At 48.7% G+C, this 57,671-nt stretch carries 49 protein-coding genes and 1 rRNA gene (1 of these 50 running past the window's edge); 19 read left to right on the top strand and 31 right to left on the bottom strand.

Annotated features, from left to right (window positions below):
• On the bottom strand, positions 1-1,459 hold the 5' portion of the coding sequence (locus T497_RS0109415) for an ATP-binding protein (protein ID WP_028515393.1). The gene continues 233 nt to the left of window position 1, outside the view; the window shows 1,459 of its 1,692 coding nt (coding positions 1-1,459); the start codon lies at positions 1,457-1,459; the stop codon falls past the left edge of the window.
• Entirely contained in the window at positions 1,452-2,135 is a 684-nt protein-coding gene (locus T497_RS0109410; RefSeq protein ID WP_028515392.1) for a response regulator transcription factor, read from the bottom strand. The genes T497_RS0109415 and T497_RS0109410 overlap by 8 nt, the downstream gene beginning before the upstream one ends.
• A 382-nt stretch (positions 2,136-2,517) precedes the next feature.
• Here T497_RS0109410 and T497_RS0109405 point away from each other — a divergent pair, with 382 nt between their 5' ends.
• Genes T497_RS0109405 through T497_RS17560 form a run of 5 tightly spaced genes read left to right on the top strand, consistent with a single transcriptional unit; the run spans position 2,518 to position 8,233 of the window.
• Positions 2,518-2,856, top strand: a complete 339-nt coding sequence (locus tag T497_RS0109405) for a hypothetical protein (RefSeq protein WP_028515391.1) — start codon at positions 2,518-2,520, stop codon at positions 2,854-2,856.
• A gap of 3 nt (positions 2,857-2,859) precedes the next feature.
• Positions 2,860-3,810 carry a D-2-hydroxyacid dehydrogenase gene (locus T497_RS0109400; RefSeq protein WP_028515390.1) on the top strand — a complete coding sequence of 317 codons (951 nt, stop codon included), beginning with the start codon at positions 2,860-2,862 and terminating at the stop codon, positions 3,808-3,810.
• 14 nt (positions 3,811-3,824) lie between these two features.
• Positions 3,825-4,619 (top strand): glutamate 5-kinase, encoded by a 795-nt coding sequence (proB, locus tag T497_RS0109395; protein WP_028515389.1) that lies wholly within the window; start codon positions 3,825-3,827, stop codon positions 4,617-4,619.
• A 17-nt stretch (positions 4,620-4,636) separates the two neighbouring features.
• Positions 4,637-5,884, top strand: coding sequence for a glutamate-5-semialdehyde dehydrogenase (locus T497_RS0109390; protein ID WP_028515388.1), 1,248 nt, complete (start codon positions 4,637-4,639; stop codon positions 5,882-5,884).
• Between the two features lie 33 nt (positions 5,885-5,917).
• The gene (locus T497_RS17560) at positions 5,918-8,233 is read left to right on the top strand and encodes an MAP7 domain-containing protein (protein WP_051530607.1); all 2,316 of its coding nucleotides are present in this window, start codon (positions 5,918-5,920) and stop codon (positions 8,231-8,233) included.
• 453 nt (positions 8,234-8,686) lie between these two features.
• Here the strand turns inward: T497_RS17560 and T497_RS17555 are convergent, their stop codons facing one another.
• The 17 genes from T497_RS17555 to mtaB form a co-directional block, all read right to left on the bottom strand.
• On the bottom strand, positions 8,687-10,681 hold the full coding sequence (locus tag T497_RS17555) for a protein kinase domain-containing protein (RefSeq protein ID WP_155266886.1): 1,995 nt from the start codon (positions 10,679-10,681) through the stop codon (positions 8,687-8,689).
• A gap of 294 nt (positions 10,682-10,975) precedes the next feature.
• Positions 10,976-11,758: an ABC transporter permease gene (locus tag T497_RS0109375; RefSeq protein ID WP_028515386.1), complete on the bottom strand. Its 783-nt coding sequence runs from the start codon at positions 11,756-11,758 to the stop codon at positions 10,976-10,978.
• Positions 11,751-12,662, bottom strand: a complete 912-nt coding sequence (locus T497_RS0109370) for an ATP-binding cassette domain-containing protein (RefSeq protein WP_028515385.1) — start codon at positions 12,660-12,662, stop codon at positions 11,751-11,753. The genes T497_RS0109375 and T497_RS0109370 overlap by 8 nt, the downstream gene beginning before the upstream one ends.
• A gap of 96 nt (positions 12,663-12,758) precedes the next feature.
• Positions 12,759-13,958: an elongation factor Tu gene (gene tuf / locus T497_RS0109365; RefSeq protein WP_028515384.1), complete on the bottom strand. Its 1,200-nt coding sequence runs from the start codon at positions 13,956-13,958 to the stop codon at positions 12,759-12,761.
• A gap of 168 nt (positions 13,959-14,126) precedes the next feature.
• Positions 14,127-16,205: an elongation factor G gene (gene fusA, locus T497_RS0109360; RefSeq protein WP_028515383.1), complete on the bottom strand. Its 2,079-nt coding sequence runs from the start codon at positions 16,203-16,205 to the stop codon at positions 14,127-14,129.
• Between the two features lie 24 nt (positions 16,206-16,229).
• Positions 16,230-16,700, bottom strand: coding sequence for a 30S ribosomal protein S7 (rpsG, locus tag T497_RS0109355; protein WP_028515382.1), 471 nt, complete (start codon positions 16,698-16,700; stop codon positions 16,230-16,232).
• A gap of 226 nt (positions 16,701-16,926) precedes the next feature.
• Positions 16,927-17,343, bottom strand: coding sequence for a 30S ribosomal protein S12 (gene rpsL, locus T497_RS0109350; RefSeq protein ID WP_019680939.1), 417 nt, complete (start codon positions 17,341-17,343; stop codon positions 16,927-16,929).
• A 187-nt stretch (positions 17,344-17,530) separates the two neighbouring features.
• Positions 17,531-20,374, bottom strand: a complete 2,844-nt coding sequence (locus tag T497_RS18315; RefSeq protein WP_028515381.1) for a leucine-rich repeat protein — start codon at positions 20,372-20,374, stop codon at positions 17,531-17,533.
• A gap of 32 nt (positions 20,375-20,406) precedes the next feature.
• Positions 20,407-21,432 (bottom strand): leucine-rich repeat protein, encoded by a 1,026-nt coding sequence (locus T497_RS17550; protein ID WP_051530606.1) that lies wholly within the window; start codon positions 21,430-21,432, stop codon positions 20,407-20,409.
• 202 nt (positions 21,433-21,634) lie between these two features.
• Complete coding sequence (locus tag T497_RS0109335) at positions 21,635-23,059, bottom strand: TrkH family potassium uptake protein (RefSeq protein WP_242839997.1); 1,425 nt, start codon at positions 23,057-23,059, stop codon at positions 21,635-21,637.
• Between the two features lie 32 nt (positions 23,060-23,091).
• Positions 23,092-24,450 carry a Trk system potassium transporter TrkA gene (gene trkA / locus T497_RS0109330; RefSeq protein WP_028515379.1) on the bottom strand — a complete coding sequence of 453 codons (1,359 nt, stop codon included), beginning with the start codon at positions 24,448-24,450 and terminating at the stop codon, positions 23,092-23,094.
• 243 nt (positions 24,451-24,693) lie between these two features.
• Entirely contained in the window at positions 24,694-24,936 is a 243-nt protein-coding gene (locus T497_RS0109325) for a hypothetical protein (RefSeq protein ID WP_028515378.1), read from the bottom strand.
• Entirely contained in the window at positions 24,933-25,592 is a 660-nt protein-coding gene (locus T497_RS0109320) for an HAD family hydrolase (RefSeq protein WP_028515377.1), read from the bottom strand. Before T497_RS0109320 ends, T497_RS0109325 begins: the two co-directional genes overlap by 4 nt.
• A 49-nt stretch (positions 25,593-25,641) precedes the next feature.
• Complete coding sequence (locus T497_RS16435) at positions 25,642-26,583, bottom strand: DUF1963 domain-containing protein (protein ID WP_051530605.1); 942 nt, start codon at positions 26,581-26,583, stop codon at positions 25,642-25,644.
• Positions 26,584-27,027: 444 nt separating this feature from the next.
• A complete protein-coding gene (glgA, locus tag T497_RS0109310) occupies positions 27,028-28,482 on the bottom strand; it encodes a glycogen synthase GlgA (RefSeq protein WP_028515376.1) in 1,455 nt (484 codons plus the stop codon).
• A 746-nt stretch (positions 28,483-29,228) separates the two neighbouring features.
• Positions 29,229-32,933 (bottom strand): phosphoribosylformylglycinamidine synthase, encoded by a 3,705-nt coding sequence (locus T497_RS0109305; RefSeq protein ID WP_028515375.1) that lies wholly within the window; start codon positions 32,931-32,933, stop codon positions 29,229-29,231.
• Positions 32,934-33,131: 198 nt separating this feature from the next.
• A complete protein-coding gene (mtaB, locus tag T497_RS0109300; protein ID WP_028515374.1) occupies positions 33,132-34,442 on the bottom strand; it encodes a tRNA (N(6)-L-threonylcarbamoyladenosine(37)-C(2))-methylthiotransferase MtaB in 1,311 nt (436 codons plus the stop codon).
• A 265-nt stretch (positions 34,443-34,707) separates the two neighbouring features.
• Here mtaB and T497_RS0109295 point away from each other — a divergent pair, with 265 nt between their 5' ends.
• Positions 34,708-34,938 carry an HPr family phosphocarrier protein gene (locus tag T497_RS0109295; protein WP_024860854.1) on the top strand — a complete coding sequence of 77 codons (231 nt, stop codon included), beginning with the start codon at positions 34,708-34,710 and terminating at the stop codon, positions 34,936-34,938.
• A 77-nt stretch (positions 34,939-35,015) separates the two neighbouring features.
• Here the strand turns inward: T497_RS0109295 and T497_RS16430 are convergent, their stop codons facing one another.
• The 6 genes from T497_RS16430 to T497_RS0109265 form a co-directional block, all read right to left on the bottom strand.
• On the bottom strand, positions 35,016-35,609 hold the full coding sequence (locus tag T497_RS16430) for a hypothetical protein (RefSeq protein ID WP_051530604.1): 594 nt from the start codon (positions 35,607-35,609) through the stop codon (positions 35,016-35,018).
• Between the two features lie 411 nt (positions 35,610-36,020).
• The gene (locus tag T497_RS0109285; RefSeq protein ID WP_028515373.1) at positions 36,021-36,788 is read right to left on the bottom strand and encodes a hypothetical protein; all 768 of its coding nucleotides are present in this window, start codon (positions 36,786-36,788) and stop codon (positions 36,021-36,023) included.
• 252 nt (positions 36,789-37,040) lie between these two features.
• Complete coding sequence (locus T497_RS0109280; protein WP_028515372.1) at positions 37,041-37,253, bottom strand: helix-turn-helix domain-containing protein; 213 nt, start codon at positions 37,251-37,253, stop codon at positions 37,041-37,043.
• A gap of 11 nt (positions 37,254-37,264) precedes the next feature.
• Positions 37,265-37,714, bottom strand: coding sequence for a DUF2975 domain-containing protein (locus T497_RS0109275; protein WP_028515371.1), 450 nt, complete (start codon positions 37,712-37,714; stop codon positions 37,265-37,267).
• Between the two features lie 19 nt (positions 37,715-37,733).
• Positions 37,734-38,204, bottom strand: a complete 471-nt coding sequence (locus T497_RS0109270) for a hypothetical protein (RefSeq protein ID WP_155266885.1) — start codon at positions 38,202-38,204, stop codon at positions 37,734-37,736.
• A gap of 19 nt (positions 38,205-38,223) precedes the next feature.
• Positions 38,224-38,703, bottom strand: coding sequence for a DUF2975 domain-containing protein (locus T497_RS0109265; protein ID WP_028515369.1), 480 nt, complete (start codon positions 38,701-38,703; stop codon positions 38,224-38,226).
• Positions 38,704-39,242: 539 nt separating this feature from the next.
• Here T497_RS0109265 and T497_RS0109260 point away from each other — a divergent pair.
• The 3 genes from T497_RS0109260 (at position 39,243) to T497_RS0109250 (ending at position 43,408) form a co-directional block, all read left to right on the top strand.
• A complete protein-coding gene (locus T497_RS0109260; protein ID WP_028515368.1) occupies positions 39,243-40,841 on the top strand; it encodes an MBL fold metallo-hydrolase RNA specificity domain-containing protein in 1,599 nt (532 codons plus the stop codon).
• A 280-nt stretch (positions 40,842-41,121) separates the two neighbouring features.
• On the top strand, positions 41,122-42,207 hold the full coding sequence (serC, locus tag T497_RS0109255; RefSeq protein WP_028515367.1) for a 3-phosphoserine/phosphohydroxythreonine transaminase: 1,086 nt from the start codon (positions 41,122-41,124) through the stop codon (positions 42,205-42,207).
• A 40-nt stretch (positions 42,208-42,247) separates the two neighbouring features.
• A complete protein-coding gene (locus tag T497_RS0109250; protein ID WP_028515366.1) occupies positions 42,248-43,408 on the top strand; it encodes a 3-phosphoglycerate dehydrogenase family protein in 1,161 nt (386 codons plus the stop codon).
• 245 nt (positions 43,409-43,653) lie between these two features.
• On the opposite strand, the gene T497_RS0109245 is transcribed toward T497_RS0109250, so the two are convergent.
• Entirely contained in the window at positions 43,654-44,316 is a 663-nt protein-coding gene (locus T497_RS0109245; RefSeq protein WP_028515365.1) for a hypothetical protein, read from the bottom strand.
• Between the two features lie 297 nt (positions 44,317-44,613).
• On the opposite strand from T497_RS0109245, the gene T497_RS17545 reads away from it, so the two are divergent.
• Positions 44,614-46,038, top strand: coding sequence for a glycoside hydrolase family 16 protein (locus T497_RS17545; protein ID WP_051530603.1), 1,425 nt, complete (start codon positions 44,614-44,616; stop codon positions 46,036-46,038).
• A 28-nt stretch (positions 46,039-46,066) separates the two neighbouring features.
• On the opposite strand, the gene T497_RS0109235 is transcribed toward T497_RS17545, so the two are convergent.
• The 4 genes from T497_RS0109235 to T497_RS0109220 form a co-directional block, all read right to left on the bottom strand.
• Positions 46,067-46,816, bottom strand: a complete 750-nt coding sequence (locus tag T497_RS0109235) for a PP2C family protein-serine/threonine phosphatase (protein WP_028515364.1) — start codon at positions 46,814-46,816, stop codon at positions 46,067-46,069.
• A gap of 19 nt (positions 46,817-46,835) precedes the next feature.
• Positions 46,836-47,606 (bottom strand): TatD family hydrolase, encoded by a 771-nt coding sequence (locus tag T497_RS0109230; RefSeq protein ID WP_028515363.1) that lies wholly within the window; start codon positions 47,604-47,606, stop codon positions 46,836-46,838.
• The gene (locus T497_RS16420) at positions 47,603-48,511 is read right to left on the bottom strand and encodes an LCP family protein (protein ID WP_051530602.1); all 909 of its coding nucleotides are present in this window, start codon (positions 48,509-48,511) and stop codon (positions 47,603-47,605) included. Before T497_RS16420 ends, T497_RS0109230 begins: the two co-directional genes overlap by 4 nt.
• Positions 48,512-49,019: 508 nt before the next feature.
• The gene (locus tag T497_RS0109220) at positions 49,020-49,721 is read right to left on the bottom strand and encodes an SLOG family protein (RefSeq protein ID WP_028515362.1); all 702 of its coding nucleotides are present in this window, start codon (positions 49,719-49,721) and stop codon (positions 49,020-49,022) included.
• A gap of 128 nt (positions 49,722-49,849) precedes the next feature.
• On the opposite strand from T497_RS0109220, the gene alr reads away from it, so the two are divergent.
• The 9 genes from alr to T497_RS0109175 all read left to right on the top strand — a co-directional run bounded on the left by alr (position 49,850) and on the right by T497_RS0109175 (position 57,499).
• On the top strand, positions 49,850-50,986 hold the full coding sequence (alr, locus tag T497_RS0109215; RefSeq protein ID WP_028515361.1) for an alanine racemase: 1,137 nt from the start codon (positions 49,850-49,852) through the stop codon (positions 50,984-50,986).
• Between the two features lie 77 nt (positions 50,987-51,063).
• Positions 51,064-51,582, top strand: coding sequence for a SecDF P1 head subdomain-containing protein (locus T497_RS0109210; RefSeq protein WP_028515360.1), 519 nt, complete (start codon positions 51,064-51,066; stop codon positions 51,580-51,582).
• 1 nt (position 51,583) lies between these two features.
• On the top strand, positions 51,584-52,198 hold the full coding sequence (locus T497_RS0109205) for a TIGR04100 family radical SAM protein (RefSeq protein ID WP_028515359.1): 615 nt from the start codon (positions 51,584-51,586) through the stop codon (positions 52,196-52,198).
• Positions 52,191-52,865, top strand: a complete 675-nt coding sequence (locus tag T497_RS0109200; protein WP_028515358.1) for a hypothetical protein — start codon at positions 52,191-52,193, stop codon at positions 52,863-52,865. Before T497_RS0109205 ends, T497_RS0109200 begins: the two co-directional genes overlap by 8 nt.
• A gap of 130 nt (positions 52,866-52,995) precedes the next feature.
• Positions 52,996-53,127: a hypothetical protein gene (locus tag T497_RS18940; RefSeq protein WP_278244736.1), complete on the top strand. Its 132-nt coding sequence runs from the start codon at positions 52,996-52,998 to the stop codon at positions 53,125-53,127.
• Positions 53,128-53,160: 33 nt separating this feature from the next.
• Complete coding sequence (locus T497_RS0109190; RefSeq protein WP_028515357.1) at positions 53,161-54,228, top strand: branched-chain amino acid aminotransferase; 1,068 nt, start codon at positions 53,161-53,163, stop codon at positions 54,226-54,228.
• Positions 54,229-54,692: 464 nt separating this feature from the next.
• Positions 54,693-55,556: a dipicolinate synthase subunit DpsA gene (locus tag T497_RS0109185; protein WP_028515356.1), complete on the top strand. Its 864-nt coding sequence runs from the start codon at positions 54,693-54,695 to the stop codon at positions 55,554-55,556.
• A complete protein-coding gene (locus tag T497_RS0109180; protein ID WP_028515355.1) occupies positions 55,549-56,148 on the top strand; it encodes a dipicolinate synthase subunit B in 600 nt (199 codons plus the stop codon). The genes T497_RS0109185 and T497_RS0109180 overlap by 8 nt, the downstream gene beginning before the upstream one ends.
• A gap of 262 nt (positions 56,149-56,410) precedes the next feature.
• A complete protein-coding gene (locus T497_RS0109175; protein ID WP_028515354.1) occupies positions 56,411-57,499 on the top strand; it encodes an MFS transporter in 1,089 nt (362 codons plus the stop codon).
• A 77-nt stretch (positions 57,500-57,576) separates the two neighbouring features.
• Here T497_RS0109175 and rrf read toward each other — a convergent pair.
• A 5S ribosomal RNA gene (rrf, locus tag T497_RS17540) occupies positions 57,577-57,671 on the bottom strand; the annotation flags it as partial.

Raw genomic sequence — 57,671 nt, 5'->3', positions numbered from 1 at the left:
CGGTATCGCTGACGGTGATTATAGCACGTTTTGGCGCATGGGATATCTTCACGTCCAGTCTGCCGCCGCTGACGTTGTACTTTATGCCGTTGTCGCAGAGATTGTACAGCACCTCGCTGAGGATAGTCCTGCTGCCCAGCAGCGAGACCTTCTCTCCCGTAAGCGACACAGCCACGCCCTTTTCCTCGGCGCTGAGCTTCAGACGTCCAAGCACTTCCTCTGCAAGACTGTAGAGCTCAACGCTCTCATTCTCATGGGGAGCGGAGTCCTCGTCCAGCTTGGACAAGGAGATGATATCGTTGATAAGATTGATGAGCCTTTCGGCTTCGCTGCGGATATTTCCGCCGAACTGTGCAACGTCCTCGGGCTGTACCATACCGCCTGCAAGCATATCCGCCGTTCCGTAGATAGTAGTCAGCGGAGTTTTCAGCTCGTGGGACACATTCGACGTAAATTCGCGGCGCATGGTCTCAAGCTCCTGCTTTTCGGTAACGTCCATGATGAATACCACCAGTCCGCAGACCATGTCTATGCTGTTGGCAGGGCTGGCGATGACCTCGCGCTGACCGCCGCCTGTTCGGAGTATGCACTCGGAGCGCCTGCCGCCCAGTGCGTTCAGCAGGCAGCGGCGGAAGATATCGGAGTTATTGAGAGCGTAAATGCTCTGCCCCATAGTGAAGCTGCCTGTGCCAAGAAGCTTCAGCGCCGCAGTATTGCAGGCAAGCACCATGAGCTTCGGATCTGCGATTATTAGTCCCTCGCTCATGCTCTCGGTCATAAGGCTGAACTGCTCTCGCCTGCTCTGTATCTCGTCCATTTGTCGGCTGACCTTGTGATTCTGAGTGCGGAGCTTTTCCAGCAGGGGCGCAAGCTCCTTGTAGTTCTTCTGAGCGTCGGGGTGTTCAAGGTCGATATCGTTGATAGGCTTAACGATATTGCGCGATACGGCACTTGCGGAAAGCGCCGAAAACAGCGCGGCTGCCGCAAGTATGAGCAGTATGGGGTTTATCAGCTTCAGAAGCTGCGCGGTAAAGGAACTGTGAGCTCCCGAAACTCTTATAACAGAGCCGTCACTTAGCCTTACTGCGTGGTTGACGGTCTTTTTCATTATAGTCTCGGAATAGCGTGAGGAGCTGCCCTCCCCTGTTTCCAGAGCCTGTGCTATCTCCTCGCGGTCAGCATGGTTTTCAAGAGACTCGGCGTCCTTATCGGTGTCGAATTTTACCGTACCGCCGCTGTCTATCCATGTCACGCGGATATTCTCGGAAAAATCGGTATCAAAGAGATAATCGCTGCCGCCCTTTTCCACAGCCGAGGCAATGAGCCTCGCCTCATTGCCAGCCTGCTCGGAGGCGCTGTCGGCAGCCTTATTATACATCAGAGCCGTAATGAGCAGCATTACCGAAATCACCGATATACCGCAGATAGACACGATACTGAGGAATATTTTCTTAGTCATCGCTGCCGTCACCTGCCTTGTAGCCAACGCCGCGGATAGTCTGTATCAGCTCGCCGCAGTTTCCAAGCTTTGAGCGGAGAGTCCTTATATGAACGTCAACAGTGCGGCTCTCTCCCGAGAAGTCGTAGCCCCATATCTCGCGGAGAAGCCTGTCACGGGAGAAAACCTCCCCCTTGTTCTTCACTAAGAGCAGCAGCATATCGTACTCCTTGAGGGTGAGGGCTACCTTTTCGCCGTCGGCAAACACCTCATGCTTCGAGGGATAGATACACAGTCCCGCAAGCTCCAGTCTTTCGCTCTCCGAGGGGATATCAGCCGTGCGGCGCAGAAGCGCCTTTATACGGGACATAAGCTCCCTCATGCCAAAGGGCTTTGCGATGTAGTCATCAGCACCGCTGTCAAGCCCCTCCACCTTGTCAAGCTCGGTATCCTTTGCGGTCAGCATTATCACAGGGAGCTTTCTTGTTTCGGGAGCGCTGCGGAGCTTTTTCAGTACCGTCAGACCGTCCTCCTCGGGCAGCATTCTGTCAAGGAGCAGCAGCTCGGGGAGCTGTTTTTCCATAGCCTCGCGGAGAGCGCCGGGCGTCTCGAAGCCCTCTGCCTCCATGCCGCTGTTTCTCAGGGCATACAGCACGAAATCGCGGATACCCTGTTCATCTTCAAGCATATATATCATAAATTGCCCCCTTGTAAATTCAGATTCAGTTGAGAGTTGAGAGTGAAGAGTTGAGAGTTTATGAGTTCGCTTCGCTCACATTTTTAAATAATATCGCCGCAGGCGATACCACAACTTTCAACTCTCAATTCTCAACTCTCAACTTTATAATTTCAAAAAATCACTAAATACCATTATACGTTAAATATGTGGCAAATTCAACCCCTATGTTAAAAACAGCCGAAAATCTGAGACTGTGCGCCATAAAATTTTTGTGTATTTTTTAAAAGAATAGTTGAATTTTTCAGCCGTTTGTGTTATACTGTAATGTGCAGACTTATGCAACTTTTAATATATCCGCCCTGCGCAAAGGCGCTTCTTCGGACGGAAGAACGGAGTAATCATGGACCTTTTAAATATGCTCAACTCTATTGCACAGATATCCGACACGGAGCACCCCTCCATATTCCCATTCGGTTTTTCTATGCATATCGCACTCGCTATAATATCGGTCATTTTCTTTGCTTACAGATTCGCAACTCAGAAAAGACCTTTCCAGCTCATTTTCGCTATCGCTCCGCCTATTTCCCTTGCTCTCTGGATATCCGACAATAAAACCCTTTTCTACGCTGTCGGACTCATCGAGTTCATTCTCATTCTCGCAGCACTGATATCCACTTTCATCTGCAAGCCGAAAAAGGCTGAGGAAGCTGCTGACGCTAAGAAAAGCGAGGAGAAATAAGCCGTGAAAATAGCTGTTCTCGACTGGTATACCGTAAATATCAGCGGCGATATCCCCACCACTCAGCTTGAAGAACTGGGCGACGTGAAGATAATCCCCCTCACCAAGCCCGAGGAGACTGCCGCTAATATCGGCGACGCAGACATAGTCCTCTGCAACAAGGTGCTCATCACCAAGGAAGTAATGGACGCCTGCCCAAACATAAAATATGTAGGTCTTTTCGCTACAGGCTTCAATAACGTGGATATAGACTATGCCGCAAAGAAGGGCATAGCTGTCTGCAATGCAGGTCAGTATTCCACAAACGCCGTAGCTCAGCAGACCTTCGCATACATACTTGACCGCTTCAGCCGCGTAAGAGACTATGATACTGCCGTAAAAAACGGCGAGTGGGAGCGCTCTCCTGCTTTCTCTTACTTCCCTGTCCCCACCTCGGAGCTTGCAGGCAAGAATCTCTCCATAGTGGGCTTCGGCTCTATCGGCAGAAAAGTAGCCGAGATAGGCTCGGCTTTCGGCATGAATATCGTCATAAGCACAAGAACTCAGCCAAAGGACTGCCCATACGAGGTCACTGACCTTTTCACAGCCGCAGAAAAGGCTGATGTTCTTACATTCCACTGTCCTCTCACGGACAAGACCGCAGGCATCATCAACAAGGAGCTCCTCTCACACATGAAGCCCTCTGCTATGCTGGTGAATACCTCACGCGGCGGAGTAGTGAACGAGGCAGACCTTGCAGAAGCTCTCAACAGCGGAAAGATAGCCGCCGCATACCTTGACGTGCTGGTAAAGGAGCCGATGTCTCCCGATACGCCGTTAAAGGGCGCTAAGAACTGCGTTATCACTCCCCATACCGCATGGGCTCCGCTGGAGACAAGACAGCGCCTTGTGGATATCGTATGCGATAACATCAGGGCTTGGCAGAACGGCTCACCGAAAAACAAAGTCAACTGAAAGAAGTCAGAACTATGAGAAATATATCCGAAAAACAGCGTATCGTCATAAAGCTGGGCACATCTACCCTCGCCCACAAGACGGGCAAGCTCAATATACGCCGCATGACCAATCTGGTCCGCGTTATTTCCGACCTCCACAACTCCGGACGTGAGATAATCATGGTATCCTCGGGAGCTGTAGGTCTGGGCGCGGGAAAGCTGGGACTTCCCGAAAAGCCAAAGGATACCAAGACCAAGCAGGCTGTAGCCGCTATCGGTCAGTGCGAGCTCATGCACGTTTACGACGATATGTTCGCTAAATACAGCGTTACCGTGGCGCAGATACTGCTCACAAAGGCGATAATCAACAATCCAAGCCACTGCGAGAACTTCCGCACTACTGTAGAATCGCTGGTAGGCATGGACGTTATCCCCATAGTCAACGAAAACGATACCATTGCTATAGATGAGCTGGAGCTCGAGATCGGCGAGAACGACTCCCTTTCCGCTCTGGTCGCAGAGCTTTCGGGAGCTGACCTGCTTCTGATACTCTCCGACATCGACGCTCTCTACGACGGCGATCCCCGTGAAAATCCCGACGCAAAGCCAATACCTCTCGTTGAGAAGATAACTCCCGAGATAGAGGCTATGGCAGGCGGCGCAGGTACAAGTCTTGGTACAGGCGGTATGTCCACCAAGATAAACGCCGCTAAGATAGCTACAAATGCAGGCATCGACATGATAATAATGAACGGAAGAGATCCCGAAAAGCTCTACGACCTCTTTGAGGACAAAGAGATAGGTACTCTTTTCAAGTCGCAATACTAAGTAACAGAGGTGTAAATATGAGTTATACAGAGGAACTGGGCAAAAGAGCCAAGGCTGCCGAGGCAGCTGCGGCAAGCGCTTCAACTTCGCTTAAAAATAACGCTCTCGCAGCTATATCAAAGGCTCTCCTTGCAAACAAGGAGCTTATCATAGCCGAGAATGCCAAGGATATCGCCAACGCAAAGGCTAACGGCATGACCGAAGCCAAGCAGGACAGACTCAAGCTTGACGAAAAGCGTATCGAGGGCATTGCCAAGGGCGTTGACGAGCTTATCGCTCTTGCTGATCCTATCGGCGAGATCATCGGCGGCGGAAACCGTCCCAACGGCTTGCAGATAATCAAGACAAGAGTACCTCTCGGAGTTATCGGTATCATCTTCGAGTCACGCCCGAATGTTACAGTTGACGCTGCTGCTCTCTGCCTGAAGGCAGGCAACGTTGTCATATTAAAGGGCGGCAAGGAGGCTATAAACTCCAATATCTGTCTCGGAAACATCATGCGCAAGGCTATCGAGGAGGCAGGGCTCCCTGCTGATATGATACAGGTCATAGAAAAGACAGACCGCGAGACTACCACAGAGCTCATGCGTCTCAACGGCTATGTTGACGTTATTATCCCAAGAGGAAGTGCGAACCTCATACAGGCTGTAGTCAAGAACGCTACCGTACCTGTTATCGAGACAGGCGCAGGCAACTGTCACGTTTACGTTGACGCCTCCGCAGACCTTGATATGGCTGTGGAGATAACAGACAACGCCAAGACTCAGCGTCCTTCCGTATGCAACGCTATCGAGAGCCTTCTCGTTCACAAGGATATCGCGGACAAGTTCCTGCCCATGATAGCAGAGCGCTTCAAGAAGCACGATGTGAAGATCTACGGCTGTGACAGAACTATCGCTATCCTCGGCGATTCCGTTGAAAAGGCTACAGAGACCGAGTACGCTACAGAGTTCAACGATTTCATCATCGCAATAAAGGTCGTTGACGATATCGACGAGGCTATCGCTCATATAAGAAAATACAGCACCCGTCATTCCGAGTGCATAGTTACAAGCTCACTGGAAAGCGCTCAGAAATTCCAGAAGCAGGTAGACGCTGCGGCAGTTTACGTCAACGCTTCTACACGCTTTACCGACGGCGGTGAATTCGGCTTCGGAGCAGAAATAGGCATTTCTACACAGAAGCTCCACGCAAGAGGTCCTATGGGGCTTACAGAACTTACTACAGTAAAATATCTGATAAACGGTAACGGTCAGATAAGATAAATACAGCATTTTATTTGATTTTTGGAGGTCGAAATGGCTATTAGAAAAGATCTTGACGATATGCTCAACAGCCTTATGGACGGCGGCGGAAGCAGCGGAAGCACTCCTGCAAGAAGCCATAATACTCCGAGAGCTGCAAGAAAAAGCAAATTCGACGATATGTCCGTCGATGACCTGCTCCACGCTCTCGAGGAGGAAAAGCACCATATAGAGGAACAGCCTGTTGTCCACGATGACACCCCACCTGCTGTATGGGAATTTGCTCCGCCGTCACAGGATATACCTGTCCCCGAGCCTGTTTCCGAAGCAGAGCCCGAGGAGGTCCCCAACATCATCGACGAGGTGATGCATACCGAGGCTTCTGCCGAGGCAACAAGGGTGTTCGACACAGTTCCCATGAACGAGGAGCTGCCAAAGCCCGTCAAGAAAAAGAAAATAGTTATAACAGGCGAACTGCCCGACTACGAAGCGCTCCGCCGCGAGGAACAGGAACGCGAAAGACAGGCAAGACTTGCTGCCGAGAACGCTGCCGAGGAGCAGAGAGCCGCTGAAAGAGCCCGCAGAGCTGCCGAGGCTGCCGCAGAGAGACAGCGCCTTGCAGAAGAAGCAGAGCAGCGCCGTCTGGCACGCGAGGCTGAAGAAGCCGAGCGCCAGCGCAGACTCGCAGAGGCTGCCGAGCAGGCACGACTTGAGGAAGAAGCCGAAAGACAGCGCCGTATCGCTCAGATAGAGGCTGAAAAGCAGCGCAAGGCTGAGGAAATGGCAATGCAGGCTCGTCTCGCAGAAGAAGCAGAGCAGCGCAGACTTGCAGAAGAAGCTGAAAAACAGCGTCAGGCTGAGGAAATGCGCCGTCTTGCAGAAGAAGCAGAAAAAAGCGCTCCCGTTTCTCTTGCAGAGGAGATAATCGTTAATTCCTCCGCTGCCGAAAATGAAGTGGATTCCGCAATAGAAGCTCTCGGTGAAGCAGCAGAAGCTCCTGCCGAGACAGCAGAAGAAGCTGCTCCCGAAGCTGAAAAGACCAGCAAGATAGGCGGTTTCTTCAAAAAGCTCAAAAATAAGGGCAAGGACGATGAAAAGCCCGAGACCGAAGCTGAAACTGCTCCCGAGGAGGGACTTTTCGAGAGCGATGACAGCGCAGTTTCCGCTACAGACCTCATTGACGCCGCTATTGCAGCTATAAATCACCCCGAGGACGCTGCTCCCGATAATTACAGCGATCCCGTAGGCAGTATGCTGGACAATATCCGCGAGGACGCTGCCGAAGCTATTGCCGATATAAATACTCCAAAGTCCGCTGAACCACTGGTTCTCACAGACGAGGACATCATTAACGGTCTCACTCCCGACCTCAAGGAGCGCTTTGACGCCCTTTCTCCCGACAAGCAGAGACAGGTCATAGACATGAGACGCTCCCAGATGGGCGCTGTAGCTCCCGAAGCCGCAGAAGAAGCTGTTCCCGAGGAATCGGCTCCTGCTGTTGACGAATACGAGGAGGCTATCAACGAAGCTACCAGCACCGAGGGCTTGTTCGAGATAGAGGAGACTGCCGAGGAAACTGCCGCAGAACCCGAAAAGGCTGAGGCTCCTGCTGAAAAGGCAGAAAAAGAGCCCTCCACATTCAAGAAGATACTCGACGAGGATCCTGCCGAGCTCATCGCTCAGAGAAGCGAGCACGTTGAGAGCTCAGAAGCAGATACAGTCACAGACACTCCAAAGAAGAAGCGCCTGTATACCGTGCTTGGCGTGGTGCTCACAGTCTTTGCTGTGATAGGTATCATCGCTACTATCGCAAAGGGTATCGGATTTGCAAAGAGCTTCACATCGGGTGAGGTAAAGAAGGACAGCTTCACACAGATGATATACCCTGCCGCTATCATGGATATAGAGCCGTTCAGCGATCCGTCACAGCTCACCTCCGAGCAGGTCATAACCGCTACTATTTGGTCTATAATCATGGACGACAGCAAGGTATCGAAGTACGAGCTCACCCTTGATACAGTCAGCATACCCGATGTTGACGTTGAAAAGTACGCAGTAGAGCTCTTCGGCGAGAATATCCCTGCTTTTGAACACGCTACCGTTGGTCCTGTGGAGTCCAGATTCTACTACTCCGACGGCGCATACAACGTCAAGGTCAAGACTATCACACATACCTACGCTCCCGAGATAAAGTCTATCACCAAGAACGGCAATGAGTATACTCTCAATGTCGACTATATCGCGGAGCTCCCACAGTGGATGGAAAAGACCGTTGCAAAGCAGGCTGAGTACAAGCTTATCGAAAAAGACGACGGTACGTTCCAGTACAGCTCAATGAAGATACTCTCAGTAAACAGCGGTAATCTGTAATATCAAAGCCACAGTACATTGTACTGTGGCTTTTTTAATACATGATGCATAATTTCGGGCGGATAATATCCGCCCTACCATAATAAAAAGTCCGAAAGCGTAACCGCAACACTTATATAGAAGCTTACAGTTAATTATGGGGGAAACCTTTCTGAGGAAAGGTTCCTCTGACGGAGGCGCGCCCCTCTGTCACTGCGTGACATCTCCCCGCACTGCGGGGAGTCACCCCCATCCCCCTTTCCAAAGACTTTTATCTGGTTTTTTCGCAGATAGGGCGCTTCTTAAATAAAAAAAGACCTGCAAAAATGCAGGTGCGCCCTATCTGTGAAAAAACAAAACGAAAGTTTTAGGGAGAGAGTTTGAGAGAAACCCCTTTTTCAAAAGGGGTTCTCTCAATAATAATTATAAAACTTCTATATGAGTATCATGGTTATGCTTTCGGGCTTTGTTTCATTATGCTCCGCCGCCTTCGGCTGGCTGTTCAGCAGGCTGCTCAACCGGCTCGGGTGGGTTGGTTACAGGCTCTGGCGGATTTGTTATCGGCTCAGGCGGTGTTGTAGGTGCTTCCGTAGTCGGAACAGGTGCCTGAGTTGTTACTGCAACAGTTGTTGTAGGTGCTGCTGTAGTAGAAGCAGCTGTTGTTGTCTGCGCAGCAGTAACTGTATTTGCAGAAACATAGAATACGGTGAGCTTCTTGCCGCTCTTGTTGTTGAAAGTCGAGTTAGGTGTAACGGTCTTGCCGTCTACCTGCAAGCCAACGATCGAATTTGCCTTGCCGTAGGAATCCTTTGACTCTACGAACTGGTAATTATGGTCGTGGATACCTGCCTTATCGAGAGCGTTCTTGTACTGCTCCATGGTAAGTCCCTGATAATCCGGGATAGTAGCGGTTTCCTTGCCCTTGCTGACCTTGACCTTTACAACGTCGCCCTGTGCTATCTTGTCACCCGGCTCTACGCTCTGCTCAAAGATAACGTCGTTGTCGTAATCGTTGTTATACTCATAGTCGGCGTCGAGAGCGAAGTCTTCCTTGTATTTGTCCTTGGTAAGCGAATAGAACTGCTTTACCAGATTCGGCATTACGATGTTCTTTTCCTTGGTGGACTCCTTGTTGTCGTCAACGACCTTATCCGAAACTGACGATGAACGTCTGCTGCTGGATACGGTGGATTCCTGCTCGGGCGGAACGATGAGCTTGTAGAAGATAACGCCCAGTATCATCATAATAGCGAGGAACAGGAGAGCAACGATTATCGGTACCTTTATCCTGTCCACGGTATTTATCTTTTCGTAGCTGTAGCTGTCATCGCGGCGGGGCTTCTTGTATACGGGAGCGCTGCGCTCGTGAATGACGTTCTGGGGATTTTCGTGCTGATATACAGGCTGCTGAGGAGCTTCGTGCATTGCAGAAGCGGCTGTATTGCCTATACCGCTGCCCAGAAGAACAGTGCTTGTATTGTCGAGAAGCTCTTCCTCGTCCTCGGCAGGCTGCTCAAAGAGCTTTGTAACCAGCTCGGTGATAGTCTGTATACGGTCTCTGCCGTTGAGATTCATGCCCTCCATGATAACTCTTGAAACATGGCGCGGAATGCGTGAATCCAGCATATGAGGCTCGTGGAGGTCATCGTGGTTCTGACGGCTCATAGAGTCAACAGGCATACAGCCTGTGAGAGCTCTGTAGAGGAGTGCGCAGACTCCGTAAACGTCAGTCCATGAACCCTGACGACTGCTGCTGCTTGCGGAATACTGCTCTGGAGCCGCATAGCCCTTGAAGAGCTCATATTCCAGACCTGCATTTGCAGTTCTTACAGCGGAAACGCAGAAGCCGAAGAGCTTCAGCTCGCCCTTGTCGGTGATGTAGACTGTATCGGGGCTGATAGCGCGGTGGATTATGCCTGCGTTATGGAGAATGCCGATAGTGGTGAACAGCGGCGGGAATATCTTTGAGACCTGCTCCCAGCTTAGCTCGCCTGCATTTTCCTTGAGGTAATCCAGTATCTTAACGCCCTCGATGTATTCAAAAATGGTATATGTGGTGTTGTTCTCGGCGAACATATCCAGAACAGGCGGTATATTCGAGTTGTTGCGGAGTCTCGCAAGAGACTTGTTGAGCTCGGTATACTCAGCCATAAAAGCCTTGTACTTGGCAAGGTTATTGTAATTTACGCTGATTATAGCCTTATTCTTGACACGGGTGCAGAGGTTTATAGGCATATACTCTCTTATGAGCACCTTTTTGCCTGTAGTTGTATCAGCGCCGATATAGGTCGCACCCTCGCCGTTGTATTCCAGAAGAACACCGCAGAGGTATTTGCTATGGAGTATCGTACCTGGTGGGACATACATGGGGTTATGTTCGTCTGACTCCACGTATCCGCAGGACGGACAAACGTGCATAGACTGGTCATACTGTGCCATGCATCTGTTGCAAAACTTACTATCTCCCAAAGCAGTTCCTCCTCCTAAAAGTAGTCAATGCACAAAATAGGCATCATATCTATTTTATCAAGAAAAACAGAAATTGTCAACTGTTTGGAGGCGAATAATCTGCGATACTGTGAATTTGTATTTTTTTTGTAATAATTTCACTGTGTAATTTTTCTTATTTGTAATAATTATAGGTCATAACTAAGATGCAGGCGGCACAGGCTCGACGAGTGCGCTCCCCCGAATCTTTTCACGACAGGCGCAGGTCATGGGCTTCTGAACAGCAAAAAGCTCCCTTTCGGGAGCTTTTTTAGCTTATTTAAGGTCTGATTTCTTGAAGATAAGTATTCCGCCTATTGTTGATATCAAAGTGATGCCAAACATAAACAGTATCATTCTCAGCCAGTGCTCGGGTATAGGTCCATTGCCGATAAGGTCCATCTGATAGGACGGAACGGCTTCCTTTACTATCTCCATTATCTTCGGGTGCTTATGAAGAAGCAGAAGTGCCAGCGAGAACATTGACACGATGTAATGCATACTGATTGAGAGCACGAAGCCGCCTACGTTCTTCATAGATGTGCAGAGGAACACTATCAGCGAGGTCATCGCCATTTCAATAGGCAGTACAAGGAGCATATTCACTATTATATCCGTGTTCGGGAAATCCCTGAAGCCCAGTAAAAGTCCGCCGAAAGCGAGGGCAACAACAAGATATACTGCCTCGTATATCATCATGACCGTCAGTGAAACGATGAGATTTGCAAGGTATATTTCAGTCCTTGAATGACCGACGATTATCTTGTTTCTTATGGTATTGTTCCTGAAATCCTGAACAATAAGCATACCTGCGGTGATTCCCACAAGAAGCACCATTACGCCTGTATGGCTGAAGAGCAGGTCATCTGCGTAGCTTCTCATATCTGCGAATATCTCAGCCGCCTCGCCTTCCTGTCTTGAAGCCGCTTCCATAAAGCTGTTGGAAGCACTGTAAAGCAAGGCGAACAGCGCTGGGATAGCCGCCATGACCGCCATTACGATATAGAATCTCTTGCCTTTGAAAAGACGTCTGTAGCCTTCTGCCAGTAAATTACACATTGCGAACACCTCCTACAAGTCCCATGAAGTAGTTTTCGAGGCTCTCATGGTGCTCTGTCATGGAATTTACAAAGCACTTCTTCTCGTTCAGTGCAAGAACAAGGGGAGTTACCTGCATCGGAGTGAATATATCCGCCTCAGTCGGCGAGTATATCCTGTATTCAGCCTTCATACCGTCAAGAACCTGTGCAAGCAGCTGAGTATCGTTGACATTTATATGGAGCGAACGGCGGCTCACCTTTTCAAGCTCTTCGGCGCTCATTTCCTTGATACAGCGTCCCTGCTCGATGAAGCCGTAATGTGTGGCAAGACGCGAGAGCTCGTCAAGGATATGGCTGGAGATAAGAATAGTGATACCCTTTTCGCGGTTGAGCTTGAGTATCATCTCACGGACCTCCATGATACCCTGCGGATCGAGACCGTTGATAGGCTCGTCAAGAACGAGAAAATCGGGATCGCCTACCAGTGAAAAGGCGATGCCAAGTCTCTGACGCATACCGAGAGAGAAGTGCTTAGCCTTTTTCTTTCCTGTATTGGGAAGTCCCACCAGATTTAATATCTCGTCCAGCTTTTCATCTGAGATGCCCAGCGCCTTAGTCTGCTGGATAAGGTTGTCCTTTGCGGACATTTCGGGGTGAAGTGACGGAGTTTCAACAACAGCGCCTATTTTTCGGCGCTTTGCAAGTATATCAGCGTCAGTATTCTTTGTCCCGAAGAGAGTGAACTCTCCCGAGGACGGATTATTCAGCCCCGTAACAATACGGATAAGGGTAGTTTTGCCTGCGCCGTTTCTTCCGACCATACCGTAGATAGAGCCCTTGGGAACATTTATGGTAAAATCGGTGAGAGCGTTGAATTTTCCGTATTTTTTACAAAGCTGCTGAGTCTGAAGAACATATTCCATGTTTGTACCCTGCCTTTTGTATTGATATTATGTAAAAAGGCGGTCATGCCAACTGGCACGACCGCCTAAAGTCGTTGATAATTAAAGTATCAAAGATTATTCGTTGATCTTTGTAACAACGCCTGAACCAACTGTTCTACCACCCTCACGGATAGCGAAACGGAGTCCCTCTTCGATAGCGATAGGAGTGATGAGCTCAACGTCCATAGCAACATTATCGCCAGGCATACACATTTCCTTGTCAGCAGGGAGAGATACAACACCAGTAACGTCAGTTGTTCTGAAGTAGAACTGAGGTCTGTAGTTGTTGAAGAAAGGAGTATGACGGCCGCCCTCTTCCTTCTTCAGTACGTAAACCTGACCGCTGAACTTTGTGTGTGGGTGAATTGAGCCTGGCTTACAGAGAACCTGTCCACGCTCAACCTGATCTCTTGTGATACCACGGAGAAGAGCACCAACGTTATCACCAGCCTCACAGAAGTCAAGAGTCTTTCTGAACATTTCAAGACCTGTAACAACTGTGTTGAGCTTCTCGTCAGAAAGACCAACGATCTCAACAGGCTCGTTTACGTTGAGCTTTCCACGCTCTACTCTACCTGTAACAACAGTACCACGACCGGAAATTGTCATAGTATCCTCGATAGGCATAAGGAATGGCTTAGCATCGTCTCTCTCAGGGCTTGGGATGAACTCATCAACAGCGTCCATGAGGTCGAGGATCGGCTTGTAAGCAGGATCGCTAAGATCGTCTGGAGCTTCGAGAGCCTTAAGAGCAGAACCCTTGATGATAGGTGTATCATCGCCAGGGAAGTCGTAGCTTGAGAGAAGGTCACGGATGTCCATCTCAACGAGCTCGAGGAGCTCTTCGTCGTCAACCTGATCAGCCTTGTTCATGAATACAACGATTGCAGGAACGCCAACCTGACGAGCGAGAAGGATGTGCTCTCTTGTCTGAGCCATAGGGCCATCAGAAGCAGCAACAACGAGGATAGCGCCGTCCATCTGAGCAGCACCAGTGATCATGTTCTTAACGTAGTCAGCGTGACCAGGGCAGTCAACGTGAGCATAGTGACGCTTGTCTGTCTCGTACTCAACGTGAGCTGTATTGATTGTGATACCACGCTCTCTCTCTTCTGGAGCCTTATCGATCATATCGTAAGCCTCATACTGAGCCTGACCCTTCAAAGCGAGAGTCTTTGTGATAGCAGCAGTAAGAGTTGTCTTACCGTGGTCAACGTGTCCGATTGTACCAATGTTTACATGGGGTTTAGTTCTTTCAAATTTAGCCTTAGCCATTGGAAAATTCCTCCTTAGAATAGATTTCAGAAATCTGTATATATTATTATACCAGATTATTTTGGTAAATTCAAGTGTTTCAGTAAAAAAATATTAGCTGAACCACATGATTTTGTAAATTATGCCCGTTTTACACAAGTTTCCGCATAAAACGGGCGGAATAAGCAATTAGTTCTTAGCTCTGTTAGCCATGATCTTTTCAGCGATGCTCTTTGGAACTTCCTCATAGCTGTGGGGCTCCATAGTATACTGACCGCGTCCCTGTGTGTTGGAACGGAGGTCTGAAGTATAACCGAACATTTCTGAAAGAGGTACGAGAGCGTCGACCTGGATAGAACCTGATCTTGACTCCTGTCCCTGGATCTGTCCACGACGAGAGCTGAGGTCACCGATAACTGTTCCGAGGTAATCATCAGGAACGATAACTGCAACCTTCATAACAGGCTCCATGAGAACTGCGTTAGCCTGCTTGAGAGCTTCCTTGAAAGCGATAGAACCGGCGATCTTGAATGCCATTTCTGACGAGTCAACTTCGTGGTATGATCCATCGTAAAGCTCAACCTTAACGTCAACTACTTCGTAGCCAGCAAGGATACCAGCCTTCATAGCGCCCTGGATACCTGCGTCAACAGCAGGGATATACTCCTTGGGGATAGAACCGCCGACAACGGCGTTCTTGAACTCGTAGCCCTTACCTGACTCGTTAGGCTCAACACGGATCTTAACGTGACCGTACTGACCTGAACCACCGGACTGCTTCTTGTACTTGTAGTCGATGTCTGCGCTGCCCTTGATAGTTTCCTTGTAAGCAACCTGAGGTGCACCTACATTAGCCTCTACCTTGAACTCACGGAGGAGACGGTCAACGATGATATCGAGGTGAAGCTCACCCATACCAGCGATGATAGTCTGACCTGTCTCTTCGTCTGTCCATGTCTTGAAGGTAGGATCCTCTTCAGCAAGCTTTGCGAGAGCGATACCCATCTTTTCCTGACCAGCCTTTGTCTTAGGCTCGATAGCGAGCTGGATAACAGGCTCAGGGAATTCCATGGATTCGAGAATGATCGGGTGCTTTTCATCACAGAGTGTATCACCTGTGGTTGTATTCTTGAGACCAACAGCTGCAGCGATATCGCCTGAGTAAACAGTTGTGAGGTCCTTTCTGTGGTTAGCGTGCATCTGAACGATACGGCCGAAACGCTCCTTAGTGTCCTTTGTAGCGTTGAGAACTGTATCACCCTGATTTACGACACCTGAGTATACACGGAAGAACGCAAGCTTACCAACGAATGGATCAGTAGCGATCTTGAATGCGAGAGCTGAGAATGGCTCGTTATCAGAAGAAGGTCTTTCCTCTTCCTCATCTGTATCAGGGTTTACGCCCTTGATAGCAGGAACGTCGAGCGGAGAAGGCATATAGTCGATGATAGCATCGAGGAGCTTCTGAACGCCCTTGTTCTTATATGAAGTACCGCAGGTTACAGGAACCATGTGGTTAGCAATAGTAGCCTTTCTGATGCAGGTCTTGATCTCTTCCTGAGTAAGCTCGCCTTCCTCGAAGTATTTCTCCATGAGGGCTTCGTCCTGCTCAGCAACGTGCTCGACCATTTCATCGTGGTACTTCTGAGCGATCTCCTTCATATCGTCGGGGATATCCTCGACCTTGATATCTGTACCGAGATCGTTTGTATAAATGTAAGCCTTCATCTCAACGAGGTCGATGATACCTCTGAATGAGTCCTCAGCGCCGATAGGGAGCTGGATCGGAACGGCATTACACTTGAGTCTGTCCTTCATCATGTCGATAACATGATAGAAATCAGCACCCATAATGTCCATCTTATTTACATAAGCCATACGGGGTACTTTATAGTTATCAGCCTGTCTCCAAACGGTTTCAGACTGTGGCTCAACACCGCCCTTAGCACAGAGAACTGTTACAGAGCCGTCGAGTACACGGAGTGAACGCTCAACCTCAACTGTAAAGTCAACGTGGCCAGGAGTGTCGATGATATTAAGTCTGTGGCCTGCCCAGTAGCAAGTAGTAGCAGCGGAAGTAATTGTGATACCTCTCTCCTGCTCCTGCTCCATCCAGTCCATAGTAGCGGAACCTTCGTGTGTTTCACCGATCTTGTGGTTAACACCTGTGTAGAAAAGGATACGCTCTGTGGTAGTGGTCTTACCTGCGTCGATGTGGGCCATTATGCCGATATTTCTTGTATTTTCAAGTGAACAATCTCTTGACATAATTTACTCCTTTTACAAAGACGCTTACCAGCGGTAGTGAGCAAACGCCTTGTTTGCCTCTGCCATCTTGTGAGTATCGTCACGCTTCTTGCAAGCACCGCCTGTGCCGTTGAGAGCGTCGAGTATCTCACCTGCGAGTCTTTCCTTCATAGTCTTCTCGTTTCTCTCTCTGGAATACTTTGTGATCCAGCGGAGACCGAGAGTCTGACGTCTCTCAGGACGAACCTCCATAGGAACCTGGTAAGTAGCACCACCGAGACGGCGAGCCTTTACCTCAAGCTCAGGCATGATATTTTCCATAGCCTGCTGGAACACCTCAAGAGCGTCCTTGCCTGTCTTTTCAGCTACGATCTCAAATGCACCGTAAACTATTTTCTGCGCTACGCCCTTCTTACCGTCTAACATGATATTGTTGATCAGACGTGTAACGAGCTTTGAATTGTATACAGGATCCTGTAATACATCACGCTTTGCGATTTTACCTCTTCTTGGCATTTTCGCTTCCCTCCTTCATATAGATTAATGAATTCATAGGTACTCAAACCTTGTCGGTTACTGCCCTGTGGGCTTTGCTTCGCCGACAGGTGTGTCAGGAGCCAATGCAGAGGATCAATCGAACTAATCTATATGATCTCCGCATTACCCTGCGGTAGTAGTTATCCTATATTAATGAATGAACGGCATTGTTTATACAGTCAGCCGCTGACTGATGAGAAGTATCTTACTTCTGCTTAGGCTTCTTTGCACCGTACTTGGAACGAGCCTGATTACGGTTAGCAACGCCCTGAGCATCGAGAGTACCTCTGATGATGTGGTAACGCACACCAGGGAGATCCTTAACACGTCCGCCTCTGATAAGAACGACGCTGTGCTCCTGAAGGTTGTGACCGATACCTGGAATGTAAGAAGTTACTTCGTAGCCGTTTGTGAGCTTAACTCTGGCGATCTTTCTCATAGCTGAGTTAGGCTTCTTAGGTGTAGCAGTTCTTACAGCTGTGCAAACGCCTCTCTTCTGAGGTGAGCTGAGGTCGATCTGAGTCTTCTTCTTAGCATTGTAGCCCTTCTGGAGAGCAGGAGCTGTAGACTTTGTCTCAAGATCCTTTCTTCCCTTACGTACGAGCTGGTTAAATGTAGGCATATTTTTCCTCCTTTTCATTAAATATAGTGCGCATATACCTATAAAAGGGTATAGAATCCGCGCATTGATTATTATACCCTAAAAAAGGGCGGCTTGTCAAGGGGATACCTTAAAAAGCCGTCCTTTTTAATTGTTTTTCGTGATTTTTCCTATTATTGTCTGTAATTTAGACCTTGAGACTTAGCTATTATTTCAGCCATTCTCTCATATCAGCGATAGTTCCGCCGCTTCCGCGGTAAGCGTAATAGGAAAGAACTATAGAAGCGTCCACTGCATTTACCTTTCCGTTGAAGTCTGCGTCAGCCGCCTCGCGCTTATCCTTGTCAAAGCTTGGCTGATGACCTGTAGAGGTACTTGCGTACTCTGTAAGGATATAGCTTGCGTCTACAGCATTTACCTTTCCGTCGCCGTCCACGTCGCCCAGCTTCACCTTAGAAGGCTGAGGGACTGTTGTGGTAGTAACGGGTGCAGTCGTGGTCGTTGTGACCTTTGTGGTGGTTGTTGTGGTAGTCTTAGGCTTTGCTGTGGTCGATGCTGTGGTTTTGGTCGTAGTTGAAGTCGTCGATGTTGTGGTTGTTGTAGTTGTAGTGGTAGTTGAAGTTGTTGTCGTAGTTGTAGTAGTGGTAGTTGAAGTTGTTGTCGTAGTTGTAGTAGTGGTAGTTGTTGTTGCCGTTGTAATAATTGCAGGTCTATACTCAATAAAGAATGTGTGAGAGTCTGAAACATCCTTACCAAGCTCATAGTTATAAGTTGCAACTGTAACGGTTATGCGCTGACGTCCCACTCTGTTCCTGTCTATATCCATTACAGAATATCCATAACCATAGGGCAGTTCCAGAATGGACTGATTCCAAAGGATCTGATGTCTTTCGCCGTTCTCCTCGATACGCCACAGATTTATCCGCATTCCTGCCAGTTCTATATTGTTGTCGAACTGGTTATACTCAAGCTTGTAAGGATTCTCGGTTATCTCCATTTCAATGCTGAAATCAGCAGGCTTTGCGGTTGTAGTCGTTGTTTCCGTTGTAGTCACAGTGGTGGTGGTAGTAGTGGTGGTAGTAGTTGTTGTAGTCGTGGTGATCTCCTCAACTCTTACCTCAAAATCAGCAGAAGCCGTTACCCACTCTGCCGCTGCTTCATTGTACACCTTATATTGGAGCTCGAGCCGCTGAAGTCCTGTCATGCTGCTGTCGTAGCCCGTTACCTCGTACTTTTCGGGGAACGCTATGACCTCTTCGTTCTTGTTGATGAGCTCCTCGTTATCGCCGCGGGTATGGTAAACATCGACTCTGAGACCTGCAAGCTGCAGCTGCTCGCCTACGGTGTATACTATTTTATAAGGGAGCTCCATTATCTCGACTCTTGCGCTGAATCTTTCATCACGGGCAGTAGTCGTAGTGGTTATTATCTCCTCGGCAGTTGTGGTAGTTGTTATAACAGGGGGATTTACCTCTACCTTGAATTCGGCATAGGCAATGGAATCCAGATAGTAATAGCTTACGGATATTGTCTGGGTGCCTGCCTTGCTGCTGTCAAAGTCGGATTTTACGATATTCACGCGGTTTCTTCTGTATGAAGCCGCGTCCATGGCAAGTGGCTCAAGGACTGTATCCTTATAGCTTCCGTCGCTGTAGAACTCCCTGTAGGAGCGAAGCACCGTACCGCCGCTGAGGTCAAGCTCGTCGCCTATGGTGTACGTGGTCTTGTAGGGCAGACTGCCGATATCCAGCTTAGCGCTCACGCTCACAACATACGGCATTGTAGTAGTCGTAGTCGAGGTCGTGGTCATCGTAGTTGTCGTGGTCGTGGTAGTGGTAGTCAGCTCAGTGGCAGTAGTAGTGGTAGTCGTGGCAGTTGTTACAGGCTGTCTTACCTCAACTTCAAAATCCGTGGAGGCTATGGAGTCCTTATAGTAGTATATCACGGAAATAGTGCATACTCCGGCCTTGCTGCTGTCAAAATCAGACTTGCTGATATTGATATGGTTCATTCTGTAGGAGGCGTTTTTCATCTCCACAGGGGCAAGCACCACATCAGTGTAGCTGCCGTCACTGTAAAATTCCCTGTAGGAGCGGAGCAGCACACCGCCGCTGAGGTCAAGCTCCTCGCCGACTGTGTAGACGGTCTTGGTGGGGTAGCTGCCGACGTCTATCTTTGCACTTACGCTCACCAAATACGGCATTGTAGTAGTTGTAGTTGTGGTGGTAGTCGTCGTAGTTGTTGTGGTAGTGGTAGTAGTGGTTGTAGTAGTTGTTGTCGTCGTTTTTCTTGTCGTTGTAGTTGTAGTTTTTCTGGTAGTCGTGGTGGTGGTAGTTGGTTTTGTGGTAGTAGTTGTAGGCTTTGCAGTAGTAGTTGTTGTATTATTTGACGGAGGCGCTGTCGTTGCAGGCGCATTGCCCAGAGAAACGAAATTATAGCCGTTCCTTGAAGCATACGACTCCGCCGTCGAGCCCTTATAGCCGCTTATAGAGCCGCCGTATGAGGACTGTCCCGTAGAAGCGCTGTTTGATATAGTAGCCTTGCCGCCGACAAAAACACAATCGGGATTGCGCACGGTGACATTTCTGAGGGAAGAACAGCTTCTGAAAGCATTCTGTCCGATAATTGAAACAGAAGGAGGCAGATCGATACTGCCAAGGCTCTTGCACTCATCAAAGCAGTTCATTTCCAGGTCAGTCACAGTATTCGGTATCTTCACCGAGGATATCCTTGTACAGCCCGAAAAAGCACAGCCGCCAACGGTGGTTATACCCTCGCCTATCTCAACCGAGCCTATCCTGTCCCTCATCTTTCCCCATGGGGTGCGTTCAGGAGACTCCCAGTAGCCCATTTCGCCGTTTCCCGTGATGACCAGTCTGTCTCCGTTGAGCTGCCAGTAAGCGTCAACTCCGCATTTTCCTGATTCCCCTACTCTTTCTTCCCCGATGATGTTCATCTGAGGCGCAACTGCCACGGAAACAGACTCAGGAGCGGAAATCCCTGCGGATAAACTCATTACTGCTGCCATAACAGCAGCTAATATTCTTTTCATCTGAACCTCTCCATTCCGATAACGTCAGGAGCTCAGCTCTGCTTCATATAGTCCTCAAAGGACTTCTTGCTTTCTGTGCCCGTTGAAGTGTAAGCGTAATAAGAGAGTATGTAGGAAGCGTCAACAGCATTTACTGAGCCGTCCTTGTTTACATCTGCCGCAGCAGTCTGCTCTGCGGTAAAGCTCGGAGCGTGATTTGTTGAGGTGCTTGCATACTCGGTAAGAACATAGCTTGCGTCAACAGCGTTTATAGCGCCGTTCTTGTCAACGTCGCCGAGACCTGAAGCACTTGGCGGTATTATAGGCTTTGTTGTGGTCACTGTTGTTGAAGTAACAGTTGTTGTTGTGGTGGTGGTAGTAGTCGTTGTAGTAGTCGTTGTAGTAGTTGTAGTAGTCGTTGTTGTAGTAGTCGCAGGAGTGCTGTTATTTATATTCTCGAATTTATAGCCGCTCTTATTAGCATATGCCTCAGCTGTAGAGCCCTGATATCCCACAACAGCTCCTGTGTATCTGTTGTTCCTGTTTGAGGTGTCGTTGCTGATAGTATCCTTGCCGCCTATTATCTGGCAGTTCTTGTTGCGGATAATAACTTTTTTCAGATTATCGCAGTTTCTGAACGCATAAGTACCAATAACCGAGATATTGGCAGGCAGGTCAACGCTGTCAAGGCTGTCGCATTCCTGGAAACAGTTCATTTCCAGTTCCTTTAAGGTGCTCGGGAACTTTATTGACGTTATCTTTACACAGTTAGAAAACGCAAAGGTTCCCACAGTTGTGATACCCTCGCCTATCTCGACAGAAGTGAGCTGTCCTCTGAGCTTTGACCAAGGGGTATAGCTGCCGCCGTCCCAGTCGCCCATTGCGCCGTTTCCCGTGATAGTGAGCCTGCCGTTTTCAAAGCTCCAGTAAGCGTCGTTTCCGCACTTGCCCGACTCGGCAACTCTGACGTCCTCAGCAGATATGCCGCCCATATCCGTAGTTACCGCAAATACACACGGAGCAGATACAGCTCCCATGCAGATAGCAGCCGAAAGAGCTGCCGCAACAAATTTTTTCATGTTAAATTCCTCCCATTTTAATTTTTACGTATTATAGCAAACGACAAAATTTGAGCGTCTGCTATTTGCCGATACGCACGCAGCAAACGTAAGATTGCGGATGCGCGAGGCATTTTTGATCATTTATTATAGTGAACGTATAATTATTTTTTGACGTTCACTATAATAAAACAGCGGAACGTCCCCACGCTCCGCTGCATTATTATCTTCTTCTCGGAACAAACAGCATTATAAGCGGATATATCTCAAGACGTCCGAGAAGCATATCAAAGCATAAAACTACCTTTGAAAATGCATTTAGTCCGCCAAGATTTCCCGCAGGACCGAAGCGTCCCACGCCGAAGCCGATATTATTCATGCAGGTTATGACCGCAGAAAGCGATTCGTCAATATGGAAGCCGTTGAGCGATATCAGAAGAACTGATATTGACATGAGCGTCATAAAAAGTATGAGATAATTGCTGACGCCGCGCACTACGTCCTTTTCAACAGGCTTTCCGTCCATTTTGACAGTAGCTACCGCACGGGGATTTGTGATATATTTCAGTTCCTTGATGCCTGTTTTTATAAGTATCATTATACGCGATACCTTCATACCGCCGCCTGTAGAGCCTGCGCACGAGCCCACGAACATGAGCATGAGCAGCAGCGTCTGCGAGAATTCGGGCCATTTAGCCGTATCGGTGGTGGAGAAGCCTGCCGAGGTTATGGTGGAAGCCACCATAAAGAAGGTATGTCTCAGGGTATCGCCTACTCCGTCGTAAAGCTTGTGTACATTAATGGCGATAATAGCTGTAGCGGCTATTATAACGCCGAAATACGTCCTTACCTCCTCATTCTTGTAAGCCATTGAGAACTTTCTGATGAGAAGATAATAGTAAAGGTTGAAGTTTACGCCGAAAAGGATAATGAACGCTGCCACTACCATTTCTATGTAAACGCTGTTGTAATGACCTATGCTGTCTCCCCACATGGAGAATCCGCCTGTACCTGCCGATGAGCAGGCGTGCAGAATAGCGTCATAGAGAGGCATACCGCCGCAGAGCAGGAGTATCGCCTCGGATACGGTGAGAGTGATGTATATGCCGTAGAGTATTCTTGCGGAAAAGCGTGATTTCGACACAAGGCGTCCTACCTTCGGACCTGCGCATTCTGCTCTCATCATATGCATTGTACGCACGTCGTTGCTGGACATGATAGCCAGCACGAACATGAGGACTCCCATACCGCCCAGCCAGTGGGTAAAGGCTCGCCAGAAAAGGCATGAACGCGACATAGCCTCAACATCTTCCAGTATGGTAGCGCCTGTGGTTGTAAAGCCCGACACCGTCTCAAAGAGAGCGCTGGGAAAGTCGGGTATCTCCCCTGATATTACGAAAGGCAGAGCACCTATGCAGGACATGGTTATCCATGAAGCCGCAACGCTGACAAAGCCCTCCATTGAATAGACCTGATTGTTTTTCGGCTTGATTATCGTAAAGGCGAATCCTATCGCCATAGTTATGAGAAGCGGTATGCCGAAAGAGGTCACAACATGGTTTTCCCCGTAAATAAAGCCTACGATTATGGGCAGGAGCATGAAAAGTCCGACGACCTTCAATATCTGTCCCATAATGTATGATATCATTCTGTAATTCATATTAAGCCGATGTGCACTCCTTAATCAAAGATATTGCTAAGGTCGTGCATACCCTTAGTAGTGGTTATTACCACAACGCTGTCATTTACCTGCAGGCAGTCATCGCCCTTTGGGATAATGAGCTCGTTGCCTCTTGCGATACTTGCGATGAGGATACCGCTTCTGAGCTTCAGCTTTTTCAGCGGAACGTCAACGTAGTCCTTTTTGTCGCGGACAACGAATTCTATAGCCTCCAGCCTGTCGTTCACCAGTCGGTACAGCGTAGTTACGTTGTTTCCGAGAGAATTCTGCTTTGCACGGACATACTGGAGTATCTGATTTACCGTGATAGTCTTTGGCGAGATGATACTGTCAAGGTCGAGAGTGTCCGAAAGCTGCATAAGGGACATTCTGTTTACCTTTGTTACCACCTTGTCAACGCCGTTGTTCTTGGCAAGGAGCGAGAGAAGGATATTCTCCTCGTCGATGCCTGTCAGGGTGACTACAGCGTCGGCGTCGTAAACGCGCTCCTCCTCGAGGATATCGTGGTCAGTACCGTCGGCACATGAGATATCCACCTTGTTGAGCCTGTCGGAGAGCTCCAGACAGCGCTCGTGGTCTATCTCGATTATCTTGACCTTAACGCCCATTTCGATGAGCTGTTGAGCCAGATGATATGCAACTCGTCCGCCGCCGATAAGGACTGCGTGCTTTACGCGCTTTTCGCGGTAAGCGGCGCTTATGCTCTTGAAGAACTTGACCATATTGCTGTGTGAAGCGGTCATGTGTATCTTGTCTCCTGCACGGAGCACGAAATTACCGTTAGGGATAGTGAGCTCGTCGCCGCGCTGAACTGCGCAGATGAGCACGTCCAGTCTTAGACGTCTCGAAAGCTGGCTGAGAGCCACGCCGTCAAGGATACTGCCGCTGGTTATACGTATCTCCGCAAGGTCAACTCTGCCCTTGGCAAAGGACTCGATATTGATAGCCTCGGGATAGCGCAGTACCTTTGCTATCTCGTTTGCGGCGTTGTAATCGGGGTTTACCATCATGCTGATACCAAGCTCCTCACGCATGAATACCAGCTGTTTATCGAATTCGGGACTGCGGACACGGGCGATACAGTGACGTGCACCCATTCTCTTTGCGATAAGGCATGACAAAATGTTTACCTCGTCGGAAGTAGTGACCGCTATAAGAATATTCGCCTTTGAAACGTTAGCTTCTTCAAGGACTTCGGTCTGAAGGCAGTTTCCGACGATTCCCATTACGTCAAAATCGTTTGTAGCAGCCTCAACAAGAGATTCTTTTTTGTCAATTATGGTAACACTGTGTTCATCGCTGAGCACCTCGGCGAGAGCACTTCCCACCTTGCCGCAGCCTACGATTATAATATCCATAATTCCTCCGTAAAATTTATAGCTTAAAATACTGTTATTAGTGGATACAATTTTTCAATATAATTATAAACCCACAGTATGATTTTGTCAATGCTTTTTAATAGTTATTAGTTGTTAGTGCTTAGTTTGTAGTGGGCGATGCCCTCATCGCCCCGTTGGGTTACGTATAAATTAGTCGGGCTGATGTAGGCATCAGCCCCTACAGCGCAGAGCCTGCGCCCCCTGCTACTCACTACTCTCTGCTCACTCTTTATACTGCTCCTCCAGCCATTTTATCATGGCTTCAAAGCCCTCCTGTGTGCGCTCGAACTCCGCCTCGTGCTCTATCTCCGCTTTCATGGAGCAAAGCCTGCCATGCCATGTCATGCACTTCAATACATCGCCGTTGCATATCTTATAGGCGAAGTCGCCCTTGCTCCCCGAAAAGTCGTTGCCGCTCTCGAAGTAGTAGAACTTGGGTATCTCAAATATCTCGGAAACGCTCATTCGCCGAAGCTCCTTTCAAAATAATCTACAGCAAGCCCGAGATTCTCGTAAACTGCCGACAAAAGCGGCTTTATCTCGTCATCGGGCTGAGTCATATCGGGTATCATTATGGCGTGACAGCCTGCGGCGTGGGCAGCCTTTATGCCGTTGGGAGAATCCTCGAATGCCGCACATTCCTCAGGCGGAAGTCCCAGCTCTCTCGCCGCTGTCAGGTATATATCGGGAGCTGGCTTGCCTGTTTCCACCATGTCTCCGCATATCACCGCCGAGAAGAACTTCGCTGCTCCTATCTTTTCCAGATATTCCGTTGTTCGGCTTCGGGGAGTTGCCGTTGCCACAGCCATTTTTATCTCCCTGCCCTTTAAATAGTACAGGAGCTCGAAAAGCCCCTTTTTCACTTCCAGTCCGTGCTCGTTTATGTACTCCGCCATGAGCTCGGTTCGGTGAGCTCTTATCTCCTCGGTGGGACAGTCCTCGCCGAGAAAGCCTTTCAGCGTAGGGATAGAGTATTTTCTCGCCATACTGCGGATAGCGTAGACGTGCTCGGGCTTCATGTCATAGCCGAAGTCCTTTGCGGACTGTATCCAGAATTTGAGATAGAGCTTTTCGGTGTCTATCATAAGACCGTCCATATCGAATATTGCGCCTTTTAACATTGTATCTTATCCTTTTTTATAATTAACCTGTATAATTTGGAATTGATCATCAGTCGCAGTCTGCGTCCAGTTGTATATTGTCGAATTTGCGGTCGATGAAGTCCTGCTTGTCCATTATCCAGAATAATTCCCATATACAGCCTACCGAGTAATCGAGCTGTAACAGCAGGAGCTGGTCGTCACCGAGCTGTGGAGCGTTAGCGCCGCTCGGTATACCGAATATCTTATCGTCGCGGCTGACAAAATCATACTCGTCGGCGTCCTCTAAAATATCCATGAGGTCGTCTATCTCATAAGCCGCATTGCGTTCATAGTCGTATTCCTGCCAGAAATCTATCATCGTTTCGTGACAAATCTCGTCAAAGATACCATTGTCCTCGTCATTGACTTCTTCATAATAGGGCAGAGACGGCTGAGTACGTCTGAGCGTTGACATATCCCCGTCCCACCAGATGACCTTGTTTATATGAGCAAGCTCGGGCTCATCAGGCTTTACAAAGCGATACTCATTGTCAATGTCGAACATGGTATAGTCATACTCGCCGCTCCAGAACAAATAAAACATACCTGTCTTCGGGAAAAGCCCCTCGGTATCCGCACCGCTTTTGGCAAGCTCACGCAGATTTATCTGCATAACGAGGTGCATAGCCGATTTTCCGCAGGTCTTGGTCTCGCTTCCGCCCTTAACGCGCATGGTATAGCCTGTCATAGTGGGGTATTCGATATCGGGCGGCAGGTCGGGAAGTCCGCCTATCTTGCTTGCTCCCACGGGTATGCCGTCCTCGGGAGTTTTCTTAACTCCGATAGATATGATATTGTGCCTGTACTTTTTCAGTTTTTCGGCAGTTTCGGGGTGTCCCTTTGCAATGAGCTCCTCAACGTAGTCCTTTTCTTCCCATTTCTCGCGTTTAGCCTCAAATTCGGAATAAAGCTTGGCAAAGGCTTTCACTTCATCGCTGAGCTGTTTTTCATTTTTGTCATCATTAAGCATATTTTTTCTCCGTTTTAGTAGTCAGTGGTTAGTGATTAATTTGTAGGGACGAACATTGGTCGTCCGTTAATATCGTTACATATAGATTCAAGGCATTGTAGGGGGCGATACCTACATCGCCCCGTTGATTTACGTAACAATTGGTCAGGCTGATGTGGGGGACTCCCTGTAGTACAGGGAGATGTCAGCAGAGCTGACAGAGGGTACGGGTGCCTGTTAGGCATCAGCCCCTACAGCGCAGAGCCTGCGCCCACTTGCCACGGCAGCGTGACACTGCACCCTTGCCACGTTGCCGCTCGTAAACTCGCTCACTCTCATCAATACCGATAATCGTACATCGCTTACGGCACATTTACATGGAACGCCGAGGACGCCGTTCCCTACAGATAATCAGCAAGGGCGGAATGGATCCGCCCTCACTCCCTATAATATGTTTTAGAATTATTACCAGTTTATCATCCAGCTGTACATACCCTCGTACTGACGAGCTGAGCTGTTCCATGAGAAGTCCTGCTCCATAGCTCGCTGTACCATTGCGTCCCACTGCTTGCGGTTATCGTAGTACACTCTCTTGGAGTAGTTGATAGTGTTCAGCATCTCGTCGCCGTTGAAGTTGGCAAATGAGAAGCCGTTGCCTGTTCCGTCAAACTCGTTATATGGCTGGACTGTGTCTTTGAGTCCGCCTGTTTCACGTACTATAGGCAGAGTTCCGTAGCGGAGAGCGATGAGCTGTGTAAGTCCGCAGGGCTCGAACAGTGACGGCATGAGAACTGTATCTGCCGCCGCATAGAGCTTATGGGCAAGGTCGTCGTTGTAGAGGATATTTGCGGAGACTCTCTCGGGGTACTTCCACTGATAGTGTTTGAACATATTCTCATACTTGGGATCGCCTGTGCCTATTATCACGAACTGGGTGTTCTCGTCGCAGATACGCTCCATAGCGTAATTAACGAGGTCAAGTCCTTTCTGGTCGGTAAGACGTGAGATGATACACATCATGTACTTTTCCTTGTCAACGGGAAGTCCCAGCTGTTCCTGCAGTTTCGTCTTGTTCTCAGCCTTTTTGGTCTTGAAGTTCTTGGCTGTGAACGGTGTGAATATCTTGTCGTCGTTTGCAGGATCGAATACCTTGTAGTCGATACCGTTGAGGATTCCCCTCAGTGAAGCTGACCTTGCACGGAGAAGTCCGTCAAGCTGTTCGCCGTAGAAGGGGTATTTTATCTCCTCGGCGTAGGTCTCGGAGACCGTGGTGATGTAGTCCGCATAGACCAGACCGCCCTTGAGCATATTTGCGTTCTTGTTGAACTCCAGCTTATCGGGAGTGAACATATAATCGGGCAGAGCCGTATTGTAGCGGAATGTGTCTATATCCCAAACGCCCTGGAATTTCAGGTTATGGATAGTCATTATCGTCTTTGTTGCACTGAAGAACGGGTTCGTAGCAAAAGCAGAGTGCAGAAAAACGGGAATGAGGGACGACTGCCAGTCGTGACAGTGTATGATATCGGGACGGAAGCCGATAACAGGCAGGATAGCCAGTACAGCCTTGCAGAAGAAAGTGAATCTCTCGATGTCCCATTTAAGGTCTGATGAATATGGAGTATCGCACTTGAAGTAATACTCGTTGTCAACGAAATAGAACTTTATGCCGTTGTACTCATACTCCATAATGCCGACATGAACCCCCTCGCTTCTCATGCCGTAGTCCATATAGAAGTGATGAACGTACTTGAATTCGCTTCTGTACTTATCGGGTATGCAGGTGTAGTAAGGCATTATAATCCTTACATCGAAATTCTTCTTGTCGATATACTGCGGAAGTGCGCCTACAACGTCAGCAAGTCCGCCTGTCTTTATAAATGGTACACACTCGGAAGCGGCAAACAGTATATTATTCATAGCATATCTCCCTTTTTAGTTATTAGTTATTAGTGCCTAGTGATTAGTAATCATCTAATTGTAGGGCACGAACGACAAAGTTGGCTCCTGCACAAACTAATAACTAATCACTAATAACTTTAATCTACTTATTATTATATACTAAATAATAGTATTAGTCAACACAAAAATATGAACATTGCACAGCCAGCAGAAACACTGTGAATATCAACAATAGTATTGACATTTATTTGTTGATTAAGCCAAATTCAAAAATTATTTTTAATAAGTTATCAGTTGATAGTGATTAGTAATTAGTTTGTGTAGGGGCGACGTCCCGTCGCCCGTTATACCCGTTTTAAATAAAATGCCATTTGTAGGGGCGAACAGTGTTCGCCCGAAATAAACGTGGTTTGTCATACACGGGCGCAGAGCCTGCGCCCCCTCGCCACATTGCCGCTCGTAAACTCGCTCACTATTATCAACACCGATAATCGTACATCGCTTACGGCACATTACATGGGCGGATAATATCCGTCCCCTACAGCGCAGAGCCTGCGCCCCCTTGCCACGTTGCCGCTCGTAAACTCGCTCACTATTATCAACACCGATAATCGTACATCGCTTACGGCACATCTACACGGGCGGATAATATCCGCCCCTACAGCGCGTCATTTATAATTGCATTATAATTCGTGGGACGCCGAGGGCGGCGTCCCCTACAGGCTAAGGGCTAAAAAAGGACAGCCGAAGCTGTCCTTTTTTCATCATGTGAAGTATTTAACGCCGCTCTCGAATATCTTCTGGTCTTTTTCACCCTGAACGTTCTTACAGATATAGCTACCCTTACGCTCTGAGTGTCCCATTTTACCGAATACACGTCCGTCGGGAGAAGTGATACCCTCGATAGCCTCGATAGAGGTATTGGGGTTATAGCGTATATCCATTGTTGGGTTGCCGTCAAGGTCAACGTACTGTGTAGCTATCTGACCGTTGTTTGCAAGCTGCTGAATGAGACTTGCAGGAGCTACGAAGCGTCCCTCACCGTGTGAGATAGCAACTGTATGGATATCGCCTACCTCACAGCCATAGAGCCATGGGCTCTTGTTGGAGGCGATACGTGTATTTACCATCATGGACTGGTGGCGGTTTATGGTATTGAATGTAAGCGTAGGTGCGTCGTCAGCCATGTCGATTATCTCACCGTATGGAACGAGTCCCAGCTTGATAAGAGCCTGGAATCCGTTGCAGATACCTAGCATAAGACCGTCGCGGTTCTTTAAGAGGTCGTGAACTGCGTCCTTTATCTTGGGGTTGCGGAAGAATGCTGTAATGAACTTGCCGCTTCCCTCGGGCTCGTCACCGCCGCTGAATCCGCCCGGTATCATAACTATCTCGGAACGTCTTACTGCGCTCTCGAAGTATCTTACGCTCTCCTCGATATCTCCAGCGGAGAGGTTTCTGATAACGACTACCTCAGCCTTGGCGCCTGCCTTTTCAAAGGCTCTTGCAGTATCGTACTCGCAGTTTGTGCCGGGGAATACAGGGATAAGGACTCTCGGCTTTGCTATCTTTGTAGAAGCTGAAAGCTGAATGCGGTTAGGTGAAGAATATGTCTGGGGAGTTGTATCTGTAGTCTTTATGCGGCACGGGAATACAGGCTCAAGCTTAGCCTCCCATACTCTCTGGAGGTTGTCAAGGCTGACAGTATAGTCCATAGAGAGTATCTTGTAATCGGAAACAGTTTTACCGATGATGTTCTCGCCGCTCTTTGCGTCGCCCTTGAGCTCGATGATGAATGCGCCGTAGCATGGCTTGTAGAGCTCCTTAGCGCTGAGTCTTGTTGTGAACTCGAAGCCTATCTTGTTGCCGAAGCACATCTTTGCGATACCCTCTGCAAATCCGCCGTAGCCGATAGTCCAGATAGCATTTGCGCGGTCGTCCTTGATTATCTGCTCTACCTTGTCGAAGCAAGCCTTGATGCTGTCCCACTTTGGAAGTCCGTTCTCGTCGTACTCGGGAACGATAGAGATGACTGTATTGCCCGAGCCCTTGAACTCTGTGGAAACTACCTTGTCTGCCGTAGCAGTGGAAACTGCGAATGAAACCAGTGTAGGAGGAACGTCGATATTCTCGAAAGTACCCGACATTGAGTCCTTTCCGCCGATAGAGCCGCAGCCAATTTCAAGCTGAGCCCTGAATGCGCCGAGAAGTGCAGCCATTGGCTTGCCCCAGCGCTTTGGATCGTTCTGAGTTCTCTCGAAATACTCCTGGAAGGTGAGCCAGCACTTCTTGTAGGTACCGCCTGCGGCAACTACCTTAGCGATAGACTCGATAACAGCCAGCATTGAGCCGTGGTAAGGAGATTTCTCGGATATATCGGGGTTATAGCCCCAGCCCATGAGCGAGCAGGTATTGGTCTCACCCTCAAGCACAGGAATCTTTGCAGCCATAGCCTGTGAGGGAGACATCTGGTATACTCCGCCGAAAGGCATGAGGACTGTGCCTGCGCCGATAGTGGAGTCGAACTTCTCTATAAGTCCCTTCTGTGAGCATACATTGAGGTTTGACATGAGCTGAGTCCATGAATCTGCGCTGTCTGCGATATCATCATCAGCCACGAATGCAGGAGCTTCTACCTCTATGTCTGTATACTTGGGAGCGCCGTTTGAGTTGAGGAACTCTCTTGAAAGGTCAACGATAGTGTTGCCGTTCCATACCATTTTGAGTCTTGGCTCCTCTACAACATCGGCAACGAGGGTAGCTTCAAGGTTCTCCTTTGCAGCCTCCTCCATGAACTTGTCCTTATCCTCGGGAGCTATGACAACAGCCATTCTCTCCTGAGACTCGGAAATAGCGATCTCGGTACCGTCGAGACCGTCGTACTTCTTGGGAACTGCATTGAGGTTGATAACGAGACCGTCTGTCAGCTCGCCGATAGCAACTGAAACGCCGCCTGCACCGAAGTCGTTGCAGCGCTTTATCATCTTAGTTACCTCTGGATTGCGGAACAGTCTCTGGAGCTTTCTCTCCTCGGGAGGATTACCCTTCTGTACCTCTGCGCCGCAGTGCTCGAGGGATTCAAGTGTGTGTGACTTGGACGAGCCTGTAGCTCCGCCGCAGCCGTCGCGACCTGTCTTGCCGCCGAGAAGGATAACGATATCTCCCGGAACAGGTCTTTCTCTGCGGATATTCTCGGCAGGAGCAGCTCCGAGAACTGCGCCTATCTCCATACGCTTAGCAACATAGCCAGGGTGGTATACCTCTGCAACATGACCTGTAGCAAGACCTATCTGGTTGCCGTATGAGCTGTAGCCGTTGGCAGCTCCGAGAGTGATCTTTCTCTGTGGGAGCTTGCCTGCGATAGTATCTTCAACAGGAACAAGAGGATTAGCCGCACCTGTTACACGCATAGCCTGATATACGTAAGAACGTCCCGAAAGCGGATCGCGGATAGCGCCGCCCAGACAGGTAGCAGCACCGCCGAAAGGCTCTATCTCAGTCGGGTGGTTGTGAGTCTCGTTCTTGAACATGAGTATCCAGTCCTCGAGCTGACCGTCTATGTCCACCTTTATCTTTACGGAACAAGCGTTTATCTCCTCGCTCTCGTCGAGGTCGGGGAGCTTTCCGTCAGCCTTCAGCTTCTTGGCTGCAAGGGTAGCAAGGTCCATAAGAGTCATGGGCTTGTCCGTTCTGCCCAGCTCCTTGCGGACATTCACATACATATCGTATGTATCTTTTATATAAGGAGTATCAATCTTTACGTTTTCTACATTGGTGAGGAATGTGGTATGACGGCAGTGGTCAGACCAGTAGGTATCTATCATGCGTATCTCGGTGATAGTGGGGTTGCGCTTCTCCTCGTTGCGGAAATAATCCTGACAGAACTTGATATCGTCATAGTCCATGGCAAGGCCGAACTTGTCAACGAAAGCGTGGAGACCGTATGCATTGAGGTTGATGAAGCCCTCCAGCTCCTCTACTGTAGTTGGGATATCATAGTTTGTATCGAGAGTCTTGACAGTCTCAAGTGAAGCCTCACGGCTCTCAACGGGGTTGATGATGTAGGACTTGAGCTTAGCGAAGTCCTCGTCGCTGATGATACCCGAGATTATGTATATCCTTGCGTTTCTCACGCGGCAGCGCTCTCCCTGACGGAGTATCTGTATACACTGCTCGCAGCTGTCGGCTCTCTGGTCGAACTGACCGGGGAGGTACTCAACGGCAAAAACGCGGTCTGTCTCTGATACAGGTGGGAGCTCGTCGTAAACAACGTCAACGGCAGGCTCTGAGAAAACGGTGCTTATAGCAGCCTTGAAATCCTCCTCGCTGAGCTTGTCTGCGTCGTATCTGTTGAGGATACGGACTCCCGAAATGTTAAGTCTGAGCGCAGTTTTTATATCGCTGAGCACGGACTGAGCTTCAACTGCAAATTCAGGCTTCTTTTCAACGTAAATTCTGAATACGGACATAATTCAGTCTCCCTTCAATTTAATTCATAATGCGTAATGCGTAATTAGCAATGAAATATGCCGGAACGAACTGTAGGGGCTGATGCCCACATCAGCCCGTCCATAAGAAAATCGTAATGCTCGGGGCGATGTAGGCATCGCCCCCTACATTCAAAAGTGTACAGGCTCTGCTCTAATCCCTGATTCCGCATTCCGCATTCAAACGTCAGACACTGCGCTGCCAATGCAGCAGTCGTGACCATACTTCTCTATTATAACACTAATTATCCGATTACGCAAACTTTTTTCTGGATTTTTTCGAGAAATTTTTATTAATGTATAGTCGGGTGCGTATCCGCGGTGAAATTCTGTAGAATTTTCACGTTCAAACAGCACCGGGACTGTTTTGCCTACCAACGAGCTAAGATATTTCTCCCTTGTTTCGTCTGCCGCCGCAGTCATCTCCTGCCAGCGGAGAGTCTTGACGCTCTCGGGAACCTGTCCGTCCATTTTGTCGGCTCTTGTACCCTTTCTCCGCGAATATCGGAACACATGAACCTTTGCGAAGCCTATCCTGCGTATGAACTCCACGGACTCGGCATGGTCAGCCTCAGTCTCCTGCGGAAATCCCACCATTACGTCCGTAGTGAATGAGCAGTCGGGAAAAATGCTCCGTATGCGCTCTGTAAGAGCAAGGTACTCCTCGGCGGTGTACTTGCGGTTCATGGCTTTAAGGGTGCGTTCGCAGCCGCTTTGCAGGGACAAATGGAACTGGTGACAGAACTGGGGCAGGGCTTTCAGCCGCCTGAGAAGCTCCTCCGACATCATCTCGGGCTCCAGCGAGCCGAGCCTTATGCGCTCTATGCCCTCTGTTTCTGCGCAGAGCTCCGCGGCGTCCGCAAGGTCAAGTCCCCATTCCCTGCCGTAAAAGGCAAGGTTTATGCCAGACAGGACTATCTCCTTAACGCCGTTTTCCGCGATAGCGCCTATCTCCTCACGGAGCACATCAACAGGCTTCGAGCGGCAGCGCCCCCTTGCAAAGGGTATCATGCAGTATGAGCAGAACTGGTTGCAGCCGTCCTGTATCTTCACGAACGCCCTTGTATTGCTGTCAAAACGGGTGCATTTCAGGGGCTCGAATATATCCTCGGCGCTGTAGTCCGACAGCTCCACGATACGGGTGCGGTTCTCAAGGCAGTCCCCTACCAGCTCCACGATATGGGCTCTGGACTTGGTGCCTGCGATAATGTCCGCCTCGGAGAGCTTCGCCGCCTCCTCGCGGTTAGCCTGCGGATAGCAGCCTGTCAGGGCTATGACCGCATCAGGCAGAGCCGCCCTTGTCTTTCGCAGAGCCGCCAATGCACGGCTGTCTCCCGAGGAAGTCACGGTACAAGAGTTTATCACGACAGCATCGGCTTCGGATATTTCCTCCGTTATCTCATAGGAAGCCTCACGAAACAGCGATTTCATGCACTCTGTCTCGTAGTGGTTCACCTTGCAGCCGAATGTTATAAAATTAATTTTATACATAGTTTGTTCCTTTTTGACGTATTTAACAGTAATTTGTGCGTAATCAGTTATATAAAATATGCACAAAAATACACCTCGTAATTTATGCACACTTAATAACTAAAAAATAACTCTCTCTTACTCAATCAATTATACCAAATTGACGAAAATGTGTCAAACTCCTTGACACTATATGCTTTTAATGTTATTATGGTATTGCGGAATTGGAAAAGCCGCAGAAAAAGAAATAAACGAGCAAAAACACAACAAACAGGAGGTATTAAGCATGACTAAAACAACTGTTAATCTTCAGGCAATCAACGACGTAAAGGAATTCGTCAATATAGTTATGAAGTACGACTTCGATATTGACCTTGTTTCCGGCAGATACGCTATTGACGCTAAGTCTATCATGGGTATCTTCAGCCTCGACCTCTCTAAACCCATCCAGCTCAACGCACACACAGACAATGCAGATGCATTCCTTAAAGAGATCGACAAATTCATCGTTAAGTAAGATTTAACATAACACACAAAGCAAAAGGGATATGTTCCATTCGGAATGTATCCCTTTTTCCTTTATATGCTCAAAACTCATTGCCTGTCATAATATTTCTTGCCGCCGTTTGGACGGAAATAAGTCCTGATATAGCCGTCCTTGGAAAGAATAACGAACTCGTTGGTATCCTCGATATAGTAAACTCCGTCGCCGTCCTCGGCTTCGGTCTTGTGAAGCGCCTCGCTGTTGTTTATGACATCGCTGGCGCCTTTTTCGTATTCAGCAGCGGTGCTGTAGCTTTTGTCGAAGTCCTTGCTGAACTCTCCGCCGTGCTTCTCGAAGTGCTCGTTGAGGAGCTTCCTGCTGCGGAAGTGGTACTCAACATAAGTGCCGTCATCAAGCCCGAATACGGAAGTCGTGGTCGTCTCGGCAAGAGCCTCAGTAGTGGTGGTTTTCTTCTGGTTCTGCTGTTTTTTCGCCGTAGTCTTTGTAGTTTTTGCTTTTTTTGTCGTAGTCGAAGCCTTGGTAGTCTCGGGAGTTTTGATAGTCCAGTCCTGTATCTCCACAGCGGTGGTAGTAACGGACTGCGTTTTTTCCGAATAACCCGAATTATGGTCGGTACAGCCGCCGAAAACTGCCGAAGCGAGCACAGCCGCCGAGAAAAATGCAAATATCCTTCTGTTATCCATATCATTGACTCCCTTCCGAGCTGAGCCGGCTCGACTGCGTCCGCGCTGCCGCTCGCAAACTCGCTCACTCTTATCAAAACCGTTCATCGCATATCGCTTACGGCGTATTTACACGGGCGGATAATATCTGCCCCTACTTTTTCTTTATTATACAGCAAGCCGCCAAGAATATCAAGTTACAATTTGACAAAAAAGTTACCATGTAGGGGCGGCGTTTCGCCGCCCATTTAATTTCACCGTATCCCTCGGGACGTCGAGGACGCCGTCCCCTACAAATATTATTTGCAGCGTAATTAACGGGAGGGCGAGGGTGCCCTCCCCTACAGAGTATCATTCATCATTTTAACGTGTTCTTAGCTCTTAGTTCTAATAACAAAAAAGCCGCAAGGAAAAATCCTCGCGGCTCTGCGCTTATGTAGTTGTACGAACTTCCCTTATATCATAGCTCAGCTCATAGCTGTCGTCAGCGCACTTGCTGTAGAAGCTGCTGACTATTCGGCTTGCAACAAGGTGTCCGCCCTCGTCATCTGCACCGATGAGAAGTATAACTACCCTGTCGTCACCGCATACCGACGACATATCGCCTCGTCTTAAACATTTACGCACCGATTCGGCAAGTATGCTCATGGTCTGCCTGTTCTCCGCAGGCGTTTTGTCTCCGATGTGGTCAAGCTTCATTACAAGCATCTGTGCATTCTTCTGTGTACGCTCAAGAACTCGCAGTACAAATCGGAATATATTGGTGAAATCAACGGAACGGACGCAGTATGCTCCCGAATCGCCGTCGTTTATCTCCATAATGTTGTCAATATTCATCATGTGCTCAGAGCTCTCGCGCAGAGATACCGCCGCAATACCGCGAAGTCTGCGGATAAGCAGCTGTCCGCTGATAGGCAGTCTTACCACGTCGTCAAAGCCCATGCCTAAAAGTATCTCCTGATTCTCGCAGCTGCACTCCGAAGTAACAGCCGCCACAGGGACGTCCCTGAAGCGTTCATATGTCTGGATATCGGCGATGACCGTGCCTATGGCTCCGCCGCAGTATTCCTCGGACACAAGAATTATGTCACATTTTTTCAGTCCGTTCACATCGGAAGCTATGGTGTATTCAAATTCCTCGCCTATGGTCTTTTCCCAGAATCCAGCCTTATTAGTGCTGTCGATGATACCTGCTATCATAGCTTCGCCTCCTCGTTCAAAAAAAGTTCATAAACTATTATAGCACAGAGAAGGAAAAGTTTCAAGTATCGGTTGCTACAAAAATTCGACACTTTTTTAGTCAAATAAACCAGAAATCACTCAGAAACTATGAAATGTAGGGGCTGATGCCCACATCAGCCCGTCAAAATACATTTAACCTCAACGGGGCGATGTAGGCATCGCCCCCTACATTCTCAACTCTCAACTGAACCATAATTTTGCACAGCAAAATTATGGTTCGTCATCTATAAATTCCAGTATATCTCCCGGCTGACAGCCCAGCGTCTTGCATATAGCATTCAGTGTTGAAAAGCGTATGGCGCTGACCTTGCCTGTTTTGAGCTTTGAAAGATTAACATTGCTTACCCCAACACGTTCACTAAGCTCGTTCAGGCTCATTTTCCGGTCAGCCATTACGCGGTCAAGTCTCAGAATTATGGACATATCCCCTCACCTCACAGAGTTTCGTCAGACTCGGTCTGCAAAAGATTGCCGTAGCGCATTATCTCCGCAAAGAACAGGAAAAGAACTGCTATGAATATGGAACCTGTGCCCATAACTCCTGTTTTCAGTATCCCGAGCTCACTGAGCTGAAAAAACGTAGGGAGCATGGCTTTTACGAGAAAAACGCCTGCTATACCTCTGACAGCCCATACATTACCGCGTGTAAAAGGTCTGCCGCTTCTGAATATCCTGAAGAAAATCAGTGCAGCGAGAATAAGTATTGCGGCATATAAACAATATGATACTATATTCTTTGCGAGGATATTTTTCATGTTTTCGCAGGATTTTGTGTTATTATAATACCATACTCCTGCCGATACGCTTGAAATTGCTCCCAAAACCGATAATATCATTATCACAAGACTGCTGTTTTTTATTATTGATATATTTTTATTTATCATATTTATCTCTCCTTTGTTCTTATAAGGTCTCGTCAGAAAGCTTCTGCAAGTCCTTGCCGTATCGGAATACCAGCGAAAATGCGTAGAGCACCAGTCCTGCGAACCAGAAAAGGTCTACCCTTATCTCCCTTGCCGCAATGAATATGCATATTATCTTCCCTATCTCAATTATTATCATGTAAGCGCCTAAATTCCGCAGCAAATTGCTTATTTTACGCGTGAACGGAGTTCTTCTCCTGCCCAGCTCGTTCAGCAGCATAAAAGCCGTGACAAAGCCAGCCACAACCGAAAAGAATATCGCCAGAAACGCTGCAAGATAGATGATATCGGTTACATGGAAGTTATGATGGTCGATATGCAGTGTGTAGTCCTTTCGTATTTCCGAGCCCGAAAGCATACCAAAGATATTCAGCGCTCCGTAAGCCACCATAGCTATAAGGCTTATGCGGCTTATACGCTGTATTTTACGCGTAAGCTGTTTTTTATCCATAGACTCACGTCCTTTCTGCTCAGAGAGTTTCATCTGACTCCTTCTGCAATACCGTTCCGTAGCGGAATACCAGCGAGAATGCGTACAGAACCAGTCCTGCCAGCCACAGCATACCTATTTCGACAGTCCCCTCGGAAAGATAATAGAATCCTGCTCTTGTGACCTCATAGACCATAAGGCTCACGCCCATATTCTTTATAGCTTTGCTGACCTTTTCCGTAAAAGGCGAAGCTCCGCGGCTCATGCCGAATAGAAGCTGCAAGCCTGCCACTATTGTAATAACAAGAGCCGTCAGCATTGCAACAGCGCAGACAACTCCAAGCAATGCCTCCCATACTGCTATATCAGATCCGTCGTCGACAGAGTTCCAGCCGTCAATGAAGCCCTTTTTTGCCGAAGGAAACATGGCGTATGCCGCAATTCCGATATATGCTATCAGTCCGACTACAGATATCCTGCTGATGTTTTTGATCTTAGAATTAAGTTTTTCGTTTTCCATAATGATTCTCCTTTTCTGTTTTTTCGTGGGAGCTCTCCCTGTCTGTGATTACATGATACCACGTCAGTTAATGTTTGTCAATGGTTTTTTATCGTTTATCATTAAATATTGTATGTTTAAACATAAAAAGGCAGGTTCTGGGAGCTCCCTGTTGTACAGTTTACACGATAAAAATTTATCGTTAAACATTAAATCTCTGATTTGGCACATTTGAATTTCTGGCATTTTTCACAGTTTTATTATAGACATCAGCGCAGAAATGTGTTATAATATATGTAGGGAACGCCGCCCTCGGCGTTCCGCTTATATGAATTTGCAGGGGCGGATATTATCCGCCCGTTAAGGGACGCCCATTGGGAGTCCGCCAACCCAAAACTATATGTAGGGGGGCGATGCCCACATCGCCCCGTTAAATAGCAAATAAAATCGGGCTGATGTGGGCATCAGCCCCTACATTGGAACGCCGAGGGCGGCGTTCCCTACAAGTTAAATCAAAATCCTACAAAGCATGATTTTGATCTGAACAGGGAGGAAACCACATGAAAATGACTTTTATCGGCGCTACCCATGAAGTTACGGGCAGCTGTACCTATATAGAAGCCTGCGGCAAGAAGTTCCTTGTGGACTTCGGTATGCAGCAGGGCGAGGACATATTCGAGAACGTTCAGGTACCTGTATCTCCGTCCAATATCGACTTTGTTCTCCTTACTCACGCACATATTGACCATTCGGGACTGCTCCCACTGCTCTATGCAGGCGGCTTTCAGGGCGAGATACACGCTACGGAGGCTACCACAAACCTCTGCTCCGTAATGCTCCGAGACAGTGCGCACATTCAGGAATTTGAAGCGGAATGGCGAAGCCGTAAGGCTGCAAGACGCGGCGAGCCCGACTACGAGCCCCTCTACACTATGGACGACGCTATCGGAGCTATCGAGCTTTTCGTTCCGCACCGCTATGAGCAGAAATTCGAGGTATGCGAGGGCATAAAGGTTCTCTTCCGCGACGCAGGTCATCTTCTGGGCTCGTCAAGCATACTCCTCACCATAACCGAGAACGGCATCTCCAAGACTATTGCTTTTTCGGGCGATATCGGCAACACTTACCAGCCCCTTATCCGCGATCCGCAGTACATCGAATCCGCAGATTACGTGGTTATGGAGTCCACCTATGGAAACCGCATACACGACCGTCCCACGGACTACACAGCTTCTCTTGCCCGTGTTCTGCAGGAGACCTTTGACCGCGGCGGCAGCGTCATAATCCCATCATTTGCAGTGGGCAGAACTCAGGAAATGCTTTACTTTATCCGCCATATCAAGGCGGAGGGACTTGTCACAAGACACGACGGCTTCCCCGTTTACGTGGACAGTCCTCTTGCCAATGAGGCTACGGATATATTCATCAGCAACCGTGAGAGCTGCTACGACGAGGAGGCTCTCTCCTTTGTCCGTCAGGGCATAAATCCTATCAGCTTCGACGACCTTATCAGGACTGTCAGCAGTGACGACTCCCGTGCTATCAACGACGATCCCCGTCCAAAGGTAATCATCTCCGCCAGCGGTATGTGCGAGGCAGGACGTATCAAGCACCACCTCAAGCATAACCTCTGGAGAAAAGAGAATACCATTCTTTTCGTGGGATATCAGGCAGGAAATACCCTTGGACGCGCCCTTGTCGACGGCGCAAAGCGCGTAAAGCTCTTCGGCGAGACCGTAAAGGTAGCCGCAAGGATAACAAAGCTCCCCGGTATCAGCGGTCACGCAGATATGAACGGACTCCTTGCGTGGGCTAAGTCCGTCAAGGGAGTGCAGCGCTTCTTCATCAATCACGGCGAGGCAACAGGCTCTGAGAGCTTTGCACAGAAGCTCCGCGATGAGCTGGGCGCAGAGGTATACGTTCCCTACAGCGGCGCGGAGTTCGATATTGCCGAAAATGTGGTAACTATCGACGCCGAGCCTATCCCGATACCAAAGAAGCGCAACAGCGCAAACTTCAACATCACCTACAGCGACCTCGTTGCAGCGTCAGACCGCCTTGCGGCTCTTATCAGGGACTCCGACGGCAGGACGAATGCGGATATGCGCCAGCTCACCGAGGCTATCCACAAGCTCTGCGACGAGTGGAAATTACCGTAAATACGCATTAAGGACAGCTTCGGCTGTCCTTTTTTGTGGAATAATTTATTTGACATCAAAGCGGCAGGAGTGCTCCCCTGCCGTATTTTTTTGTAAAAAAAGCTCTAAAAGCTACTAAAAACAGATTTGCCCTACCTATTTTTATGGCTTTTGACGAATATTGCCTGCTCCGCAAAAATTTCGGCTTTATATATTGACATATTTTGAACAAAGGAGTATAATTTATATTGTATTGCAAATACTTCTTATTTTTATAATATATAACTTGGAGGTTTTTAACATGAGCAGAGTTTACAACTTCAGTGCAGGTCCTGCTGTTCTCCCTGAGGAAGTTCTCAAGGAATGTGCAGAGGAAATGATGGATTACAAGGGCTGCGGTATGTCCGTTATGGAGATGTCCCACCGTTCAAAGGTTTATGATGAGATAATCAAGGAAGCAGAGAAGGATCTCCGCGACCTTATGAATATCCCTGACAACTACAAGGTGATCTTCGTACAGGGCGGCGCAAATCTTCAGTTCGCAGAGGTTCCTATGAACCTTATGAAGAAGGGCAAGGCTGCTTACATCATCACAGGTCAGTGGGCTAAGAAGGCTGCTGCTGAAGCTGAGAAGTACGGCGAGGTAGTAAGAGTCGCTTCTTCTGCTGACAAGACATTCTCTTATATCCCTGATTGCTCAGACCTTGATATTCCCGAAGATGTTGACTATGTTTACATCTGCGAGAACAACACTATCTACGGTACAAAGTTCTGGGAGCTCCCCAACACAAAGGGCCACGAGCTGGTTGCTGACGTAAGCTCATGCTTCCTTTCAGAGCCTGTTGACGTAAAGAAGTACGGCGTTATCTACGGCGGCGTTCAGAAGAACGTTGGTCCTGCAGGCGTTCAGATCATCATCGTTCGTGAGGATCTCATCGCTGACGGTCCTGCATTCAAGCAGACTCCTACAATGATGGACTGGAAGATACAGGCTGATAACGAGTCTCTCTACAATACACCTCCTACATATGGCATCTATGTATGCGGCAAGGTATTCAAGTGGATCAAGAAAATGGGCGGCCTTGAGGGCATGAAGGCGCACAACGAGAAGAAGGCTAAGATCCTCTATGATTTCCTCGACAGCAGCAAGATGTTCAAGGGCACAGTTGAAAAGAAGGACCGCTCACTCATGAACGTTCCGTTCATCACAGGCAATGATGAGCTTGACAAGAAGTTCATTGCTGAGTCAGATGCAGCAGGCTTCAAGAACCTCAAGGGCCACAGATCTGTCGGCGGTATGAGAGCTTCTATCTACAACGCTATGCCTATCGAGGGCGTTGAAAAGCTCGTTGCTTTCATGAAGAAGTTCGAGGAAGAGAATTCCTGAGATAATTTTTGATACTATATTGTAAAGGAGTTTTACTGAAATGTACAAGATTCAGACATTAAATAAGATATCAGCTATCGGCACAGATATTTTTGACAAGAGCAAGTACTCAGTAGCAGAAGATATCGCTAATCCTGACGCTATCATGGTTCGTTCAGCTAAAATGCACGATATGCAGTTTGGCGACAACCTTCTCGCTATCGCACGTGCAGGCGCAGGCGTAAACAATATCCCTGTTGAGCGCTGCGCACAGGAGGGTATCTGCGTATTCAATACTCCCGGCGCTAACTCAAACGCTGTTAAGGAGCTTGCTATATGCGCACTTCTCCTTGCTTCAAGAAAGATAGTTGAGGCAGCTTCATGGGCAGCTTCACTCAAGGGCACACCTGACGCTCCAAAGACAGTTGAGGGCGGCAAGTCAAAGTTTGCAGGTCCTGAGATCGCAGGCAAGACACTGGGTATCATCGGTCTCGGCGCTATCGGCGGTAAGATCGCTAACGCTGCTGAGTCTCTCGGCATGAAGGTTATCGGCTACGATCCATTCCTTTCAGTAGGCGCTGCTCTTCACCTTGAGCCTTCCGTAAAGATCGTTTCTGATATCAACGAGATATACACAAACAGCGATTACATCACAATTCATATGCCTTACACTCCTCAGACAAAGAACACTATCGACGCTGAGCAGATAGCTATGATGAAGGACGGCGTTCGTCTTATCAACCTCGCAAGAGGCGAGCTCATCAACAGCGAAGCAGTAGTTAAGGCTATTGCTGAGGGCAAGGTTGCCAAGTACGTTACAGACTTTGCTGACGATGTAGTTCTCGGCGTTGAGAACGTTATCGTTCTCCCACATCTCGGCGCTTCAACTCCCGAGAGCGAGGACAACTGCGCTGTTATGGCTGCTGAGGAGCTCATCGAGTACATCGAGAACGGCAACATCAAGAACAGTGTAAATCTTCCTAATGCTTCAATGAACGCAGTAGGCACAAAGATCTGCATTATCCACAAGAACGTTCCTACAACTATCGCTTCTATCACTTCAGCAGTAGGCAACGAGGGCATCAACATCGAGAACATGGTAAACGCAAGCAAGAAGGACTTTGCTTACACAATGCTCGACGTAACAGGCGATGTACCTCCTACAGTTGAGGGCAAGATAAACGCAGTTGACGGCGTTATCAAGGTAAGAGTTATCAAGTAAGATATATACATAAAATATTACGGCGTTTCCGTTGTTTCGGAAACGCCGTTTTTTATTTTAATAACTAAGAATTTTGTTTGTAGGGGCGGGCGTCCCCGACCGCCCATTTTTTCGCTGCAATAATGGGACGTCGAGGACGCCGTCCCCTACAATGGTTTCATATAATTTCATCTTGATCCTCGGGCGGATAATATCCGCCCCTACATATAAAAAGGGCGTGATAAACATCACGCCCTTTCGCTGTTTTACTTGACTCTTGTGAGCTTCTCTGTGGACTTTGAATCCTTGAGCTCAAGTGTGTCTCCGTCAACCTTGAACTCAGCTGTTGCCTCTTTGCCGTTGCCGCCGCTGAGAAAGCCTGAGAAGCCTGAAACTGTAAGCTTCTTGCCCTTTGTCTCATAAGTAAAGAGATTGTTGAATACTACCTCGCTCTTTGAGCCGTCAAAGTCGATAGTGATATCAAGATTTGACTTGTCAAATGAGGAATCTCCCTGCTTCTCGATGCCCTGAACGATGCTGTCGTAGAGGATACCGCTGTCAAGTGAGTACTTTCCGTCGTAGCCCTCACCGCTCTCAAGCTTTGTGAGACCTATCATTTCCTGTCCCATAACGTCAACTTTAAGAGTCTTGCCCTCTTCCTTGATGTAGTCCTTGGCAAGAACTGTGCCGCCTACATTGAGACCTTCGCTCTCAAAGTGGAGAAGGCTTGAAGTATCAAGATATACAGAGCCCTTTCCGCCGTCTGTGAAAATGATTCCGCCTCCGTCAACGCTCTGGTCAGTGTTGCTGAGGTCGCTCATAGCCCACTTTCCGATTATCTTCTCACCGCTCTTGGCAGAGCTTCCGCATGAAGCGAGAGCACATACTGCAAGTGAACATACTGTAATAGATGTAATTACCTTTTTCATAAAAACCTCCAGATAAATGTGTGACGTTCACGAAAGGTGAACGAAATATATTAATGTATATGCGATTTATCCTTCACCCCTGTCGGCAGCCTTTAAAGCTCCGACATTACACATTATATCACGTATTATTACACATTGCAAGCAATTCGCAAAAAAGTTATCGAAATGTAATCAAATATCGCCGCAAAATAAGCAAAAGTAGTTCATTTGCACAGAAAAAAGCTCCTTTTTGCCTTGACAGCGCCCTGTATTAATGCTAAAATTAAGGCAGATATCAACTATTCGGAGGCGGTTTTCATGAATAAGATACGTGCTTTTGCGGCAGCTGCGGTGCTGCTGCTTGCTGTCCCTGCGTCGGTATACGCAGACGGCAGTATCCCTATGGACTACAACAGCGACGGAGCTGTGAATATATTCGACATGGTAGAAGCCCGTCAAAAGGGCGCTTCCGAGGCAGAGCTGAAAAGGCTCAGCAGCTTTATCCTCGGCAAGGGCGATATACAGCCCGATGAAAGCGGATATACCCTCCTGTGGAGCGACGAGTTCGACGGCTCTGACCTTGATATGGACAAGTGGAGCTATGAGCTGGGCAACTGGAAGCTTGACGACAGCGGCAACTTTATCACAGGGGGCTGGGGCAACAACGAGCAGGAGTTCTACACATCGCAGAATACCACTGTCAAGGACGGTATCCTCACTATTGCCGCCAAAAAGGAGCAATGGACAGACGAAAAGCAGGGCAGCTACGATTATACCTCCGCAAGAATTAGCACTCAGCACAAATTCTCTGTATGCGGCGGAAAGATCGAAGTACGTGCTCGCTGTGATTCGGGCAAATCCCTGTGGCCTGCTATATGGATGCTCCCCGAGGACAGCGCCTACGGCGGCTGGGCTTCGTCAGGCGAAATAGACATCATGGAGGGCTGGGGCAGCACTCCCGAAAAGATATGCGGCACTGTACACTTCGGCGGCGCATGGCCGAACAACAAGTACCTCACAAACGACTATATCTTCGCGGAGGGCGACAGCACCGAAAACTGGCATACCTACAGTATCGAATGGGAACGCGGCGAGATACGCTGGTTCGTGGACGGCAAGCTCTACAGCACTCAGTCGGAATGGTTCTCAGAGGGCTTCCAGTACCCTGCCCCCTTTGACCAGAACTTCTACATCATACTCAATCTTGCCGTGGGCGGCGCATTTGACGGCATTGACGGAGTTCACGCCGATCCGAGCATCTTCGCAAACGGCAGCAAGAACTTCGATATAGACTACGTCCGCGTATACAAAAAGGACGGCAGCGATTTCGCGCCGTCGGAGATTAGCTCTCTTGCGCTGGATAATTACATCGAGGGCGCTGACGCCACAGTCACAAATAAGGCGGGCTGCACCACTGTCAATATCAAAAACGCAGGAGAGCTTGAATACGCAGTTATGGGACTTCTCCGCGGCAGAGAGGTCAAAGCAGGCGAAAAGCACACCCTTGAATTTGACGTCAGCTCCACAGCAGAGCGCAGCATGGTAGTCACCGTGGAGGACAGCTCCTATACCCGTTATCTGGACGAAAAGCTGACTGTTACCCCCGAGAAGAAGCACTACAGCTTCGATGTGACATTCGCGCAGGATATGTCGGCGGATATAAAGTTCCAGCTGGGAAATATCGACGGAGCCTCCGCTATAGGCGCACATGAGGTCAATATATACGATATCAAGTGGTCATAATTAAAAGCCCATGGTTTTCCATGGGCTTTTATTCGTAATAAACCACTGCTATCACAGTTATATTGTCCTTGCTGCCGTTATCGAGAGCCTTTTTCACCAAGATATCCAGCCTTGTCTGCAAGGGCTTGGGCATTTCAAGTACCTCCTCGATATCCAGCACCGACACGTAATCCGAAAGTCCGTCAGTGCAAAGCAGCAGCAGGTCGCCGTACTCCATGCCGCCCTCAAGCTTTACCGTATCTATCTGAGGGGCGGACTTCACATTGCCGAACACAGGGAAGATTATATTCCTGTGGACGTGGGTGCTGCGCTCCTCGCTAGTGATAGCGCCCTCGTCGATAAGAAGCTGCACCAGTGACTGGTCACGGGATATCTGCCTGATACGTCCGCCGCGGTAGCGGTACAGACGGGAATCTCCCACATTGAATGTGAGGAGCTCATTAGACTCATCTACGGCTATACCGCAGAGAGTAGCCTGCATATTGTGCATTTCGGGATCTGACTCGCTGTACTCCGCAAGCTTTCGGTGTATGGCAAGAAGCTCCTCGTCAAGCTTCATGTCGCCGCTGTAGCCCATATCGCGGATAAGCTCCAGACACATCTTTGAAGCCAGCTCTCCCGAACGCTCTCCCGACACTCCGTCGGAAACAGCCGCTATGAAAGGCACATCTACGTTTTTCTCGGCGGAACCCGAATCAATTACGCTGTCCTTGATGAGCAGGGCGTCCTCATTATGGGGCATTATGCCCTTTTCTGTCACTCCGCAGCAGTAATACATTCGGTTTCCTCCTTTCGTTTTATATCTGTATCCCGTACATTGTCATGCCGTTTTGGCAGGTAATGTCGATAAGCTCCTGTGTGGTAATGCCCTTTATCTCAGCCGCCTTAGCCGCCGTATAAGCTATCATGGAGCTGTCGCAGCGTTTTCCTCTGAATGGCTCTGGAGCCATATAGGGGCAGTCCGTTTCCATGAGGAGCTTGTCCATAGGCACCTCAGCAAGGGCTTTCAGCGCTTTTTTTGCGTTCTTGAAGGTAAGCACACCTGTGAAGCCGATGTACATTCCGAGCTTGAGTATCTCCTTAGCGGTCTCGGCAGAGCCGCTGAAGCAGTGTACAACGCCCTTCGGACGGTATTCGCGGAGTATCTCCACCGTGTCCTCAGCGGCGTCCCTGCTGTGGACTATAACGGGCATATCAAGCTCATTGGCAAATGCGAGCTGTTCGCGGAAAAAGCGTATCTGCTTGTCGCGGTCATAGCCGTCGTAGTGATAATCCAGACCTATCTCGCCTACCGCCTTTATCTTGCTGTTGGCAGATATCATCTCGCGGAGCCTGTCAAGGTAATCGGCAGGAGTCTCGTCAACGCACTCGGGGTGAACTCCTGCGGCGGCGTAGATATAGCCGTATTTCTGCGAGAGAATCGAATTTTCGGCAGAATCATGCAGTCCCGAGGCTGCCAGCATTACCAGCTTTACGCCCTTTTCGGGAAGCTCCGCCAGCACCTGCTCCCTGTCCTCGTCAAAGGCACTGTCTGCATAATGGGAATGTGTATCAAATATGCCTGTCATTTCTTTTCCTTGTCGTCCTTTTTAGCCTTTGCGTCCTTATTTACCTTGAAATAGGACTCTTTCAGGCTGTCGATGAAGGTGCTGCTTGGGATAAAGTCCTCGCCTGCGGGAGTACCGTCAAGTGAGAGCGGAACAGCGATAGCGCTGCCGTACTCGAACATATTCCTGATACCGTTTTTGCGTTTCTTATAGTCAGCAGCAGTAACATCGGAATCCACCATATTGATAACTATGCTGAAATTGTTGTCGAAGCTGTCGGCGATACGCTTTCCGTCGGACTGGTTCACCATAGCCGAAAGAACAGCCGCGGAAGTAAATGCACGCTCAGACTCGCCGCCGTCGAACATAAGATAGTTGACAAAGGTCTCTATCTGGTCGCTGTTAAGATACTGCTGGCTGCCGTCGTTCTTGAAACCTGCTATATCGGCGTTTACAGGATAGGTAACGCCGCCGAAGATATCACAGACCTTCTGGAATGCCGCAGAATCGAACTTCATGTATCTGTCTACCTCGATATCGAATACCTTTTCAACAAATTCCTCAGCCGAAGCAGCGCCGCCGTTCTGATAATTCTCGATAATGCTGAGCTGCTGTCCGTCAACGAGAGCAATTGAATTTGAGGGAATGCCGATGAATACCAGCTGCTTTTTCAGCGGTATCGAGCGCATGAGCATGAATGTGGGAGGACTGTGCTTCTCGGGCACATCGAGGATAAGAAGCATGGTGTGGTTGTCCTCAGCGGTTATCTGACCGCTGGTGCGCGGTACGGGCTCCGGCGGCTTCTCCACCTTGCCGAAGCCGAAATATCGGTAAATACCATAGGCTATACCGCCAATGATGATAAGTCCGATGAATATTGTCATAAGGAACGGTAATGCAACGTGACCTGTTTTTTTATTAGCCATTTCTCTGGCTCCTTTCATTTTTACTTGTTAATGATTTATCGTTATATTTTTATCGTTCTCTGCTTTTTTATAAATCCCGAACTGATATAAACTGACCGTATAATACTTGTCCTGAAAATATCCGTCATAAAATGAATAAAAATTGTTTTCCAGAATGCAAGTTAAAAAATACTTGGCGGTGCTTCGACTATCCACAGAGTTTTCCACATTTTCCACATAACTGAATGGAGAGTGTATGTTTAAACAGCGGATTCAACAGCCTGTTGAAATAGAACGAGCGTTCATCTCAGAATGCCTAAAATATGCTGCTTTTGGCTAAAAATAGCCATTTATCAAACATCGTATTTTGGAGCTTTGTTCTGCTGCGGCTCGGCTTTTAACGGTATATCGCCGCTTTTCAACAATGTTGAAAGTGCGGAGCCCGTGCTGCCTTTTTCGCGTTGAAATAATTTTTAAAGACAAATACTTTGCCGCGTCTTGCTATTGCTGAAATATTGTGATATAATATTTAGTATGGCATTTCAAAGACATTTTCCATGAATACCAGCCTGCGGCGTATGCTTTCAATATCAGGTCCGCACTCGTCAATAAGGGCATATGCGTCCTCGAGACCGAATCGGCGTATCGTTCTCCCCTGCCGTGTGGCATAGTTGAGAGTCTGGTACGTTCCCGACTTAAAAGAGCCCTCGTTAAAATAGGAAATGACCGCAGAGGCGTTGTCTACCATAAAGTAGTTCCGCTCTCTGTACACATCAGGCGAGGTATTCTCCCCTGAGCCTTTTTTCCCGTAGATAATGTCAGGTTCTGTATTCGTGGTGAGAAGCACGTCCGCACCCTTTTCGGCGTCGGCAAGATTCTCCCTGTACTGAGGCGCAAATCGCTCGGCATGGCGGAGATAAGGCATTACGCCGATAAGACGTATACTGCTGTCGGAACGCTTCTTGGCAAGAATGTACTTTGCCGCCCAGAGGTCCGTACCCACAGCAAGTCCGCTGATGAAGCTGCGGTAGCCGCTCTCAACAGCCATATCTATATACCTGCACAGCATGAGCTGTACGGTGCGAAGAGTGATACTTCGATATATCGGCTCGTTCCTGTAGGGTATAACACTGGTCTCACGATGACCTGTAAAGCATACCGTGGTATCAATATCACCGCTGAAGTCCTGAGCAGGAAACACAGGGACTCCCGAATCGAGTGAGAAAAGCATAGTACACCTCGCTTTCCCAAAATATCATACATGAAAATTATAACATACATCATACTTTATTTCAAGACGTTTTTTGACTTGTAATTAAATTTTAACTTTGACATAAACACGAAAGGAAGGATAACGGAATGAAGCCGTATCTGAAAAGAGCATGGGCAGAGATATCGCTCCCACAGCTCAGAAAAAATGTTGATATCATAAGAGGTCTGAACTCTCCCGGTACTGAGATAATGGCAGTAGTCAAGGCTGACGCTTACGGTCACGGCGACGAACACATCGTCCGCTGTCTCGCCGAGCAGTGCGGTATCAGCTATTTTGCGGTATCCAATCTTGACGAAGCTATCGCCGTAAGGAAGTTCGCTCCCAAGTCGGAGATACTCATACTGGGCTATACTCCCCCGGAGTACGCCCATGAGATAGCCATGTACAATATCATACAGGGCGTTGTGTCCACCGAGTACGCTCAGGAGCTTGTGAAGAACAGCGCAGAGCCTATCCGCTGTCATATCAAGATAGACACAGGCATGGGCAGAATAGGTCTCAAGCACGATACTCCCGAGGCTTGCGCCGCTGAGATAGAGGCTATGATGAAGATAGAAAAGCTCTCCGTTGAGGGCATATATACACACTTTGCAGTTGCAGACAGCGATTCTCCCGACAATATCGCCTATACCGATATGCAGGAGAAGTTCATCACCGATACATACGATGTGCTTGTGAGCCACGGCATAAAGCTCAGACATCTCCACTTCATGAACAGTGCCGCTACCTGCTACAGAAACAGCTCCAGAAGCACACTTTCCCGTGCAGGTATCATTCTCTACGGTCTGCACCCAGATGTGAGCCTTGATATCCCCGAGGGACTTGAACCCCTTATGGAGCTCAAAGCCGTTATCTCCCATGTCAAGACCGTCAGAAAGGGCGACTGCATAAGCTACGGACGTACATTCGTTGCTGACCGCGAAATGCGTATCGCCACAGTAACTATCGGCTATGCCGACGGTTATTCGAGACTTCTCAGCTCCAAGGGCGAGATACTCGTCCACGGCAAGCGCTGTAAGATAGTTGGCAGAGTGTGCATGGACCAGCTGATGATGGACGTTTCCGACGTTCTGGAAGCTAAGGCAGGAGATATCGTGACCATGATAGGACACGACGGCAATGACCGCATAACCGCCGACGACCTTGCGCAGGTCTACGGAACTATCGGATACGAGGTAGTCTGCGGTATCTCCAAGCGCGTACCGCGTATCTATATTGAGTGAACAGTTTTAGTTATCAATGCTTAGCAAAGACGCCCAGTAGGCGTCCGAGCAGAAAATAAACATAAGGGGGATTTTTTATGAAAAAGAAAGCTTTCTCACTTGCAGCTGCAATGATAATACTGACAGGCTGCAGCAATCCGCTGTCTAAGGACAGCAGCGTAGAAACAACTACCGTACCCGCAACTACTCAGGAGCAGACTACCGAGCCCACTACAGCAGCCAAAAAGAAGATATTCTTCCGCATGGGAGAGGACGAGAGCACAGAGCCTTTCCTCACCAGCGATCATATCACCAACTGCTCTATGGAGATAATCCCAAATGAATCAGGTGAGTCAGACTATGTTGTGAATATTTTCTTCGACGATGAGGGAAAGGAGATATTCGCAAATGCAACTGCAGAGGCTTACGAAAAAAATATGCTCATCTCTACATGGTACACTGAGTACCTCATCAGCCGCGCTCATGTAGACGGCCCCATAACCGACGGCTCTGCGGTCATATACGGCACAGATTTCAGGGAAGCCTCAAAGATAGCAGGCTGGATATACGAATGTATCGACAAGCCCGAAACAACAACTAATAACGAAGGTGAATAATATGGCAAAAGCTATGACTATTTCTTATGAGGTGGGCGAAAATCTCTACCTCAACCTTACAAATAAATGTCCCTGCGCCTGCACGTTCTGCATACGCAACCACGCTGACGGCGCTTACGGCTCCGATCCGCTCTGGCTGGAGCACGAGCCCACTCTCGACGAGATAATCGCAGACCTTAACAAGCGCAAGCTCAAAAAATACCGCGAGATAGTTTTCTGCGGCTACGGCGAGCCTACAGAGCGCCTTGACGTGCTCCTTGAAACTGCCGCTTATCTCCGCAGCAGAGAGAACTGTCCGCGCCTGCGTATCAATACAAACGGTCTCGGCGACCTTATCCACGGCAGAAGCATCGCCAAGGAGCTCTGCTACGAGCTGGATACAGTATCAATAAGCCTTAACGCTCCCACTGAAAAGGACTACATGGCTGTTACACGCCCTAAGTTCGACAACGCATTCGAGGCTCTCCAGAAATTCACAAAGGACTGCGTAAAGGCAGGCAAGGCTGAGGTCATCATGTCTGTCGTTGACGTTATACCCCCCGAGCAGATAGAGGCTTCACGCCAGCTCGCTGAAAAGCTCGGCGCTCATCTCCGCGTAAGAGAGTTTGATGACTGATCTGATGCTGCGAATGTCGGGAAAGGACTTCGGCACTATCTTAGGACTGAGCCTCGGCTTAGTACTTGTGGGCTCCTTTCTCGGTATATTCAGGCTTAGGTATCTGTGCGTAAGGCATTGGCGGAAAAAGCACAGCGAGATAGTTATAGGACGAGTCACAAAATGCGAGGAGCTGTCCCTGTTCCCCGGAACTCCACGATATCTCCTTACTGTCGAGTATAACGACAACAGCGGAGCCCTTGAGACCGAGGAGCTCATAAGCTTCTCTCCTGCCGCTCCAAAACTGAAAGAGGTGGAGCTTTCGATAGTCAGCTATGCAGACAGAATGAGCCGATACGGCGAGGAATATACGGTTAAGCCCGATTTTGAGGAGCTGAAGCAGCTTCCCCAGCTAAGCGAGGACGAGAAAGAGGCTATGAAACGGAAATTCGAGAATTATCTCGCCGCCGAGCACCCAAACCACGCCACAAGCTTTGCTGACGGCTTCTTACGTCCTTATCTGTGCGCTCAGAAAGCGGAATTCGCCGATAAAAAGGCACATCAGCGCCCTAAGCCGCCGAACGCCTACAGCTTAAAAAAATTCCTTATAGACGCCGTTATTTTCATAGTTCTGCTCATTTCAGCCTGCGCAGGTCTGGCGTATCTCATGGTGAAAACAGGCTATTAGCCATATCACACAAATACAAACAGCTCTATTTGTGCAGTATTTATGCAGTTAAACTATGGAAAATCATACTGAAATATGATATAATTATTTATTGAAAGATTTCTCTAATCTGAGATAAGGAGTAATTTTTATGAGTAAAAAAGGTAAGATCATACTTGCAGCTTCAGTTTCTACCTCGGTTTTAGCTATTACAGCCGCTGCGGTGACGATTTTCGTCTGCAAGCGCATTTACGAGAAGAATTACTTCTCGGTCACAGATTAACAGGTCAATATTATAAAAAGAAGGTTGAATAATATGGAAATCAAATTCACAAAGGCTGCAAGCCTCAAGGCTAAGCCACAGCCAGGCGACAAGCTTGGCTTCGGTCACATCTTTACAGACTATATGCTCGTTATGCCTTACGATGAGGGCAAGGGCTGGCACGATCCTGAGATCAAGCCATACGCTCCTATCGAGCTCTCACCTGCCGCTATGTGTCTCCACTACGGTCAGGAAGTATTCGAGGGCTTAAAGGCTTACAGAACTGCTGACGGCAAGGTACAGCTCTTCCGTCCAGAGGAGAACTTCAAGAGACTTAACGACTCAAACAAGAGACTGGTTATCCCAGAGCTCCCTGTTGAGCTTGGCATGAAGTGCCTTACAGAGCTCATCAAGGTTGAGAAGGACTGGGTTCCTTCAAAGGAAGGCGAGTCACTCTATATCCGTCCGTTTATCATCGCAGTTGATCCGTTCCTCGGCGTTAAACCGGGCGCACAGTACCTCTTCATCATCATTCTCTCACCATCAGGCGCTTACTATGAGAGCGGTCTCAACCCTGTAAACATCTACGTTGAGAGCAAGTATGTCCGCGCTGTAAGAGGCGGTATGGGCTTCGCTAAGACAGGCGGCAACTACGCTGCTTCTCTTATCGGACAGGACGAGGCTCACAAGCAGAACTACTCACAGGTTCTCTGGCTCGACGGCGTTGAGCAGAAGTACATCGAGGAAGTCGGCGCTATGAACATCTTCTTCGTAATCGACGGCAAGGTAGTAACTCCTATGCTTCAGGGCTCTATCCTCCCCGGTATCACAAGAAAGTCCGCTATCGAGGTTTGCAAGAGCAAGGGACTCACTGTTGAGGAGAGACGTATCGACATTCAGGAGATCGCTGACGCTTACGACGCAGGCAAGCTTGACGAGGTATTCGGTACAGGTACTGCTGCTGTTATCTCACCTGTTGGTCACCTCAAGTGGAATGACAAGGTAATGGAGATCAACGGCAACAAGATCGGTAAGATCTCACAGATGCTCTATGATACAATGACAGGTATCCAGTGGGGCAAGATCGAGGATACATTCAACTGGATCGTTCCAATCGACTAATTATTAATAGTAACATCAAAGGCGCTTCCGAAACGGAAGCGCCTTTTCTTGCAGCGTGACGCTGCACCCTTGCCACGTTGTCGCTCGTAAACTCGCTCACTCTTATCAACACCGATAATCGTACATCGCTTACAGCACTTTAAGGTCAAGCAAAAACTACGCGTAGGGGCTGGCGTCCTCGACAGCCCTGAGGGGACGCCTTCACTTGCAAGGCGTCCCCTCTTGTAAAACAGTCCACCGGACTGTTTTACAATTCACCCCTTGCGAAGCGCCTGCCGAAATCGGGGCGCTGCCCCGAACCCTGCCAGAGGCGCTGCCTCTGGACTCCGCCAAAGGAACACAGTCCCTTTGGAATCCCTTTCATACGCTCAGCTGACGGCTATTGTCAATATGCTCCGTCTTTTCATATAATAAAGCGATTAGCGATAATCACTTTATGCCGATACGGCGGATTGGAGTTATCTATGACAAGACCTAAAATACTTATTGCAGGCGGAGACACGCGCCAGCTCTACTGTGCTGACCGTCTCTCACGCGACTTCGATATAAAGCTCATTGGCTTCGACAAGGAATACTCTGACTTGGCAGCTAAACTGCCAGTTGCGGACAGCTCAGACCGCGGCAGCTTCGATTATGCGTTGCTGCCCGTGCCCTCTCTCGGGCAGGACGGCTACATCTACACGCCCTGCTATTCGTCGGAGCTCACAGCCGATACTATCGACGGTTTTCTCAGTGGCGACGGTATTATTTACGCAGGCAGAGCAGACGACAGACTGCGCCGTATGCTGCCCCACCGCGAGATATGCGACTACCTCAACCGTGAGGAGCTCAATCTGCGCAACGCTGTCCCCACTGCCGAGGGAGCTGTACAGCTTGCCCTTGAGGAGCTCCCCGTTACCCTAAACGGACTGAAGGTCCTGATAGTGGGCATGGGCAGGATAGGCTGCGCCCTTGCGGAGATACTGAAAGGCTTCGGAGCTGACATAACAGCCGCTGTCCATAATCCACGGGGAGCTGCAAAGGCACGGCTCCACGGTATAAGCTCCGTACCCACAAAGCGGCTCAGAGGAGACTACGGGCTTATTTTCAATACCGCACCAAAGCTCATATTCGACAGGGAGCTCCTCAGCCGTTTTGAGCCCTCTGCGCTGTTCATAGACCTCGCCTCGAAGCCCGGGGGTATTGACCTTACCGCCGCCTCAGAGCTTGGAATAAGAGCGATCTGGGCGCTGGGACTGCCAGGAAAAACAGCTCCCGTAACATCGGGAGAGATAATCGCAGACACCGTTAGCGCAATGATAGCTGAAAGGGGTGAGGACAGTGAGTGATATCCTCAAAGGGCTTCGCATAGGCTATGCCATGACGGGCTCGTTCTGCACCTTTCAGCGGAGCTTCGAGCAGGCGGAGATACTCATCGAATACGGCGCGGAGCTTCTCCCCATAATGTCAGAACACGCCGCTTCAACGTCAACACGTTTCGGAACAGCAGAAGAAAACCTTGAAAAGCTCCGCAGTATCACAGGTAAAGACGTAATAACAACAGTTTCTGCCGCAGAGCCCATAGGTCCAAAGGAGCTGACGGATATTATGGTAGTGGCTCCCTGCACCTCGAATACCGCCGCAAAGCTTGCCGCATCAATAACCGATACTGCCGTTACAATGGCTGTGAAGTCTCATCTGCGCCGCGGAAAGCCTGTAGTTCTTGCAATTGCTTCAAACGATTCCCTTATGGGCTCGGCAAAGAACCTCGGGGAGCTATTCAACCGCAAGAATTACTACTTTGTCCCCATGGTGCAGGACGACTGGATAAACAAGCCTGCGTCCCTTGTGGCGGAATTCTCAATGCTCCCCCAGGCAATAGAAGCCGCTATGAACGGAGTACAGCTCCGCCCCATAATCTATCACGAATACAGAAAGTGAAAATACTTGACAAGGGCGCGTTTATCTGTTATAATATCACGTAAGTACAAATCATTTTACAGGTAAGAGGCTGATAGTATGTGTTATAAAAACGTAAACATACAACTTGGAAAAGGCGATGTTTTCCCGACTGCGGGGATAGTGCGCCCTTTTTCAGCTTTAGTCGGGTAAAGTCAAAAGACCTCCTGAATCTGTAAAAGTAACGATATATCGCGCATTATCTCCTTAACGACGACAAAATTCAAGTTAAGGAGATTTTTTTATGTTCAATATCAGAAAACAGCTTTCAAGGCTGTATTTATCATCAGTAATTAGCAATCTGACAATAACGGGAGCATGGCTGGCGATACTCGCCTCCCGTGGCTTCAGCCTTGTTGAGATAGGCATTTCCGAGACCGTATTCCACATAACGAGCATTATTTTTGAGCTCCCCTCGGGAGTCATGGCTGACGTGTTCGGGCGGAAGAAAATGCTCATAGTCAGCAATATCATGTACACCATAGCTACCCTCATAATGATAGCGTCAAACAGCCTTTTCACGGTCTGCCTGTCCATAGCATTCCACGCCCTGACCTACAATTTTTCATCGGGCACAGGCGACGCTCTTGCCTATGATTCCATGAAAAAGGCTCGGATACACAGCAAATTCGAGCGTTATGAGTCCAATCAGCTCACAATCTACAGAGTATGCACGGGAATATCCACACTTTGCGCAGGATTTGCCCTGACAATAGGCTACAAGCTCGCCTATGCCACTGACCTGATAGCCTGTGTTGCACAGTTTATAGTATTATCAACACTTACAGAGGTAAACGCAAAGGAAAAAGCCGACGAACAAAGGCTATTTGCAAAAATAGCCGAATGCTTCATAGAAAGCTTCAGATTCCTTAAAGAAGCCAAAAAAGCTCTGGGACTCATGTTCTGCAATTCCTTTGTGGGAGCGCTGGATATTCTCCTGCTGTTCTTTCTGCAAGCGAAGCTCCCCGAAAAAGGCATACCAAAATGGGGACTGGGCGTGGCGCTCCTGTTTATGGAGCTGGGCGGCGTCGTGGGCTCGAAGCTGATACTCCGCCTGCCAAAGGTCGGATATAAGATGATTTTCGCAGTGACCTCGGCGCTGGTCCTTACGGGAATATTTGCCGAGCACTCCCGAAGCTTCGTCATAATGGCGATAGGCGGATTTATTGCCGCTGTGGGCGATGACGCCCTGCAAGTCCGCACAAATGCAAAGCTGCAAAAGATGTTCCCCTCGGAACAGCGAGCAACTCTCACCTCGGTGGAGTCCTTCACCTTTTCCGTTATTATGATAGTGCTGTCTCCCCTTGCAGGCTTTGTGTTTACCTACTGGTAAAAAGAAACTCCCCGAGCTTTCGGGGAGTTTTGTATCTGTGCAAAACAAAAAGGACTGCAAAAGCAGTCCTTCTTAAGTGTCGGCACTGATTTAGTTTCCCGGGCCGTCACCAGCCAAGTATCGTCAACGCGAATGAGCTTAACTTCCGTGTTCGGAATGGGAACGGGTGTGA

Origin of the sequence: Ruminococcus flavefaciens MA2007, assembly GCF_000621845.1 — a bacterium.
Taxonomy (GTDB): domain Bacteria; phylum Bacillota; class Clostridia; order Oscillospirales; family Ruminococcaceae; genus Ruminococcus; species Ruminococcus flavefaciens_E.
Note: the sequence above shows the minus strand (reverse complement) of the source record. Positions and strands in the feature narration are given on the sequence as shown.

Excerpts from the sequence above, each read along its gene's own strand:
- T497_RS0109410 (WP_028515392.1), bottom strand. The coding sequence starts at position 2,135 with ATGATATATATGCTTGAAGATGAACAGGGTATCCGCGATTTCGTGCTG.
- T497_RS0109405 (WP_028515391.1), top strand. The coding sequence starts at position 2,518 with ATGGACCTTTTAAATATGCTCAACTCTATTGCACAGATATCCGACACG.
- proB (WP_028515389.1), top strand. The coding sequence starts at position 3,825 with ATGAGAAATATATCCGAAAAACAGCGTATCGTCATAAAGCTGGGCACA.
- T497_RS0109390 (WP_028515388.1), top strand. The coding sequence starts at position 4,637 with ATGAGTTATACAGAGGAACTGGGCAAAAGAGCCAAGGCTGCCGAGGCA.
- T497_RS17560 (WP_051530607.1), top strand. The coding sequence starts at position 5,918 with ATGGCTATTAGAAAAGATCTTGACGATATGCTCAACAGCCTTATGGAC.
- T497_RS0109375 (WP_028515386.1), bottom strand. The coding sequence starts at position 11,758 with ATGTGTAATTTACTGGCAGAAGGCTACAGACGTCTTTTCAAAGGCAAG.
- T497_RS0109370 (WP_028515385.1), bottom strand. The coding sequence starts at position 12,662 with ATGGAATATGTTCTTCAGACTCAGCAGCTTTGTAAAAAATACGGAAAA.
- tuf (WP_028515384.1), bottom strand. The coding sequence starts at position 13,958 with ATGGCTAAGGCTAAATTTGAAAGAACTAAACCCCATGTAAACATTGGT.
- fusA (WP_028515383.1), bottom strand. The coding sequence starts at position 16,205 with ATGTCAAGAGATTGTTCACTTGAAAATACAAGAAATATCGGCATAATG.
- rpsG (WP_028515382.1), bottom strand. The coding sequence starts at position 16,700 with ATGCCAAGAAGAGGTAAAATCGCAAAGCGTGATGTATTACAGGATCCT.
- rpsL (WP_019680939.1), bottom strand. The coding sequence starts at position 17,343 with ATGCCTACATTTAACCAGCTCGTACGTAAGGGAAGAAAGGATCTTGAG.
- T497_RS18315 (WP_028515381.1), bottom strand. The coding sequence starts at position 20,374 with ATGAAAAGAATATTAGCTGCTGTTATGGCAGCAGTAATGAGTTTATCC.
- T497_RS17550 (WP_051530606.1), bottom strand. The coding sequence starts at position 21,432 with ATGAAAAAATTTGTTGCGGCAGCTCTTTCGGCTGCTATCTGCATGGGA.
- T497_RS0109335 (WP_242839997.1), bottom strand. The coding sequence starts at position 23,059 with ATGATATCATACATTATGGGACAGATATTGAAGGTCGTCGGACTTTTC.
- trkA (WP_028515379.1), bottom strand. The coding sequence starts at position 24,450 with ATGGATATTATAATCGTAGGCTGCGGCAAGGTGGGAAGTGCTCTCGCC.
- T497_RS0109325 (WP_028515378.1), bottom strand. The coding sequence starts at position 24,936 with ATGAGCGTTTCCGAGATATTTGAGATACCCAAGTTCTACTACTTCGAG.
- T497_RS0109320 (WP_028515377.1), bottom strand. The coding sequence starts at position 25,592 with ATGTTAAAAGGCGCAATATTCGATATGGACGGTCTTATGATAGACACC.
- T497_RS16435 (WP_051530605.1), bottom strand. The coding sequence starts at position 26,583 with ATGCTTAATGATGACAAAAATGAAAAACAGCTCAGCGATGAAGTGAAA.
- glgA (WP_028515376.1), bottom strand. The coding sequence starts at position 28,482 with ATGAATAATATACTGTTTGCCGCTTCCGAGTGTGTACCATTTATAAAG.
- T497_RS0109305 (WP_028515375.1), bottom strand. The coding sequence starts at position 32,933 with ATGTCCGTATTCAGAATTTACGTTGAAAAGAAGCCTGAATTTGCAGTT.
- mtaB (WP_028515374.1), bottom strand. The coding sequence starts at position 34,442 with ATGTATAAAATTAATTTTATAACATTCGGCTGCAAGGTGAACCACTAC.
- T497_RS0109295 (WP_024860854.1), top strand. The coding sequence starts at position 34,708 with ATGACTAAAACAACTGTTAATCTTCAGGCAATCAACGACGTAAAGGAA.
- T497_RS16430 (WP_051530604.1), bottom strand. The coding sequence starts at position 35,609 with ATGGATAACAGAAGGATATTTGCATTTTTCTCGGCGGCTGTGCTCGCT.
- T497_RS0109285 (WP_028515373.1), bottom strand. The coding sequence starts at position 36,788 with ATGATAGCAGGTATCATCGACAGCACTAATAAGGCTGGATTCTGGGAA.
- T497_RS0109280 (WP_028515372.1), bottom strand. The coding sequence starts at position 37,253 with ATGTCCATAATTCTGAGACTTGACCGCGTAATGGCTGACCGGAAAATG.
- T497_RS0109275 (WP_028515371.1), bottom strand. The coding sequence starts at position 37,714 with ATGATAAATAAAAATATATCAATAATAAAAAACAGCAGTCTTGTGATA.
- T497_RS0109270 (WP_155266885.1), bottom strand. The coding sequence starts at position 38,204 with ATGGATAAAAAACAGCTTACGCGTAAAATACAGCGTATAAGCCGCATA.
- T497_RS0109265 (WP_028515369.1), bottom strand. The coding sequence starts at position 38,703 with ATGGAAAACGAAAAACTTAATTCTAAGATCAAAAACATCAGCAGGATA.
- T497_RS0109260 (WP_028515368.1), top strand. The coding sequence starts at position 39,243 with ATGAAAATGACTTTTATCGGCGCTACCCATGAAGTTACGGGCAGCTGT.
- serC (WP_028515367.1), top strand. The coding sequence starts at position 41,122 with ATGAGCAGAGTTTACAACTTCAGTGCAGGTCCTGCTGTTCTCCCTGAG.
- T497_RS0109250 (WP_028515366.1), top strand. The coding sequence starts at position 42,248 with ATGTACAAGATTCAGACATTAAATAAGATATCAGCTATCGGCACAGAT.
- T497_RS0109245 (WP_028515365.1), bottom strand. The coding sequence starts at position 44,316 with ATGAAAAAGGTAATTACATCTATTACAGTATGTTCACTTGCAGTATGT.
- T497_RS17545 (WP_051530603.1), top strand. The coding sequence starts at position 44,614 with ATGAATAAGATACGTGCTTTTGCGGCAGCTGCGGTGCTGCTGCTTGCT.
- T497_RS0109235 (WP_028515364.1), bottom strand. The coding sequence starts at position 46,816 with ATGTATTACTGCTGCGGAGTGACAGAAAAGGGCATAATGCCCCATAAT.
- T497_RS0109230 (WP_028515363.1), bottom strand. The coding sequence starts at position 47,606 with ATGACAGGCATATTTGATACACATTCCCATTATGCAGACAGTGCCTTT.
- T497_RS16420 (WP_051530602.1), bottom strand. The coding sequence starts at position 48,511 with ATGGCTAATAAAAAAACAGGTCACGTTGCATTACCGTTCCTTATGACA.
- T497_RS0109220 (WP_028515362.1), bottom strand. The coding sequence starts at position 49,721 with ATGCTTTTCTCACTCGATTCGGGAGTCCCTGTGTTTCCTGCTCAGGAC.
- alr (WP_028515361.1), top strand. The coding sequence starts at position 49,850 with ATGAAGCCGTATCTGAAAAGAGCATGGGCAGAGATATCGCTCCCACAG.
- T497_RS0109210 (WP_028515360.1), top strand. The coding sequence starts at position 51,064 with ATGAAAAAGAAAGCTTTCTCACTTGCAGCTGCAATGATAATACTGACA.
- T497_RS0109205 (WP_028515359.1), top strand. The coding sequence starts at position 51,584 with ATGGCAAAAGCTATGACTATTTCTTATGAGGTGGGCGAAAATCTCTAC.
- T497_RS0109200 (WP_028515358.1), top strand. The coding sequence starts at position 52,191 with ATGACTGATCTGATGCTGCGAATGTCGGGAAAGGACTTCGGCACTATC.
- T497_RS18940 (WP_278244736.1), top strand. The coding sequence starts at position 52,996 with ATGAGTAAAAAAGGTAAGATCATACTTGCAGCTTCAGTTTCTACCTCG.
- T497_RS0109190 (WP_028515357.1), top strand. The coding sequence starts at position 53,161 with ATGGAAATCAAATTCACAAAGGCTGCAAGCCTCAAGGCTAAGCCACAG.
- T497_RS0109185 (WP_028515356.1), top strand. The coding sequence starts at position 54,693 with ATGACAAGACCTAAAATACTTATTGCAGGCGGAGACACGCGCCAGCTC.
- T497_RS0109175 (WP_028515354.1), top strand. The coding sequence starts at position 56,411 with ATGTTCAATATCAGAAAACAGCTTTCAAGGCTGTATTTATCATCAGTA.